This is a genomic window from Streptococcus sp. 4155 (assembly GCF_013276695.1).
Taxonomy (GTDB): Bacteria; Bacillota; Bacilli; order Lactobacillales; family Streptococcaceae; genus Streptococcus; species Streptococcus pseudopneumoniae.
The window spans coordinates 1-57,671 of record NZ_VMLM01000043.1 but is presented as its reverse complement, the minus strand read 5'-3'; the positions used below and the strand labels follow the sequence as shown (position 1 = coordinate 57,671).

Below are 57,671 nucleotides of genomic sequence, written 5' to 3'. Positions count from 1 at the left end.
AAGCCTTAAATGAACCTTTATCCATTAACTGAACAATACAGCTATTACACTATTACATATCTTAATAATTTTTAAATTTTTTGTTACCATAAGCTCGCTAACTACTTTAGAGATAGGGAACTAAGTGTATCGCGTAACGACCGTTAAACGATACACAAAAAATACCAGTCTAATACAGGTTAAAAACACTGTTAAACTCGTATTTTTTAAATATTCATATTGTTGTTTTGACTGTTTCATCAAACGGTCGTTAATCGAAACAAATTTACAGCTTCATTCTACCATTTTTCCCTATTTTTAGCAATGATTTTCCGTTTTTTTTGACGATTGTTCGCCACTTTATTGCGTTCTAACACTTTATATAGGGTTGATGTAGAAATTTGTTCAGCTTTTGCAATATTACGTATGCTTATATTTGAATGTAGATATTTGTTAAGTATCCGCTCCTCCTTTTCTTTTGAAATCCGTTTTGCTCCTAATCTAACACCATTTTCCTTAGCTTTTCGAAGTCCTTCTTTTGTGCGAAACCTCAGATTTTCCAGCTCATTTTCTGCCACAAAGCCTAAAATGACGCAAAGTAACCTGCCAATAAGAGAGTCTGTTTCTAGTTTTTCATGCAAACTGACTAGCTGAATATGATATTCATTAAATTGTTCAATAAGTTCTAGTAGCTTAAACATAGATCGAGTCAGTCTATCTAACTTATAGATAGTGAAAGTAACCTGCTTGCCATCTTTCGAAAAGTCAGAGGCCAGTTTTAAGGCTTTTGTAAGTTCAGGACGAGTGTTATTTGCACCAGATTCCTTTTCTATAAAAAGTTTATCGCAATGTTTGAGAGCTTCGATTTGCACTTTCAATCCTAGGTCTTGCTTATGAGTAGATACACGGGCGTAGCCTATGTTGATAGTCTTTTGAGACATAAAAATCCTCCTGTTATCTTGATACAGAGGGATATTTTACTATGAATTTTAAAATAAGAAAAGACTTCAATTTCATAATCCCTATGAACTACACCCCAAAAGCTAGATTATTCTATCTAACTTTTTAGGGTGTACATAGATAGGGAAGGTGTAATTATAGGAGTTTTACTTGTCTCTTTGTATTACCAAATAATCACGCGCTCTTCTGGTGAACGCCACATTCCGTCACCTTCTTTGACATCATAGGTTGTAAAGAAATCGTCGAAGTTTGGTACTTGCACATTGACACGGAGTTTGGCTGGTGCGTGCACATCGACGCTAGCCAAAAGTTTCATAAATTCTGGACGACCTTTCATGCGCCAGATGCGACCGAAGTTGTAGAAGAATTCTTCTGCTGAGAAGTCTGCTTCTCTCTTAGCTGCTTCAAGCGCTGCTGCGATTCCTCCCAAGTCAGCCACATTTTCTGACACAGTCAATTTACCGTTGATGGTTGCTCCATAAGAATCCTGTCCATCAAATTGGTCAATGACTTTTTGTGTTTTCTCTTTGAAGGCAGCATAGTCGCTCTCTGTCCACCAATCCTTGAGGCTACCATTTTCATCGAAGGAAGCTCCGTTGGTATCAAAGGCGTGAGAAATTTCATGGGCAATAACTGCACCAATCCCACCGTAATTAGCAGAAGATGACTGATGCAAGTCATAGAAAGGAGCCTGTAAAATAGCTGCTGGAAAGACAATTAGGTTCTTCTGTGGATTGTAGTAAGCATTGACCATATGAGCAGGCATGCCCCACTCCTTGTAGTCTACAGGCTGGTTCCACTTGCTCCAACTGTGTTTGATTTCCACACGCGCAAAGACTAGAGCATTGTCAAAAAGGCTAGCATTTTCATCCACTACCTTATCCTTGTAGCGTTCTGGCAATTCTTCTGGGTAACCGATATAAGGCTTGATAACATTGAGTTTGACGATGGCCTTGTCACGAGTTTCAGGAGTCAGCCAGTCATTTTTAGCCAAGCGTTCCTTATAGACATCAATCATAGTTGCCACTTTTTTCTCCACATCTGCCTTAGCTTCTGGAGAGAATTTTTCATGGGCATACCATAGGCCTAAAGCTTGTTTGAATGGACCTTGTGCTAGCTGGTAGGCTGCCTTGACCTTGTCTTTGGCTTCTGGAACTCCTGAAAGCGCACGGCTATAGGCACCTGACAAGACACGGATTTCTTCTGTTAAATAGCTGGTTGAAAGATTGACAACACTCAAAATCAAGGTTGCCTTGAGAAGAGGCCATGCCTCTTCACTATAGAATTGATCTGCTGCTTGCCAGAAACGTTCCTCGTCTACAATAACCTTGTCTGGTACTTGTCCAAGAACAGCTTGGAAGAAGTCATTCAAAGGTAGGGCAGGCGCGAATTTCTTGAAATCTTCGTAAGAATATGGATGGTAAAGCTTGGCATATTCTGAACTTTCTTCATTAGAGAGCACCACTGCCGCAACTCGACGGTCCAATTCAAGTCTTTTTTCTAGCAAGTCTTCAATTTCTTCATCAGAGAAATCATAAGCCTTGAGGAGATTTGCGCTGCTTTCTTTCCAAAGAGTCAAGAGCTCTTCGCGCTGAGGATGTTCTTCTGCATAGTAGGTCGTATCTGGCAAGATTGTGCTTGGAGCGCTAGCCCATAGAACATTGATTCTAGCATCCATAAAGTCTGGCGATACACCAAAAGGAAGGAAGTTTGGTTTTCCTGCAAGCTCAAACTCTGCTAGTTTAGCTGTAAAATCCGCAAAAGTCTCCAACTCTTGGAATTCTTTAAGGAGTGGTAAGACAGGTGTGATACCGTCAGCTTCTCTCTTGTCAAAATCACGAACTAGGCGGTGGTATTTGACAAAGTTTGCCAAGATAGCATCCTCAGGCACCTCTTCACCTGCTAACCACTTGTCTGTTGTCGCCAGCATCAAGTCTTCAATTTCCTGATCTAAATCAACAAAACCTCCTGTTTGAGACTTATCTGCTGGGATTTCAGCTGTCTGTTGCCATTCTCCATTGATAGCATCATAAAAATCATCTTGATAACGTGTCATCTTGTTCTCGCTTTCATTTGTATTTGTCTTTATCTTAACAAAAATCACTAGGGAATGCAATTAAAAATGAACTTTCCTTTTCTATCATTTTTCAGTTATTATTTCAAATTTTTTAAAAATTCACAAAAAAATTAATTGTCTGAAAAATGAATTGACAAAAAATATATAAAATGATAAAATTCTATCTATCTCATAGCTTTGCTACTTGAAATTTAAATATTAGGAGGTAGATTTTATGCTTAAGCAAAAACGTGTTCATTCTGTAAGTATTGCAGGAATCGCAGTGCAGTAAAGGCAGTGCAGTAAAGGATAGTAATACTTTCTTCACCGAGGCTGGTAACTAGACTTTCTCTAGTTACCTTTTCTTTTAATTGATATAAGGAGATATAATGGATCTACTAAAAGCTCGTCCAAAACTAAAAAAGGCTTACCCAGTAGTATATAAAGACGGATCGGTCTATATAGGTGGGTTTGGAGAAATTACAGAACATGAAGACCCTAGCGGAGCTATTGAATACATGCTCAAAAAAATGGATGGAATTAATACTGTCGAAAAAATCATAAGAGAAGTTTCAGAAACCTACAGTGAACTATCACCATCTGATGTAATGGAAGCTATTGATGAAATCAGTAAAGAACGATTTATCGAGGATTTAAATCTTACTGGTTCTAAAATATTATTCAAGTATGAATTAGAACGTTATCACAGAAACATCAACTTTTTTCATCTTACGCAACTTTAAGTGAAAATAAATATATTTCTCAAAAAAAATTAATTGATTCAAAAATTGGAATTATTGGATTAGGCGGATTAGGATCTCACATTATATATGACTTAGCTGGCTTAGGTATAGGAGAAATAAAAGCTGTTGAATTTGATGTCGTTGATATATCTAATTTAAATAGACAAATTTTATATAACTTTGATGATATAGGAAAGAGTAAAGCAAGTATAGCAAAACAACGCATCTATGAATTTAATCCTCAAATAAAATTTACTGTTGAGGAAAAGAAAATCAATTCATCTGAAGATGTTGTTGAATCATTCCGAGGATTCGACTGCTTAATACTAGTTGCGGATAGACCTAAAATCAAACTAGCAAGATGGGTAAATGAAGCTATAGTAAAGCTGAATATTCCTTTATTTTGTGCAGGTTTAGAAGCGCAACGAGCCCTGCAATATACTATTATCCCCAAAATATCTGGATGCATAGATTGTTGGAGAAATACTATCCAAAAAGAACACCCTATTTCTCACCTAATCCTTGAAGAAAGAACTCGTTTAAACTTAGTTGGTGACAATACTGCCATAGCTCCTCTAGTATCTGTAGCAACTGGTATCATTTGTTCAGAAGTTACAAAATATATCACTGGTATCGGTGAATTAACTACTGTAGGCCAATTAAAATCTATAGATATGAATACAATGACTACAAAAATAGCCGAGCATTGGCATATAGATCCCAATTGTATAACCTGTCGTGGAGGTAATATTATTGAATAGAAATTACAAAATATTGTGGCTAACATTTCTTGTATCCAACTTTGGTGATTGGCTAAGAAAATTAGCTCTACCTTTGCTAGTATTTGAGAAAACAGGATCTCCATTTCATATGGCTACTCTATACGGTATTTCATTTTTACCATGGATTTTATTTTCTCTAGTAGGAGGTATATTAGCAGATAAATTCAAAAAAGTATATATCATTTCAATATGTCATTTAATCTCATTAGTCATTCTAAGTTTGCTAATAATATCTTTTAAAAATGATAATATACTCTTACTCTTAATTTATATTTTAACCTTCCTGCTCTCCTCTACAGAGCCATTAGTCCACCCAGCATTTCAAAGCTTGTTACCACAGATTGTAACAGACAATCAGCTATCAAAAGCCAATTCAGGAATCCAACTTATTGACAATACATTAAATCTTATTGGTCCTATGATTAGTGGTTCTGTTCTATTACTTATTAATCCAGCTAAAGTTTTATGGGTCAATGCTCTTACCTTTTTAATTGCCAGCCTATTAATTCTCTGCATAAAAACTCCAGAAAATACACTAGTAAATATCTCTAAAAAAGAGAGTCTTTCTAAAACAATATCTATTGGTTTGCACTATGTAAAAAATGATAAAATCATCCTAAGTGGAGCTATTCTTTTTTTTGGAACAAACTTTGGTATTCATATATTTCAGGCCAACTTAGTTTACTATATTACAGATGTTCTAGGCTATACCTCCTTTCACTATGGATTAATACTCTCAATAGCTGGTGTAGGAGCTATATTAGGTGCTATTCTTGCCCCTGAATTAATTAAAAAGTTTAGATATGGAAAAATCCTCTCCATCAGTACAATGCTAGCTGGTCTATCTACTATGTTGCTATCAATTAACACAAACTATATATATGGGAGTATTTTTAGGTTTGAGTAATATGTTTGGCAATATCAATGCCATTACATATTTTACGTTACGACAAAAAGTTGTCAAAAAAGAAATGTTGGGACGTGTTGTTAGTATTACTAGAATGATCTCATTTGCTTCTATCCCCTTAGGAGCATACCTTGGAGGGATACTTGTTTCACATAACTTAACTATCATAAGTATTCTAATATTAGCAGGTACTATAAGATTTCTTGCAGGGGGATTTAGTTACTTTAGTCCATTAACCAAAAGTAAAAACTATTGATGTTTAAAGTGTGATATACTGATTCAAAATAATTCATCAAAGAATCGCTCATACTCAACAAAAATCAAAGGGTAAACTAAGGGGTTATCCATGGATAGATTAAAACACTTTTTGAAGTACAGATAGTAAATCTAATTAAAGAATCTTTAAAATCATAAAAACGCATAATATCAGGTGTATAAACCTTGAGATTATGCGTTTTATTAGACCTCCTACTAAATATATAGCAAAATAGAGTTAGTTGGAGCTGGAGTAGTACAATGCTGCTTCTAAGGCATTTTTATAATTTACTTTGAATTTCTAACAATGTTTTAAAAAACTCGGTGGACTATTCCAGATTCAATCCACTATATATTGATTCCCTTGTGTGATGTGTAAAGATTTTTTAATGACTTATTTTAATTTTTTCAAAAATTAACTTGACTTAATTTTTTTTTTAATGTATATTAAGAGACAGGAGGAATATAAGTTTATGATACGTATCGAAAATCTCAGTGTCTCCTACAAAGAAACGTTGGCACTTAAGGATATTTCACTAGTGCTCCATGGACCAACAATTACCGGCATCATTGGTCCAAACGGCGCTGGGAAATCAACACTATTAAAAGGTATGCTGGGAATTATCCCACATCAAGGTCAGGCATTTCTCGATGACAAGGAAGTTAAAAAATCCTTACACCGAATTGCCTATGTCGAACAAAAAATCAATATCGACTACAACTTTCCCATCAAGGTCAAGGAATGCGTCTCGTTAGGACTCTTTCCCTCTATCCCTCTCTTTCGAAGTTTAAAGGCTAAACATTGGAAGAAAGTGAAAGAAGCCCTTGAAATCGTCGGTCTAGCTGACTACGCTGAACGGCAAATCAGTCAACTGTCTGGAGGTCAATTCCAGCGGGTCTTGATTGCCAGATGTTTGGTGCAGGAAGCCGACTATATCCTCTTGGATGAACCCTTTGTTGGGATTGACTCTGTCAGTGAGGAAATCATCATGAATACGCTGAGAGATCTGAAAAAAGCTGGGAAGACGGTTCTCATCGTCCACCACGACCTCAGCAAGGTTCCCCACTACTTCGATCAAGTCTTGCTTGTCAATCGAGAAGTGATTGCCTTTGGTCCAACCAAAGAAACCTTTACCGAAACCAATCTCAAAGAAGCTTACGGTAATCGACTCTTTTTCAATGGAGGTGACCTATGATTGCAGAATTTATCGATGGATTGCAAAAATTCCATTTCCTACAAAATGCCTTGATAACAGCTATTGTCGTCGGGGTCGTAGCTGGAGCTGTGGGATGTTTCATCATTCTACGCGGGATGTCACTCATGGGAGATGCCATTTCACATGCTGTCTTACCAGGTGTAGCCCTCTCCTTCATCTTGGGCCTTGACTTCTTTATCGGAGCCATTGTCTTTGGATTGCTAGCTGCCATCATCATTACCTACATCAAGGGAAACTCGATTATCAAAAGCGATACCGCCATCGGCATTACCTTTTCTTCTTTCTTAGCCCTCGGTATCATCTTGATTAGTGTCGCTAAAAGTTCAACTGACCTTTTCCATATCCTTTTTGGTAATATCCTAGCCGTCCAAGATACGGATATGCTTATTACTATGGGTGTTGGTGCAGCCATTCTCTTGTTAATCTGGATTTTCTTCAAGCAACTCTTGATAACTTCCTTTGATGAACTCTTGGCTAAAGCCATGGGAATGCCTGTCAATTTCTATCACTACCTTCTCATGGTACTCTTGACTCTCGTGTCTGTGACAGCCATGCAAAGTGTCGGAACTATCCTGATTGTAGCCATGCTGATTACCCCAGCCGCGACTGCTTATCTCTATGCTAATAGCCTGAAAAGTATGATTTTCCTATCTTCAACCTTTGGAGCGACAGCTTCAGTTTTGGGGCTCTTTATCGGCTATAGCTTTAACGTTGCGGCAGGTTCTAGTATCGTGCTTACAGCCGCTAGTTTCTTTCTCATTAGCTTCTTTATCGCTCCAAAACAACGATATTTGAAACTAAAAAATAAACATTTGTTAAAATAAGGGGCAAAGCCCCAATAATAAATTGGAGGATCTAATGAAAAAATTAGGTACATTACTCGTTCTCTTTCTTTCCGTCATTGCTCTTGTAGCATGTGCTAGCGGAAAAAAAGATACAGCTTCTGGTCAAAAACTAAAAGTTGTTGCTACAAACTCAATCATTGCTGATATTACTAAAAATATTGCTGGTGACAAGATTGATCTTCACAGTATCGTTCCGATTGGGCAAGACCCACACGAATACGAACCACTTCCTGAAGACGTTAAGAAAACTTCTGAGGCTGATTTGATTTTCTATAACGGTATCAACCTTGAAACAGGTGGCAATGCTTGGTTTACAAAATTGGTAGAAAATGCCAAGAAAACTGAAAACAAAGACTACTTCGCAGTCAGCGACGGCGTTGATGTTATCTACCTTGAAGGTCAAAATGAAAAAGGAAAAGAAGACCCACACGCTTGGCTTAACCTTGAAAACGGTATTATTTTTGCTAAAAATATCGCCAAACAATTGAGCGCCAAAGACCCTAACAATAAAGAATTCTATGAAAAAAATCTCAAAGAATATACTGATAAGTTAGACAAACTTGATAAAGAAAGTAAGGATAAATTTAATAAGATCCCTGCTGAAAAGAAACTCATTGTAACCAGCGAAGGAGCATTCAAATACTTCTCTAAAGCCTATGGTGTCCCAAGTGCCTACATCTGGGAAATCAATACTGAAGAAGAAGGAACTCCTGAACAAATCAAGACCTTGGTTGAAAAACTTCGCCAAACAAAAGTTCCATCACTCTTTGTAGAATCAAGTGTGGATGACCGTCCAATGAAAACTGTTTCTCAAGACACAAACATCCCAATCTACGCACAAATCTTTACTGACTCTATCGCAGAAGAAGGTAAAGAAGGCGACAGCTACTACAACATGATGAAATACAACCTTGACAAGATTGCTGAAGGATTGGCAAAATAAGCCTCTGAAAAACGTCATTCTCATGTGAGCTGGCGTTTTTTCTATGCACACATTTCCGGTCAAATCATTGGAAAATTCTGACTGTTTTAGATACAATGGAAGAAAAAAGATTGGAGTATCCTATGGTAACTTTTCTCGGAAATCCTGTGAGCTTTACAGGTAAACAACTACAAGTCGGCGACAAGGCGCTTGATTTTTCTCTTACTACAACAGATCTTTCTAAAAAATCTCTGGCTGATTTTGATGGCAAGAAAAAAGTCTTGAGTGTCGTTCCTTCTATCGATACAGGTATCTGCTCAACTCAAACACGTCGTTTTAATGAAGAATTGGCTGGACTGGACAACACGGTCGTATTGACTGTTTCAATGGACCTACCTTTTGCTCAAAAACGTTGGTGCGGTGCTGAAGGCCTTGACAATGCCATTATGCTTTCAGACTACTTTGACCATTCTTTCGGGCGCGATTATGCCCTCTTGATCAACGAATGGCACCTATTAGCACGCGCAGTCTTTGTCCTCGATACTGACAATACGATTCGCTACGTTGAATACGTGGATAATATCAATTCTGAGCCAAACTTCGAAGCCGCAATTGCAGCTGCTAAAGCCCTATAGAAAAAATCCTCTGTCACAAAGAGCTCCCTGCTCTTTGTGACAGAGGATTTTTGAATATTAGTAAATAGAAGTTCAATCAGCTAAAAACAACCACCTTATACTCTTCGAAAATCTCTTCAAACCACGTCAGCTTTATCTGCAACCTCAAAGCGGTGCTTTGAGCAACCTACGACTAGCTTCCTAGTTTGCTCTTTGATTTTCATTGAGTATTACTCTACAGATTTCAAGGCTTCTAACATATCAACCTTTCTCAAATGATGATTAACAAAGAAACCAAGCAAGGTCAAAATGATACTTACTGCTGCCACTGAGATTACATAGACTTCCCAGCCTACCTGTGGATAAAAGAGAATAGTCGCTGGTGAAATCATTTGAATCAAAAATTGGTGTAAATAGAAACCAGATACCAGACCAAGGACGATTCCAACAAGGGACAGCACAATCGTCTCACGGTAAATGTAGAGAGTGACTTCATTATTATGAAAACCGAGAACCTTGATAGTGGAGAGTTCACGGATTCTTTCAGCTACGTTGATATTGGTCAAATTGTAGAGGATAACAATAGCCAACAGAACCGACACGATGACCAAGATGGTCATGGTCTGATTGAGTGAGCTAGCGACGGAGTCAAAGAGGCGAATGGCTGAAGCATTTTGGACAACACTGGACACCGCAGCTTGATTCATAAGTAAGCCTGCCTGTCTTTCGATACTAGTAGCACTGGTATCTCTTAACGAGACCAAATAAGTGTTGGCTTGGGGTAGCTGTCCGTAAATTTGCTCATAGCTAGCCTGACTCATATAAATAAAATGACCAACGTAGTTCTCAGCAATGGCAGCGACCTTTAGCTCCTTACCTTCAATTTCTAAAGTCTGCCCAACCTTGACACCTGCCAGCTGGGAGAGTTTATCCGTGATAACGACCCCAGTTTTTAATGTCAGCTCCTGCTGATGATTTTGCAGATAAATAAAGGGAGTCAAATCTTCCTTATCAGTCATCATAAGGGTAATTGTTTGAAGACCTGCCTTACCTTTGAAATCCTTGTCTAGCGTCTTAGAATAAATTTTCTGGTAGTCTTGAATATCCTGCCCTTTCAACACTTCTTCTAACTCTGCCTTGTCCTGATTGGTCGCACTAGGATTTTCAGAGACAATCATCTGATACTGTTGGATTTGTTGAAACTGTCTAGACGGAACTCCTGCTACAGAGGATTGGATTCCCAAACCTGCAAAGAGCAGAGCTACAGAACCTGCCACACCAAAGATTGTCATCAACATCCGTTGCTTATAACGAAAGATATTGCGAGCTGTTACCTTATGGGTAAAACTGAGACGACGCCAAATAAAACCGATGCGCTCCAGTAAGATTTTAGCTCCTTTGACAGGAGGTTTAGGCAGTAAAAGCTGGGCTGCTTCATCATGAAGTTCCCTACGAGCTACCAAGTAGGCTGGTAGAACACTAGCCAACCAGCTCAAGACAAGAGCCAGTAAGCTATAGGTCCAATAGAACTGAATCTGGGTTTCTCCCACCACCATTCCTTTTGTAATGACACTTGAAATCACACTGGCTAGTAAATAATGGCCAAGTATACTACCTAGAGCCGTTCCGACAGTCCCAGCTACTAGACCGTAGAGAAGAAACTTGGCGATAATATCCTTACTACGATAGCCCAAGGCCTTAAAAATCCCTGCATGAGTTCGCTCTTCATCCACAAAGCGAGTCATGGTCGTAAAGGTCACCATGGCTGCTACGGCATAAAGCACCACAGGAAAGATATTGCCCACTGCTCGAATACTGGATGAAGCATTGCTATACATGAGATAGCCCTGACCACCTGGCATGGTCTGACGATTATAGACCTGATACCTTGGCTCCACCAAATCATCCAAGACTTGCTGATGTTTTTCTAATTTTTCCTTTTCTTGGTCTAGATTTTGTTCAGCCTGCTTTAGCCTATCCTCTTCCTTGCTCAATTCCTGCTTGGCTTGGGTAAGTTGAGCACTGGCCTGCTCTCTCTGGGCTTGAGGAAGCAAGGCTAGTTGACTTTCTTGAGCCTGTATACGAGCTTGAGTAGCTGCTAAACGACGCTTGCCTTCCTGCAAATTAGTCTCAGCCTTGTCAAGGGTCTCTTGCCCCTTATCGAGAGACTCTTGCCCTTCTTTTTTCAACACTTGCAGACGTGCCTTGCCATTATCTGACAAAGCTTGTTCAAGCTCTTCCTGATGTTGCTTGGATTTCTCTTCATAAGCTGCTGAAAAAGCATTTAAACCTGCTAAATCTTGATATTTCAAACGAGCTATATTGTAGACTTTCTGATCAAACTGACTAGGTAAAATCACCCCATAGGCTGTCAGAGTCCCACTTCCACTTCCTGCGTAGCCCATATCTCGCTGGGAGAGGATTTCAGCTGAATCCACAAAACCAGTAATGGTATAAGTATGGTCTTTTAAAGAGGAATGACCCTCTTCTTTTTCTTTAAAACTAATCTCCTGGCCCACACTATATTGACTCTGCAGATGACTGGCCAAAGCGATTTCCTTGTCTGACTGAGGAAGTCGTCCTTCTCTTAGCTGAAAGGTTGAAATTCGCTCTGGTTTGGAATACAGCCGAATGGCATCCTGCCCATTATCCATAGCCACATCTGTCAAATAGCCAAACTCGACCTCTGCGCCCTCTATCTGTTCTAGTTCTTCTTGATCTGTTTGATCCAAACCATAATTAGACATAACTGCCAAATCCAAGGTTTGAGCAGTTGTTAAATAAGCATTAGCTGTCGCCTCCATGTTGGGGCTAGTCACTTTGAGGCCTACTAGGGCTAAAGAACCCAACATCATCAAGGTCAAGATGGATAAAAAACGTCCCTTGGAGCCTGTGAAGGACTGAATCAAGTCCTTCCAATAGGTTTTTCGCTTGATCATGCTAGTACTCCAAACTGTCGATATCCTGAGGATGCTGGTTGATCACCACATCCTTGACACTGGCATCGTGCATATGAATCACGCGATCAGCAATGGGCGCCAAAGCTCCATTGTGAGTCACGATAATCACCGTCGCCCCCTTTTGACGAGACATGTCTTGGAGAATCTTCAAGACTTGCTTGCCCGTCTGATAATCCAAGGCGCCTGTTGGTTCGTCACAAAGGAGAATTTTAGGATTTTTGGCTACCGCGCGTGCAATGGAGACTCGCTGTTGCTCCCCTCCAGACAGCTGAGCTGGGAAATTATTGAGACGATGAGCCAGACCTACATCTGTCAAGACCTGCTCAGGATCCAAAGCATCTGTCACGATTTCAGAAGCCAACTCCACATTTTCCTTAGCAGTCAAATTGGAAACTAGATTATAAAACTGAAAAACAAAACCAACATCATTTCTACGATAATTGGTCCTCTGGTGGGAACTATAGTCTGCAATATTAACACCATCTATCCAGATTTCCCCATCATCATTGGTATCCATTCCCCCAAGAAGGTTAAGAACCGTTGACTTGCCTGCACCAGATGCACCTAGAATAATAACCAATTCACCCTTTTCAATTTCAAAATTCACATCGCGATTGGCCACAATCTCCGTGTCCCCAACCTGATAACGCTTGTAACAGTGTTTCATCTCAATATAAGCCATCAGTGCCACCCTCTCTTAAACAAATTACTTCCTACTATCATTATATCGCTTTTTCAAGCCATTGGAAACTGGGAACAAAAACAAAAAGCCTAGAAATCAATTCTAGACTTACATTTTTTTATTTTCCAAGGTAGTATTCAGAAACTACGTTCAATTTTTCGTCGAATTCGAATACCAATGGTGGGAAGTTAGGGATTTCCACGTCCATGATCTCGTCATCTGACAAACCTTTGATGTGTTTTAAAAGGGCACGGATTGAGTTACCGTGAGCTCCTACGAATACGTTTTTACCATCTTTAAGAGCTGGAGCGATTTTATCTTCCCAGAATGGAAGGGCACGTTCCAAAGTCACTTTCAAGTTTTCAGCATCTGGAATAACTGAATCGTCAAGTGAAGCGTAACGACGATCAGTGTGAGCTGAATGCTCATCATCACGGTCCATGTTTGGAGGCAATACATCGTATGAACGACGCCAGATGTGAACTTGCTCATCACCAAATTGCTCAGCAGCTTCAGCTTTGTTTTTACCAGTCAAACCACCGTAGTGACGTTCGTTCAGGCGCCATGATTTTTCAACTGGAACCCACAATTGGTCAGAAGCTTCAAGAGCCAAGTTCGTTGTTTTGATAGCACGTTTCAATACTGAAGTGTAAGCTTGGTCAAATTCGATACCAGCTTCTTTGATCAATTTACCAGCGTCAATCGCTTGTTGTGTACCTTTTTCAGACAAATCAACATCAGCCCAACCAGTGAAAAGGTTAGCTTTGTTCCATTCAGACTCACCGTGGCGAGCAAAAACCAATTTTACCATTAGATGGATTCTCCTTCAAATTTTCCGAGGTTTCCCCTCGTTTATCTATTCTATTCTACACAATTTTTCACAAAAAAGCTAGTCAAAACCAAAAAGGAAAGGACTGTTTGGCAATCCTTTTCCTTCTTAGTATCAGACAACAACCTTACTTCTCTTCAAATCCTTCTGCGACTGCGTCCGCAAAGTTTTCTTCTACGATGCTTGCACAGTGGTCACAGATGACTGCCTGGTAGGTGCGTTCTGCTGTTGTTGGGTCGGTGCGACGGCAACGGTCACATACTTGGCCTGCAGCGCGTTCAACAGTGAAGGCGACATCTTCAAAGCTAAGGGCAGCTTCTGGAGCTGGTCCTTCTGCGATGGTCAACTCAGACACGATCAAAAGTTGTGCTACATTGCTGTTTACTGCTTCGAGTAGAGTTTTCACAACTTCATTTGGATAAACTGTCAAGTGTGCTTCAAGTGATTTACCGATAACTTTTGCATTACGAGCTTCTTCCAAGGCTTTTTGTGCTTGTCCACGAAAGTCCATGAAGGCTGCCCATGTATCCAAGATTTCTTCTTGGTTAGCAAATGTCTCTGCTTCTGGTAATTCTGACAATTGGACGAAGTCTTCGGCTTCAAACTCAAGGTATGACCAGATTTCTTCCGCAGTGTGAGGAAGGATTGGTGTCAAGAGTTTGGTGATTTTCACAAGAATGTCATAGAAGACAGTCTGCATTTGACGGCGTTCCAATGATTTGGCACCTTCGATGTAAACAACATCTTTAGCAAAATCAAGGTAGAAGGCTGATAAATCAACGTTGATAAAGTTCACCAAGGCCTTGTAGATTGTCAAGAATTCAAAGTTTGCATAAGCATCACGAATCGTTTTCACAAGCTGGTTAAAGCGAATCGTCATGTACTTATCAACTGAACGTAGTTCTTCATAAGCTACTGAATCTTGAATTGGGTTAAAGTCAGATGTATTGGCAATCAAGAAACGAAGGGTGTTACGAATCTTACGGTAAGTTTCAGAGACTTGGCTCAAGATATCCATAGAAATACGCACGTCATTGCTTGAGTCAACACTTGTTACCCAGAGACGCAAGATTTCAGCACCAAATTGTTTTTCAACATCGCTTGGAGCAATGGTATTTCCAAGAGATTTAGACATCTTCTCACCTTTACCATCAAGGGCAAAACCTTGTGACAAGATTTGTTTGTAAGGTGCTACGCCATGGTTGGCAACAGATGTGATGAGTGAAGAGTTGAACCAACCACGGTATTGGTCAGAACCTTCTAGGTAAAGGTCTGCTGGGTAAGTCAACTCAGGACGGTTTACAACCACTCCATTCCATGATGAACCTGAGTCAAACCAAACGTCCATGATGTCAGTTTCTTTTTTGAACTCTCCGTTTGGTGAACCTGGATGAGTAAATCCTTCTGGCAAGAGGTCTTTGGCATCACGTTCCCACCAAATGCTTGAACCGTGTACTTCAAAGAGTTGAGCTACATGCTCAATCGTTTCAGCAGTCATGATCGCTGTACCATCTTCAGCGTAGAAAATTGGAAGTGGAACACCCCAAGCACGTTGACGAGAGATAACCCAGTCGCCACGGTCACGAATCATATTGTAAAGACGGACTTTACCCCATTCTGAGTGGAATTTCACTTTTTCAATTTCGTCCAGGATTTCTTGGCGGAATTTAGAAACTGAGGCAAACCATTGTGGTACTGCACGCCAGATGATTGGTTTCTTAGTACGCCAGTCAAATGGGTATGAGTGAGAGATTTCTTCTTGGGCAAGAAGGAGGCTGCCGAGTTTTTCAATAACAGTTGGTACAACCTTGTCGTAGAACTGGCCTTCAAACTCAGGACCAGCATTCCCCATCATGATACCGCGTTCATCAACAGTCACTGCGACTTCAAGACCATTAGCAATACCAACATTGTAGTCGTCCTCACCAAAACCAGGGGCTGTATGGACAATACCAGTACCAGAGTCAGTGGTAACGTGGTCACCAAGAATAACCAATTCATCTACAGCTGTATCCCATGGGTGTTCTGTTACGATGTGGTTGAGTTCTTGACCACGGTAAGTTGCCAACACTTGAACATCAGCCCAACCAAATTTCTCAGACAAGCTATTCAATAATTCTGCAGCAACGACAAACTTACGAGTTTCACCAGCAGGTTGAACTAAAACGTAATCAATATCTGCTCCAACCGTCAAACCACGAGAAGCTGTGATGGTGAATGGAGTAGTTGTCCAAACAACGATGTAAGTATCTGTATCTAGAACACCTTTGCCATCTTTTACCTTATTGGCATAGTAAAGGGAAGTTGAAACCAAATCATGGTATTCAATTTCCGCTTCGGCAAGGGCTGACTCAGATGACCATGACCAGTAAACTGGTTTTGCACCACGGTAGATATAGCCTTTATTAGCCATCTCACCAAATACACGGATTTGAGCTGCTTCATAATCAGGAGTCAAAGTCACATATGGATTTTCCCAGTCACCAGAAACACCCAAACGTTTAAAGTCTTCACGTTGTTTATCTACTTGAGAAAGAGCGTATTCACGGCAAAGTTTCAAGTACTCAACCAAGTCCATTTCTTTACGTTTGACACCTTGTTTTGCCAAAACTTGCTCGATTGGCAGACCATGAGTATCCCAACCTGGGATAAATGGTGCGTAAAAACCTGACATAGATTTTGAGCGAACAATGATATCTTTTGAAATCTTGTTCATAGCGTGTCCAACGTGGATATTTCCGTTCGCGTATGGAGGGCCATCATGCAAGGTGAAATGAGGTTTTCCTTGGTTCAATTCTTGACGACGTTGGTAAAGTTTTGCATCTTCCCATTCCTTTTGCCAAACTGGCTCTTTGGTCGGAAGGCCTGCACGCATTGGGAAAGCTGTTTTCCCAAGGTTAAGGGTATCTTTGAGTTTCATGGTATCTCCTTTATAAATAATAACAAATTAAAAACCACGACTGCCAAAAAGGACGAAAATCGCGGTACCACCTTTATTCGGAAAAAGATCTAGTCTTTCTCCCTCTTATCCCGTAACGTGGGGAACGTCAAATCCTACTAACTTCAGACTTGAGTTTTTGAGAGGATAATCTTATCAATAGGGATTACAGGACTCACACCATCTCCTGCTCGCTGGAAATATAAGGATAAGATATTGTTCTCAGAATATTTCTTATAAAATTGTAACGGATTCTTGCGGTGCTTCAAATCCTGGTGCTGAATCAAATGTTTCTGTAGCTGGTGTTGGAGCCGAAGGATGTACTGGAGCTACTTCTGGCTCTTCATACATTGGACCAACTGGATGAGCAGGTTCTTCTTCCATTTGAGGACCCACTACAGGAGTTGGAGCTTCCACTTCCTGTTTAGTCTGAGCTTCAAATTCAGCCAATTCTTTATTGGCTGCTTCAATACGAGCCTGTAACTCTGCCATTTCTGCTTGAGAGAACTGACGTGTCATATCAATTGGTTCTTCCTCAATTGGAGCTGGAATCGGTTCTCCAAGTACCTCGCTAACCACTTCTTTAAAGGCTTCATCACTGGTTTGAAGATAAGTAGCTGTTGGGCGAAGAATATCTTCCCAGTCTGAAGATTCAACAATAGCCAACTGACTCTCAATTGTAGATTTGAGACGTTGGTGGAAGACACGGCTCTTGTTCTTCAACTCTTCGGTTTCAACAGCAACTTTCTTAGCATTGTCTGTTGCTTGACGAAGAATCTCGTTTGCCTTATATTTAGCTTCTTCCAACAAGCGTTGCGCATCCTGCTCTGCTTGATGAATGATATTGTTTGAACGTTCATGTGCTGCTTGTTTCACTCGCTCAGCTGTGTCTTGGGCAATCAATACAGACTGGCTCAATGAATCTTTCATTTCGTCAAAGTAAGACAAACGCTCTTCTAAACTCTTAATACGCAAATCTTTATCATGATTCGCACGAACAAGATCTTCGTAATCACGAACCACAATATCTAAAAATTCATCGACTTCTTCTGGATCAAAGCCTCTGAATCGAGTTCCAAAGGTCTTGTCCTTTATTTCTAATGATGTAATTGGCATTCTATTCCTCACTTACTTAATAATAACTGGACGGTTATTTTTTTCTTCTCTTTTTTCGTTTGTCCCTTATCTTGAAGTAATCTCAAGCGACCAAATTTTCTCACACTAATCAAATCTCCAACTTGAACAGTGTAATCTGATTTGTCTACCACATGATAATTTACTTGGACAAGTTTCTTTTCAATCAACTGGTTTGCTTGATTCCTAGATAGTTTCAAAACATTTGATAAAAGAACATCTAATCGAAAACTAGACACAGATAAATCCAGTTCTCGATACTGTTCTAGCTTATCTATTTTCTCGGCGAAAGGACGTTCCTCCAGCGAAACAGGTATACGGCCAATTTTCTTTAATCCATCTTTAAAGAGAAGAAGAAACTGCTGATTAATCATAATCTGCGCCCGTTCTTCATCTACTAGGATATCTCCAAAAAGTTTCCGTTCAATCCCTAATTGATTGATGACTGTCCCTAAAATCTTAGCATGCGTTAAATGTTCAAATTTATTGGAATACACAATTTCCTGAAGAGATATTTCAAAATCTGAAAACTCTGGTTGGAAATAATCTGGGTATAATAAAACTCGAACATACTCACTCGAGACAAATTCCCCACTACTGCTACAAGCAAGACCATAGGTTTTGGCCAAAATCTTTAATAGTTTCTCCTGATGAGGATTGATAAAAGGAGTTAAAAAAGGAGCATAGCTATCTTCTACCTTCTTTATCCATTCCATTCCCTTGTCAAGAAAGGGACGATCTTCTATGGAGAAATGCTGATAAATCCCTTTATTCATCCTATCATCGCCAGAAAACGGACTAGGTTTTCTCCTAAAAATCGAACCAAAACAATCGCAACCCAAACAGATAAATCAAGGCCCGCTATCTGTAAAGGCAGGCGTTGCAAGGGAGCAAGTACTGGTTTTACCAACGCTACAATCCAACGACCCAAACTGGATTCGTAGGCGCCTGGAAACCAAGACATGACAGCAAAGGCTACCAAAATCAGGGAGTAAATATCCACTGCATTATAAATCATACGAATTAAAAAAATCATTATCGTACTCTATTTCGTCTCATATCAAAATCAAACTCACCCTGTTGATCTTCATCTGGCAAACGAATATCTTCTACATTCACAATAACATTCACTGGTGTCAACAGATACATGGTAGAAGCTACTTTTTTCAGACTTCCAGCTAGAACATGGCAAGCCCCATCCAGGTAATCCAAACAACGACGAGCCTGCACTTCAGTCATATATTGAAAATCAATCAAGATACTTTCGTTTCCTGCCAATAAATCAACAATTTCTGTTGCGTCTTCATATTTTCTAGGATAACGAACATCTATAATGACCTTATCAGTTGCACGCTGACTCTGATTTGCCAATTCCTGTTGTCTTGCATGAAGTCTGGTGATATTGTTCTCCTTTGTTCCAGCTGATTGTGGAGTTTGAGTGATTGGGAGAGCCGGTTCCTGTGAAGAATTTACTGGAGTAAACACAGGCTCATCTCTTTTTTCATAAGGGAGACTTGAATCCTCATCCTCCGTAAAATAATCTATAAATCTATCGAATCTATCTTTTAAAGACATGGTTCTCTCCTACTTAAAAAATGCTGTACCTATACGAACAAAGGTGGAACCGAATTGAATCGCTTCTTTATAATCACGACTCATTCCCATACTTAACTCGGTCATAGGCATATTTGGAATTTGTTTTTCTTGGATTTCTCTTTGTAAATCTTGGGTCGCCTTGAAAATTTCTTTCAACTGCTCACTTCTAGCCTCAAAAGGTGCCATCGTCATTAAACCAACATATTCAATCTTATCTAGTCTGGCTAACTCTGGCAAGATATCCAGCAGTTCCTCTCTCGAAAAACCGTGCTTGCTTTCTTCTTTAGAAATATTTACTTGAAGGAAACACTTGATGACTCGGTCACTTCTTTTTTGAATTTCCCCTGCTAGCTTTACTGAATCCAAGGCATGGAAATAATCAACGTATTGAATGACATCTTTCACCTTACGTCTTTGCAAGGTACCAATCAAATGCCAAGTCACATCTCGATCTTTTAGAGCTTCATATTTTTCCAGAAACTTATCGACACGATTTTCACCGATATGATGAACACCTAGCGGAAGCAAGGCTTCCGCTGTCGGTACATCTACATACTTGGTAACTGCAATGACAGAGACTGAACCACTCTCTCGATGAGCACTCAGACTAGCCTCTGCGACTTCTCGAAAAACAAGTTCTGTATTTTCTTTTACATTCATTTACTTAACGATTTTTGAAAAATGGAGGTGTATCCAATTCATCTTCATCTTGTGATGTTGGGGCTTCAAAGCGTTCAACTGGAGAAACGACTGAATCTGTTGTACGAACAATCGATTCACGGCGAAGATCCCAATCACCAAAAGCAGATGCCTGAGTTGGTTCCAAACGACGTGGATTTTGTTTTGGCAATTCAGCTGTTTCTGCCATATCAAAATGACGATCAAAGCCATGTGAATGAGCTGGTTTCACTGTCTCACGGTAGTTAGTAGTCGGTCTAGCTTGTGGAGCAACAGCCTTCTCTACGCGGTCTTGACGAACACCCGTTGCGACAACTGTTACACGAATTTCATCACGCATACTTTCATCAATTGAAGTACCGAGCCAGATGTTCACTCCTTGACCTGCTGCCTGGTTCACAATTTGTGAAGCCTCCTCAGCTTCAATCAAGGTTAAATCGAGACCACCAGTTACGTTGACAATCACATCTTCTGCTCCATCAATTGTTGTTTCAAGAAGTGGAGAGTAAATTGCCTTACGCGCCGCTTCTACCACACGTTCTTCTCCACTACCGATACCAATACCCATGAGAGCATTCCCTTTATTTGCCATAACTGTTTTCACATCGGCAAAGTCAAGGTTAATCAATCCTGGATTGGTAATCAAATCGGTAATCCCTTGAACACCTTGACGAAGAACGTTATCCGCTTCGCTAAGAGCCTCCAAGAGCGGTGTTTTCTTATCAACAATTTCAAGCAAGTTGTTGTTTGAAATAATCAATAGAGTATCTACATGCTCACGAAGTTGGTTGATTCCTTCAACGGCAAATTGTCCACGTTTGCTTCCTTCAAAACCAAAGGGACGTGTCACAACACCAACTGTAAGAGAACCTAAATCTTTGGCGATACGAGCAATAACAGGAGCAGCTCCAGTTCCAGAGCCTCCTCCCATACCAGCAGTGATGAAGACCATATCTGCGCCACTGATAGCTTCCGTCAGTGTTTCTTCGCTTTCTTCAGCAGCTTTACGACCAACCTCAGGTTGACCTCCTGCACCCAAACCACGAGTCAATTTAGGTCCCAACTGAATAACAGTCTCAGCTTTTGTACTACTCAATGCTTGTACATCTGTGTTTGCTGCGATAAATTCTACGCCTGTAACACCTTCGTCGACCATACGGTTGATGGCATTGCCACCACCTCCACCGACACCAATTACTTTAATCACTGCACCTTGAGCAGCAGCTGTATCAAATGAAAATGTCATAATTTATTTTTCCTCTTTATTCGTCAAACATGCTTCCGATCAAGCCACGGAAACGATCTGCTAATTTCGGTTTATTTTGTGAAGCTTGTTGGAAATCCGCCATTGGTTCTGTAGGCGCCACCGGCTCTACTTCTGGAGCAGGAGCTGGTTGAACAGGCGTTGATTGTACAAACTGAGCTGTCTTTTGCAGCATCCCACCAAAACTAATTGGCTGATGACTTAAGTCATTCTCACCTTTTATCGCTCTCTGAGCCAAAAGATTCACTTCTGTTAATTGACCCGCAAATTCTGATAAACTAATCACATGCGCAAAGGCTGGATTACGGATACCAACTTGATTTGGAACATAAAGCTTGACACGGACGCCAAAGACTTCCTGAGCAAGTTCAACCATACCTGGTAAAATGGCATTCCCACCGATTAAGACAATACCACCAGGGAGCTCCAATAGACGTCTTCTATCTAATTCTTGCTTGATTTGCTCAAGGATGTGCTTAATTCGTGCAGAAATAATTTCTGACAAGTAGGCTTCCGTCACTTCAACTGCTTCTACTTCTCCAATAACTTCTACTTGGAAGGTTTCTTTGCTTGCAAGAGGCGGATAGGCTTCCCCGTAATTCAGTTTCAAGCCTTCCGCTAATTTGCGAGAGGTTTTCAAAACCTTGGAGATATCTTTAGTTACATAATCTCCACCTTCTTGGAGAATATGTGTGAACTGAAGTTCTTGGTTACGGATTGTAGCGACAGTCGTTTGACCTGCTCCCATATCAATCACTGTAGCACCAAATTCACGTTCACCTTCGTTCAAAACTGATTGAACCATTGCTAGTGGTGAAATAATAACATTTTCAACCTGTAGTCCGACACGTTCTACTGTCTTACGTAGGTTATGTAAAATAGTGCGAGGACCTGTATAAAGCAAACCACGCATTTCAAGACGAACCCCCATCATGCCACGTGGGTCACGAATCCCTTGGAAACCATCCACAATAAATTCTTCAGGAATAAAGGTAATGACTTCACGGTCAGGTGTCATACTCTTTGTCAAAGCTGATTTGACAACATTTTCAACATCTTGATCCGTAATTTCCTTGGTATCAGATGTTACTGGAATCATCCCTTGAGTTGGTTCTACCTGCAAAAGATTACCAGGCAAGCCGACATTCACTGATTTAATCGAAATGCCTGACTTTTCTTCTGCTTGGGAAATGGCTGACTTGATAGCAGTTGCTGCTGCATCAATATCAACAATAATTCCATCCTTTACACCTTTACTTTTGGCATTACTCACGCCAATTACATTTAATTCACCATTTCTCTGCTCGGCTACAAGCACCTTGACAGAGCTTGTTCCAATATCTAGACCTGTAAAAAAGCCTTCTCTAGCCATTACATCGCATCCTCTCTATCTTCCAAGTTTCGCACTTCGTATTATTCCATAGCTAAACTTAGGCATAGCTATTCACAGAATATTATAACACAAAAAATTTAATCATGCTTGCTTTTTTCCTAAATTTCCCAGCCAATTTTTGAGTTTCTATGTTCAGAAATTCTTATTTTATAAGCTGCTTGTAAAAACTCTCTAAGACAAAAAAAGAAAGCTCTGTGTTAAGCTTTCTTTGCAATCATTTTTTCTGCTTCTTGAGCTAAAAAGAATTCTAAGATTTTCTTAGTCAAACTGATAGTAGCTACCAGCACAATTGAAACAAGTAAATAATTAGCTACTAGACCATGATCCCCAACCAATGGCGGTTTTGTCAAGAATCCGTAATCCCCACCTGTTACCAAATTGACCACAAAAATCAAGGCATTTAGGGCAAAGGTCATGAGAAAAATTCCCTTCACATCCAGCAATTTCGCACTATACTGTCTCAATAGATAAACTAGAGAGTTCCCCAAGAGTGCTAAATGACCAAAGATAAAGGATAAAATGGTGATATGTGGAAAAGGGTAAGCATCTGGCACTGGATAAACAAAGGCTGCTAATGTCCCAAATGTTCCCAATAATGCAAAGTATTGTTTATATTTGGACTGACCAGGAAGCAAGAGTACCACAAACATAGCCATACGGCAATGGTAAAAGGGTAGGCTTTCTGACAATGGCATATGATTGACCCAGTACCAACCATAAAGAAGGATCAACTGAACGGCCTGTAAAATCTGGAAAAATCGTTGGTAAACCTTCTTTTCACGATAGCGATAGGCTGTATAAAAGGTCAAGGCTAAGAGCGTAAATAGGCTAACATACCAAAAAAGGTCAAATTTAGGTGGTTCTGTTGGCTGAGTTGTAAAAAAAATATCCCATAAATTCATCTAGTCTTCCTCATAATTCAAAATTTTCCTGCATATTATTATACCATGCTATTTGTCAAAAATGGATTTAGAAATACGATAATCATCTTCTTAGTCAAGATATTGCTCCCTCTGACCTTGATAAACCTGCCAAAGAATCTCGATTTGCTCCTTGGTAATGCGTTTTTCAGATAAATTCGGCAGTTGGTCAATTGCAAAAAATTGAAGGTCAGCGATTTCTTGATTTTCTTGGAATTGTCCATCGAGAAGCTTACATTCAAAAACAAACTTTGCATATTGTTTGCTCTGTAGTTGGAAACGATTGGTATCAAAAACAGCTAGCAGTCTTTCAACTTTGGCTTTAAAACCGGTTTCTTCTTCAATTTCCTTGAGAATATTTTCAGTTGGAGAATAGCCGACTTCACCAAAGCCACCTGGCAAAGCCCAACTATCCTCTCCTTGTCCCCTAACCAGACAAATCTTCTCATCCTCAACAATCCAAGCACGGACGTCCATTAAGGGAGTCGCATAAGCGGAGGTCGGTTTCAAGAGTTCTGCCACTTCGTCTGCATCAAGGTCTGATACCTGATTCAACATTTCAGATAACAGACTTCGCAAGTCTTCGTAGCGCTCACAGTCAAAAGGATCTTTTGTAAAGGTTAAGCCAGTATCTGTAAGGGCAATCATTCTTTGCAGATACTTAACAAAATCACTTGGTTTCATTTTCTAAACTTTCTACCAACATGGCTATGTTCATAGAGTTAGAGCCCTTGAGCAAGATTTGATCATTGGCACTGAGGCTTTCCTTGACCTGCTTGACTAGGTCTTCAAATTGGTCTTGGTCTTCTGTTTTCTTGAAATAGTAAACGTGGCCAATTGGGAACATTTGACTGGCAAGTTGGGCCAATTCAGCAATGTCTTCTCCGTAGAAAATCACGGTATCCAGCACATCTGGAGAAAGGCTCAAAATCATCTGATTATGGAGTTGAACTGACTGGTTACCCAGTTCCTTCATGTCCGCTAAAACCGCAATTTTCTTGCCCCCTTCATTGGCTGGAATGGCAGAGAAGGTCTCTAAAATCAGCTTCATAGCAGTTGGATTGGCATTGTAAACATCTGACAAGATGTCTGCTCCATTGGCTGCTTTCTTCCACTCGGTACGGTTACGCGTCAATTCAAGATTTTGGAAGGCCTGACAAATTTGTTCTTCTGAAACTCCTTCTTGTAGGGCCACATAAGCAGCAATCATAGCATTAGTGGCATTGTACTTACCAGTCACTGGCAAATCAAGGGCTTGTTCCAAGAAATTAGCTTTAAAGGTCAGACTGTCCTTACGCTCAACCAAGTCTGTGATTTCCAACTCTGCTCCTTGCCCAAAACGAACCACCTTTTTATCAGTTGGCAAGTAGGCCTCTACAATGGAGTCGGCTGGGGCCAAAAGCAAGGAATTCGAAGCCATGCCATCTGCAATTTGCATTTTTCCTTGGGCAATCTCCGAACGGTCTTTGAAAAAGGCCAAATGGGCTTCTCCAACCAAGGTCACGATGGCTATCTTTGGATGAGCCAATTCAGACAAGAGATGAATATCTCCCAAGTGATCCTGTCCCATCTCCAAAACCAACTTTTCTGTTCCTTCAGGCATATGGAGAACTGTGTAAGGAAGACCAATCTCGTTATTGTAGTTTCCTTGAGTTTTGTAGGTTTTGTAGATTGTTGACAGCAAATGTGCCAACATATCCTTGGTCGTTGTCTTACCATTTGAACCCGTAATAGCAAAGACATCAACAGTCGTTTTTTCAAGATAGTAGGCAGCTAGTTTTTGAAATGCAGTCAACACGTCGTCTACTAGAATGTAGGGATGATTTGCGATTTCTTTCTCAGACAGGGTTGCTACCGCACCATTTTCAAAGGCTGTTTCGATAAAGTCATGACCATCACGCGCACCTTTGAGTGGCACAAATAAATCTCCAGTCCCAATCAATCGACTGTCAAACTCAGCCTTTTCTAACTGGGCGTTCGCAAAAAGACTAACATCATTTTTAGCTCCAACAGCTTGGGCAACTTCATGGATTGTTAATTTCATTTCTACTCCTTTAAAAAGGGTCGAAGCCCGAGAACTCTAGTCACCTGGCAGTGATGGTTCTGGCTTCTACCCTCTCTTTCATTTTATAGCAAATGCGCTTCGCGCTTGTTAAAGCTTTCCTTGGCAAGGTCAACCAAACGCTCGATTAGTTCTGCGTAGCTGATTCCCATATTGTCCCAAAGTAGTGGATACATTGACCACTGGGTGAAACCTGGCATGGTATTGAGCTCGTTTAGGAAAATCTCTCCCTTATCTGTATAGAAGAAATCGCAACGAGAGAGACCGAGGCCTCCAATGGCACGGAAGGCCGTCTCTGCATTTTGACGCATGACAGCTACCACATCATCACTGATTTTGGCTGGGATGTCCATGGTAATCTTGTTATCAATATACTTGGCATCGTAGTCATAAAAGGCAACATCCTTGACTACTTCTCCTGGTAGCGTGCTTTTGACATCGTAGTTTCCCAAGAGACCAACCTCGATTTCACGGGCATTGACCCCTTGCTCTACCAAGACACGGCTGTCATATTGAAAGGCAAGTTCCAAAGCTTGACGAAGTTCTTCTTGATTTTCAGACTTAGAAATACCGACACTAGAACCCATGTTTGACGGCTTAGTGAAGACTGGATAAGTCAATTTTTCTTCCACTTCAGCGATTTTAGCAGTCACATCATCCCCTTCAACGATAGCCACATAGGGAACTTGTGCAATGCCAGCAGATTCTAACACACGCTTAGTCGTGATTTTATCCATGGCAAGACTGGATGACAAGATATTGCAACCGACATAAGGCAATTTCAAAACTTCAAGGAATCCTTGAACAGAGCCATCTTCTCCCATCGGACCATGAAGAACTGGAAAGACCACTGCCCCTTCTTCATAGATAGCACTTGGTGCAACTTTCTTATCCCAATCAATGGTTTCATTGGTCATGAGACGGTCCTCTTGACCTGGAGTCTGACTAAATTCCTGCGTTTTGATAAAGTCACCTGACTGACTGATAAAGAAAGTCTTGACTGTGAAACGGTCGTAGTTAACCGCACGCATGATACTCTCAGCTGAAAGGACAGAGACTTCACGTTCCGCACTCCTTCCACCATATAAAAGAATAATCGTTTGTTTCATATTATTTGTCCTAATTCTACTAGAATACTCGCTCTTTAGTATATCATATTTGCTTGGTTTTTTAAAACTTGAACCTGATCCTACTCATCACACTATACAAAAAGAGGCCGATAGGAACGATTTTCAGCCTCCTTGATTTTTTATAAATGAATGGAGTTCGTAAATTTGTCTACACTTACAACTCTGTTCGATTTTCAATAGCCCGTAAGAGTGTGACTTCGTCCGCATACTCGATATCTGCTCCCACAGCGAGACCTCGTGCTAGACGCGTAACCTTGATACCAGCTGGCTTGAGTAAGCGGGAAAGATACATGGAAGTTGCTTCCCCATCTGCTGTGGCATTGGTTGCTACGATTACTTCTGAAACCTCACTATCCATCAGACGAGTCATGAGCCCCTTGAGATTGATATCATCTGGACTGATACCATTCATAGGGGAAATGAGGCCATGCAAGACATGATAGAGCCCGTGGTATTCTTGGATATTTTCCATAGCTGCCACATCACGACTATCCTCTAGCACCAAAATCGTTGTCTGGTCACGAGTCGGATCGGTACAGATAGAGCAAGGGTCGTCGTCTGTCAAACGTCCACAAACGGAACAGTAGGTCAATTCTCTCTTAGCAGAAAGGAGATTTTTTGCAAATTCATTGACATCGTCATCAGACATCCCAATCGTATAAAAGGCCAAACGCGTAGCCGTCTTAATCCCGATACCTGGTAACTTAGAATAGCTGTCAATCAGCTTGGCAATGGGTGTTGGATAAAGCATAATTTCCTTTCTAGTTCATTGGATGGTATTTTTGATACAAATTGATAATATCACGCGCAATGGAAGGTCCTACACCATTTGTTAAATTGGTATTATGAGGAAAGACCACTGCAACAGCGATTTGGGGATTATCAGACGGGGCATAGGCCACCGCATTAGTATTGGTTGCTTGCTGACCATCTGCCACATAGCTTTCGGCTGTACCCGTTTTTCCGCTAATGGATACCAAGGCACCGTTTGAAAAGGCACGTCCAGTTGTCAATCCACTAGTCCCATGAGCAACCTGATAAAAACCTTGGTGCAAGATACTCATATCGGAGTCGGATATATTGACCTTATTCATCTCTGTCGGTTGCAGTTGCTGAATCAAGTCGCCTAAGCCTCCCTTATCATTATTACCATAAATGCCTTCAACAATACGAGGAGCCACACGAACACCATCATTTGCAATAGTTGCTACATACTGAGCCAACTGCATGGGCGTATAGTTATCAAACTGCCCAAAGGCATTAGTAATGTAATTAGCAAAGCTATACTCTTTGGGAACAAATCCAGTAGATTCATCTGGTAGGTCAATCCCAGTCGCAGAGCCCAAGCCATATTCACCAAAGGTTGAACGCAATTTCCCCATAGCTGACTCTAGCTTGCTGGTGCCGACAAACATATTGGGTTGGTAGGTTTGCCCCATAAGACCTAAGGCTGTTTGGACCATATAAGTATTGGATGAATACTCCAGAGCTTGGACTGCTGTGATAGGGAATGAACCGTAAGCCTGAGTATACCAAGAATTGATGGGAGCTGAACCTTGGAAGACAATGGACTGGTCTGTCAAGGTCTGGTTTCCTGACAAGACTCCATTTTCCCAGCCAGAGCTGATGGTCGCAGCCTTGACAACCGAACCTGGGACAAAGACATTGGTTACCGTTCCCAAGGAATCAGGCGTCAACTCTCCCGTTTTCAGGTCATGTTTGAGTCCTGACATAGACAAAACAGCACCTGTTTTGGGGTTAAGGGCGACTGCATAGACACCTTCAGAATACTTGGCTCCTCCATTTCCTAGCTCGGAATTGAAATAACTTTTCAGCAGAGCATCCACGCTATCTTGGAAGGCCAAATCAATGGTCAGCTTGATATTGTTTCCCTTACTACCTTCCTCAATTGTATCCACGCTTTCCATATTACCATATTTATCCAGATGGATTTCTTTTACCGAGCGTTTTCCTTGCAAGGTCTCTTCATATTGCTTTTCCAAATAGGAGGTTCCTACACGATCATTTAGAGAATAGCCTTTTTTAAGATAGGCTTCTGCTTCTTCCGCTGGGAGACCAGCTTTTTCACTGGATACACTCCCTACTATAGAAGAAAGAGAAGTTTCCAAAACCTTTCGATCCCAAGAAGTAGAAATACTAATGCCAGGCATCTCCTTTGAAATAGAGGCAATAACAGCCACCTGAGAATCATTTAAAGGATCTGTCGCAATGGTACCTGTCGAAAAGTTTCCAACAGCATTTAACTGACTAAAAAGATAGATTTCTTTCTTTTCATCCTCTGTATAGTTTAGTTGACTCGTTTGGACACTATCGACCGCATTGTTATACAGTTCTGATTCGGATAGGCGATTGCCATCTGAATCCAAGCGTTTCTCGCTTGGGAGAGCCTCCACTGTCTGTTTATAGATTTCAGGATCAGCCAAATAGTAATCCGCCAGCTGGCGTTCTGTCAAATTTAGAGAGCTGATGCTCACATAAGTCAGTAACTTTTTAGCTGTTTCTTTTAAGTCTGTAGCCGTCATTTTATTGCTACGCGTAAAGGAAACAACCTTCTTTAGCGTATTTTCTACCAAAGGTTTCCCACTAGCATCATAAATTTCCCCACGGGCAGAACTGCTTGTGACCTTGGTCTGACTAGCTGATGCTAGCTTTTTTTCGTAAAAATCCTTGTTTAAAACCTGCATATACAACAAACGACCAATAATGGTCATAAAGAGTAAAATGATGATTGAAAACAATAAATTAAGCCGAATCGGAATCGAATGGCTGTTAAATTTTCTCATACAAATCAGTCTCATTTCTAATACTCAATGAAAATCAAAGAGCAAACTAGGAAGCTAGCTGCAGGCTGTACTTGAGTACGGCAAGGCAACGATGACGTAGTTTGAAGAGATTTTCGAAGAGTATAATTAAAATCTTACTCTTAATTGTACCACAATTTGAGTAGAAAATTATGGAAAAGTAAGAAGCTTTTTCGACTTTTTCGTTTTTAAAACAGAGATGCGTTTTTATTTATCTATCCTTATATTATGTGTTATAATGAAGTGTGACTATTCCCTGATCTAGTCTTCCAGTATGACTCATGTAAAGGAGCTTTCCCTATGGACAAACCAGATATCGCAACTATCATTGATTCACATTTTGAAGAAATGACAGACCTAGAGCAAGAAATCGCTCGCTATTTTTTGCAAGCTGAAACGATTACAGATGATTTATCTTCTCAACAAGTCACCCAAAAATTACATATTTCTCAAGCTGCTTTGACCCGCTTTGCTAAAAAGTGTGGCTTTACTGGCTACCGAGAATTTATTTTCCAATACCAACATCAGGCAGAAAATCAAGCCAACCAAGTCTCCAAGCACAGTCCACTGACCAAACGAGTCCTCAGAAGTTATAGCAATATGAGGGAACAAACACAAGACTTGATTGACGAAATCCAACTAGAACGAATTGCCCAGCTAATCGAAGATGCTGAGCGTGTCTACTTCTTCGGAACAGGGAGTTCTGGCCTCGTCGCCCGTGAAATGAAATTGCGGTTCATGCGTCTGGGTGTGGTCTGCGAAGCCTTGACCGATCAAGATGGCTTTGCATGGACAACCAGCATTATGGAGGAAAATTGTCTCGTACTGGGCTTCTCACTTTCTGGTACAACACCTTCTATTTTAGATAGTCTATTAGATGCCAAGGAGATGGGGGCAAAGACTGTACTCTTTTCAAGTGTTCCCAATAAAGATAGCCAGGCCTACACAGAGACTGTTCTTGTAGCCACCCACAGCCAGCCTTCCTATATCCAACGAATATCCGCTCAACTTCCTATGCTCTTCTTTATCGATTTGATTTATGCCTACTTTTTGGAAATCAATCGCGAAAGCAAGGAAAAAATCTTTAATAGCTACTGGGAAAATAAGAAACTCAACGGCTATCGTAGACAAAAACGTGTCAGAAAATCCTAGTTTGGCTAAGCCAAACTAGGATTTTTATTCATCACCAAACATACCTCTTCAAGATTATGAATTAGTCATATCTTGACTTAGTCTTGAATAATTTCATGTAATCACTTTTTGAAGGGAGTAAATAAGCAAGTCTGACGGTATCCTCAACAATTGTATACAATACAATGTAATCCTTACTCAAGGTCCATCCTCGCGTTTGGTAGCGAGGGTCTAATTTCTTACCAAATTTTTCATCAGCATCAAATCCAGCTTGGGGGAAAATTTCTAGCCGATTAATATCTTTTCTAATATTGGCTACTTTTCGTCTCGCAGCCTCTACAGAACCGATTTCCTCCGCTATATACTGATATATTTTATCCAGACTATCAATCACTCTAGGAGAATACAAAATCCTATATCTTTTATAATCCATAGCGTGTCACGACATCCTCATCTGTCAAGTAATTTCCAGACTCAATCTTGGCATAACTTTCTTGAACTTCTGCTTGTAATTGTCTAAACAAATACTCCTTCTCTAATTCCTCTTCACTCAGTAAATCTACTTCATTTGTTACGGCAACATTCTTTAAAAATAATCTGAGTGCTGATGAAAGAGAGAGATTTTTTTCTTTTAACACTTCCATGGCATCATTTACTAATTCTCTATTAGCTTGGAAGGTCACAATCTTACTTGAATTCGCTATAGTCATTTTATATAATTCCTTTATATATTTTATTTATTATCTCACAATTATAAAGAAAGTCAAGGGAATTTGATTAGAAAATCCTAGTTTGGCTGAGCCAAACTAGGATTGTTTTGTCTTAAAATGATAATATGCACCAAGCATACCTGCTGTATTCTGGTGATGGGCAAATTCTAATCGTGTTTTTTCTGCTAAACTTGGTACCAAAGCCTCTTTCAAGGCTGTGCGAATCTTAGGTTTGAGGATAGCCTCTTGCCCCATGATACCACCACCAAGAATAACCACTTCTGGATTGGCAACGTAGCAAATATTTGCCAGACCTTTTCCTAGATAGTCTACCATGCGGTCAATACCTTCCATGCAGAGTTTATTGCCTTCAGTGGCTTCCTTGAAAATGCGTCGGCCATTCCACTGATCAACATCTTCTCCATGAGATGTTGCTACATACTCCACCAAGGCTGTGGTAGAAGCGAGATCCTGAAAAGCTCCATCTTGCATATGCATATACCCGACTTCACAGGCCGAATTGCTAAAACCATGGAAGACTTTCCCATCCATAATCAAGCAACCACCGATACCTGTTCCAATGGTCAAGCAAAGGGTGACACTTGCTCCCTTACCTGAACCAGATACTGCCTCAGCCAGACCTGCACAGTTGACATCATTTTCAATCTCACAAGGAATAGCAAAGCTTTCTTCGATTTCCTTCTTGAACTGGGTTCCTGCATAATTTGGAATCTGAGGTCCAGTGTAGAAAATTTCCCCCTTATCAGGATCCACCATTCCTGCAGAAGAAATGGCAACACCTGCTACTGGGCCTTTTTCTAAATAGCTGGCTACAATATCTTTGGTTTTTTGTAAGATATGAGATCCACCCTTATACGCTTCAGTTGGCATTTCATGCGATTCAAGAAGTTGCCCCTCTTGATCAACCAAACCATACTTGATGTTGGTTCCACCTATATCAATTGCAACGTAGTGTGTCATAAATACCTCCTTATGGATTAGAGGAAGCGCTCCTTGGTTTCACGAATCAAGGCTGCAGCTGCTTCTACAACTGGACGATCTTCTTCCGTTACTGGCGTCAATGGTGAACGAACAGAACCAATATTCAATCCTTCATTGATCTTCAAGACTTCTTTAATGACACCGTACATATTTCCATGTGCAGCAGTCAATTTACCAATGATAGCGTTGATAGCATACTGTAACTCACGCGCTGTTTCTAAATCTTTATCCGCAATCAATTGGTTGAGTTTCAAGAAGAGTTCTGGCATAGCACCATAAGTACCACCGATACCAGCTTTGGCACCCATGAGGCGACCACCTAGGAACTGTTCATCTGGACCGTTAAAGACGATATGGTCTTCCCCACCAAGGCTGACAAAGGTTTGGATATCTTGAACTGGCATAGAAGAGTTCTTCACACCGATAACACGAGGATTCTTCAACATTTCGGTATAAAGACTTGGAGTCAAAGCAACCCCTGCCAATTGAGGAATGTTGTAGATCACGTAGTCTGTGTTTGGAGCTGCAGAACTGATATCGTTCCAATATTTAGCAACTGAGTATTCTGGCAAGCGGAAGTAAATTGGTGGAATTGTTGCAATGGCATCTACTCCCAAGCTTTCAGCGTGGCGAGCCAGTTCCATACTATCTTTGGTATTGTTGCAAGCAACATGGGCAATAATAGTTAATTTACCTTTAGCAACTGCCATGACTTCTTCCAAAATCAACTTGCGGTCTTCTACACTTTGGTAGATACATTCACCAGAAGAACCATTGACATAAAGACCTTGAACACCTTTATCAATGAAGTATTGAACCAAGGCACGTGTACGCTCTGGACTTACTTCTCCTTGATCATCATAACATGCGTAGAAGGCTGGAATGACACCTTCGTATTTTTTCAAATCTGACATAGATTTTCTCCTATTATTTTTATTTTCTGCTAAAGCAGATTCTTTCTTTACTTCTTTAGTATACACTTTACCGAAAAGGCTTTCAATATCTTATAGACACTTAGATTTTAGTTTCTAGCTTATAGAATAGCGTTTGAAGCCTTTGAAAGTAGTTTCAGAAATAAGACTCCTATTGATATTTTGCGAAAATTTTCCCCATCAATCCAGTCTGGATAAAGACCAATAGTCCAAACCCAAAAAGTAGGAAGACTGAGCCACCTAAGAGTAGACTGAAGGCGGACAGATAAAGAACCATCACAATGAGGACAAGAATGGCTAACATGAGGAAGAACCAAGGAAAGTTAAAACTAGCCAACATCAATCCTTTTTGAAGAATTTCTTTCCAAGATAGGTCATAACGTGCCGCGATAGGGTAACTAGCAAGCATCACGATAGTAAGAAACATCAGAATACCTAAACAAATGGCTTTCAGCAATTGGAAGGGCAGAGCTGTTTGACTCCAGAAAAGATAGAGATCTGAAAGGGTAAGAAACACAATTCCTAACTCCATTAAACCCAGCTGAAGACCTAGTTTCAGATTTTGCTTGAAAGATCTTAGATAGATTTTAAAAACAGGCACCCGTCTGCTCTTCTTAATCTCAAACATGGTCTCGTAGAGGCTGATTTTAGCCACTCCAATCGTCACGATGGGCAAACAAGAGACGACAAAAAGAAGATTGGCTGTCACGATGTCCAAGACTTTCTCACTGAAACGCATGAGAAAGTTGTCTGTATCAAATGCTGCCTTGATAAGGCTTACTCCTTTTTGTGCCATGTTTGCTCCTCCATCATTTTTCTTTGTAAACTGTTTTCTTTTTTGTCAGTAAAGCTTTCATAAGTCCCTACCATGAACAAATCTATTTTTTCTTTTTTCTTTTGGACTTTTTTCTACTTTTATCTATGGACATATAATCTATATATATCCCGGACAGCGAAGCAATTAAAATAGTACTCCAAGTATGCTCATTAAATCCATCTAGCCCTCCACGGATTATCATTGCAAGCACTGTCCAAGCTAACATATTCAATAAAAAAATACAAAGTGCTTTCATTCTCTCGTTTTAAAAGTTTATACAACCATATACATCAACTAGATTCACAGCTATTTGTAAAATCCTTCCATAAATCTTGAGCAGTGATCCTACTCTTGCTCCCGCAGCCATAAAGACTTTGCTGAACTTCAATCCTGCCATACCAATAGCATTTCTGAATAAAGATACTGACAATAAGAGCTCATTTCTCTACCTCACAAAGATCAATTTCATGGTAGAACCTAATCAAAGATTTACAAAAAGACAATTCATCCTATTTTCAATCAATCAAAATTTTAAAGAGATATTTTCGAACCTTTTCTTCCATGCCTGCATAGCCAGTTGGCTGATGTGGCTCACCTGGGAAGAAAATCGCAAAATTGTGATAACCCAACAAGAGTGGGTAGTGTTCATGACAATGGACAAAACCAATATCACTTGTTTCGTCAAATGCTACTGCTTCATCTTTGATACGTGAACCGTAGCTCGAATATTCATGCCCTTCTACCAACAAATGCAAGTCTGCATAGTTCTTATGGTGTTCAAATTGATCATTTTCAGCTTGATTGAGGACATTTTCTTGAACAACTAGAAAGACTTTATCTCCGTCAATCTCATACTTACCTAGTTCGAAAGAATCCTTACGATGTTGGTAGAGATAGTCGATAGCCTTGTCTAAATTGGGATGAATCCCTTTGTAAAAGGTGATGTTTTTCAAATCGTCAAAAATCATACTCTTTCCTTCGTTTCTGATAGTTAACTAAAACCATTCTTAAGTTGATAAGTGTCTGACAAAATCTCTAAGGTAAGCAAATACCCAACATTTTGTAGACACTTATAACCTCTATATTCTCTTATACTCAATGAAAATTGAAGAACAAACTAGGAAGCTAACCGCAGGCAATACTTAAGTATGGCAAGGTGACGCTGACCTAGTTTGCATTCGATTTTCGCAGAGTATTATCCTTTGACCGCTCCCATAGTAATCCCTTGTGTGAAGGATTTCTGGAAGACTAGGAAGACTGTTACAATTGGCACGGCAGCAAGGGCAGCTCCTGCCATAATCAAACCATAGTTGGTTGCCATTTCAGCCTGCATGGTCGCAACCCCAAGTGAGATGGTCAAATTGTTACGTGAAGTCAACATTACCAACTGCATGAAGTAGTCATTCCAAGTATTGATGAAGGTAAAGATTGCAAGGGCTGCAAACCCTGGTTTCACAATCGGGAAGGCTACGCTCCAGAAGGTACGAATCTCACCACAGCCATCAATCTTAGCTGATTCGAGCAATTCTGTAGGGATATTTTCACTGAATTGTTTCATGAGGAAGACCCCAAATGGCCATCCAATCAAAGGCAAAATAACTGCCCAAAGAGTGTCATGAATTCCCATGAAGTTGACGATACGTACCAATGGTACAAGGACAACTTGTTTTGGAAGCGCCATAGCAGCTATAAAGATAGCAAATAGAATGCGTTGACCATAGAAACGTTTTTTAGCCAATACATAACCTGCTAGAGATGAGGTTGCACAGACTAAGAACATGGTTACCAATGAGATAAATACTGAGTTCCACATCCATTGCAAGGCAGGGTTCTGCACCATAAGTTGTTGGAAGTTTTCCATGGTTGGCATTTTAGGGAACCATTGTGGCGGAATCATAATGGTATCAGGCTGTGACTTGAATGCCCCTGTCAAAATCCAGTAGAATGGAAAGATGAACAGCACAGTCAACAAGAGCAAAATGATTGTTGAAATAACAGTAAAGGCTGTTAATGGTTTTTTTTCTGTAGATTGCATAACTGTCTCCTTTCTTTAGTATTCTACGTCGTTTCCAAGTACTTTAAATTGAACAAAGCTTACGATAGCAATCATGACTGCCAAGAAGACACCAATGGTGTTGGCATAGCCGTATTCTGTCAATTGGAAGGCTTTTTCGTACAGGTAGTACATCAAGGTACTTGTTGAGTAGTTTGGACCACCAGATGTCAAAAGCTGAATCAAGGCGAAACACTGGAAGGAGTTAATTGTTGTGATGATTGCAATATAAAGAGTTGTTGGAAGAAGGCTTGGCCATTTAATCTTCCAGAAAACTTGAAACTCAGTTGCACCATCAACACGCGCCGCTTCAACCAGTGAATTGTCAATATTCCCCATAGCAGCGATATAAAGGATGATGGGCTGACCAACTGAAGTGGTCAAGAGAATAATCATAATCGCCATCAATGCCCAGTGCTTATCACCAAGCCATGAAATGTTTTGAGTAATGATATGACTTGATTTAAGCACAAAGTTCAAGATACCTGATAATGGATCATAGATCCATTTCCATACAACCGTTACGGCAACACTACCTGTTACAACAGGAAGGAAGAAGACAAAACGGTAGAAGGATCTGGCAATAGCATTTTGGTGATAGGTTTGCGATGCTACAAAGAGTGAGAATAGAACAACAACTGGCACAGATCCAATAACCAAAATAACTGTGTTAATCAGAGATTTTGCAAAGACAGGATCTTTAAACATACGGACATAGTTATCTAAGCCCACAAATTGGAAACTAGTCATAGAATAGTTAAAGAAACTTGTGATGAAGCCCATAATCATTGGTGCTAAAACAAAGATAATAAAGAAGAACAACACTGGTGCTAGGAAAGCATAGGAAATCACTGTTTCCCGCATACGAATTTTATTGACTTTCACAGTCGGCACCTCTCTTTCAAATAGAATAATTTTTTGACTTTCTTGAACTGTTTTAAAATCAAAATGAAATTTTTTATGATTCGCTTATGTAAGAACTTCATTTTAATTTCGTGACAGTTTCTTACATTTTAAACAAAAGCCCCCTTTTCTTACACTATCTGTGTAGAGGGAAAAGGGGGTATACACTCTTAGCTTCTTTAAAAAACTACTTTTTATAGAATAACTAAGGACTATTGTTTCATAGCTTTTTTGATTGTTTCGTTCGCTTTTTCAGTGAAGGCTTTCAAAGCGTCCGCTGGTTTTTCGTCACCATTTGATACAGATTGCAACATTGGGAACCAAAGTGTTCTCATTTCAGCAAATCCATCAATAGTGTTGTAGTATGGTGAGTAGTATTGAGTCCAGCCGCTGATTGTTTCCATGCGTTTGTCTTCATAAAGTTTTCCAAATGAAGTACGGACTGGGAAAGCACCTGTACGAACTACGTCTTTAGGTCCCCACTCTTTGTCATCTGCGATAAACTGGATGAATTTCTTAGATGCAGCGACTTTCTTGTCGTCTTTATTGTTGAATACTGCAAATCCGTTTACAAGGTATTCAAGAGCTGGTTTACCTTCGTCTGATGGGAATGGTACTTCTACTACTTCTACCTTACTTGCTTCTAACAGTTTAGCTTGGATACCATTTTGAGCTGGTGCCCAAAGGGTTGTGTAAGATGTTTGACCGTTGGCAAAGTTTTGGATATCTGCCCCACCGTCAAATTGTGAACCATTATTGAGCAAATTGTCTTTAATCCAGCCAGTTGCTTTTTCAAGACCTTTGACGAATTTAGGATCATCAGTTGTATATTTGCTAACTTTTTCATCTGTTACAGAACCGCTATAAAGGTTAGAGATAAAGGCACGTGTTCCTTGGTCTCCCCCTTGACCAGAACTGAACAATGAACCTGGTGTGTAGCCCTTGTCTTTGAGTGCTTTCAATACTTTTTCAAAATCATCAGTTGTCCAACCTTCTTTTACAAGGTTTGCCACTCCAGCATCTTCTAGCATTTTCTTGTTCATTGCCATGTAGAATGGGGCAGAACTAATTGGATACATGTAAGCCTTGTCTCCAGCTTTACTTGCTTGTATGATGTTTTCGTTATTGACATCTTTAACAAATTCATCTGTGAAAAGGTCGTTCAACTCAGCCAATTTACCATTTTTACCGTATTGGATGATACGTCCTGGTGCGTCAAAGAGTACGTCCGGAGCTGTTCCTGCTTCGATGGCTGTTGTGATTTTTTCAGGGCCTGACTTGAAGTCGATGGTTTCCAATTTCACTTTTACATCTGGATTTGCTTTTTCAAACGCTTCGATGATTGATTTTTCATAAGTTCCAACACCGTCACCAGCTTTTTCTTGGGTAAATACTGGGAATGCCCACCAAGTGATTTCTGTTTTGGCACCGTCACCACCTGATTTACCAGCATCTTTACTTCCGCCAGAATTGCCACAAGCAGCAAGACCAAGAACCGCAGCACCCGCAAGTACTGTACAAGCTAATTTTCTAAATTTCATTTGTATTCTCCTATTTTATAAGCGTATCCAACTTGGATAATGAGTTCTTTGCATTTATATACGTTTTCATTTTTTCCTACTCATCAATCACTCTCCTCTATTTTTTATTAAGTCAGTAAGTACTTAATCATCTACACCTAAAATTTCATTAATACTATTTTTATATAAGATTGCTTTTGCTCCATAGATTGCTTGAATGCCACCCTTCACTTCTAAGACATCAACTGCACCAATTTGTTTTAAAAGTGCTTTATCAACTTGATTAACTTCTTTTACAGCTACACGTAAACGTGTCACACAAGCATCTACATCTTCTATATTATTTGATCCACCCAAGGCTCTGATAATTTGTAGGCTATCCTGTTTTAAATGATCCGCAGTATTTGAAGTTGAATCTGCGGATTCAGAAATTTCTTTAGAATCTACTTCTTCTCCTCTTCCTGGCGTTAGAACGTTGAATTGAGTAATGAACCATCTAAAAATAATATAATACAAAACACTCCAAATAAGTCCAAATGGAATCTGAAGAACCCAATTCGTCTTAGCGTTCCCCTGCAAAATTCCAAATAAAGTGAAATCGATTACACCTCCTGAAAATGTGTTTCCTATTGAAATATTTAAGATGTCTGCAATAAAGAAGCTGACACCATCAAGGAATGCGTGAACAACATATAGAACCGGACTGACGAATAGAAACATAAATTCAATTGGTTCTGTAATACCGGTAATAAAAGATGTTAAAGCAACTCCAAAAAACAAACCCGCGTATTTTTTACGACGATTCTTAGGAACACTATGGTACATCGCTAAACAGGCAGCCGGTAAACCGAACATCATTGTTGAGAAACGACCTGCAAAAAACCTTGTTCCTTCTGTAAATAATCCAGAATGAGCCGGATCGGCTAATTGAGCAAAAAATATTTTTTGAGCCCCAACCACTGTTTGTCCTGCAACAGTTTCAACACCACCAAGTTCAGTATACCAAAACATAGGATAAATCATATGATGTAAGCCTACTGCTCCAGAAAGTCTCATTAAAAATCCATATAGAAAAGTTCCAATTGGACCTGCCTGAGAAATATATCCACCTGTAGAAACAAGAAGTTGTTGGAAAGGTGGCCAAATAACAAAGAAGACAAAGCCAATTAAGATAGAAGAGAACGATGTAACAATAGGAACGAAGCGTGAACCTCCAAAGAATCCTAAAGCGGAAGGTAATTGAATATTGCTATATCGGTTGTGCAAATATACGGCAACTATTCCGACAACTAATGCTCCAATAACTCCAGTATCAATTGCAGATCCTTCTGCCATAAAAAGTTTTACCAGAGCTTTGATCGTTGCAGTCATAACTAAGTAACCAGTTACTCCTGCTAACGCAGCGGTTCCTTTATCTCGTTTCGCTAAGCCAATACATAATCCCACACAGAGAAGTAGTGACAAGTTACTGAATACAACCTCTCCTGCAGAGCTCATTACTTGGAATATCGATTGAAAAATACTATTGTCTAGTATTGGATAAGTTGCTATCGTGGTTGGGTTTGAAAGTGCACCACCAATCCCCAAAAGTAGACCTGCTGCAGGAAGTATAGCTATAGGTAACATAAAAGCTTTTCCAACTTTTTGTAAAACTTTAAATATAAAACTCCCCCCTCACATCTTATTTAAGACCAGCAACGAAGCGTTCTGTAATCTCTTTTGGTCTAGTAATAGCGCCACCAACAACGATGCCTCGCACTCCGTATTCAAGGATTTGTTTGGCTTGTTCTGGTGTATGAATTTTTCCTTCTGCAATGACATCTACACCGGCATCACAGAGTTTTTTGATGAGTTCAAAATCTGGACCATCCACTTTTGGACTGTAGGATGTGTAGCCTGATAAGGTTGTTCCGACAAAGTCAATTCCTGCTTCGACCGCTGCCAATCCTTCTTCAAAAGTACTGGTGTCCGCCATCAAGAGCTGGTTAGGATATTTCTCCTTGACCTGACGAATGAACTCTTGAATTTCCAAACCATCGTAGCGTTCACGCTTGGTACAATCCAGAGCAATCACCTCGATGTCCAGTTCTGCCAATTCATCAACTTCTTTCATAGTAGCCGTGATGAAGGGTTCTTGTGGCGGATAATCTCGTTTGATTATCCCAATAATCGGAAGTTTGGTGACTTCCTTAATTTCCTTGATATCGCGAACACTATTGGCTCGGATACCGACTGCTCCACCTTGCTCAGCCGCTTTGACCAGCAAGGGAATCACCCCTCCCGCTTCTGTATAAAGCGGTTCATGAGGAAGAGCCTGACAAGAAACGATGATTCCATCTTTGATTTGTTCAATCAAGGCTTCTTTACTAATCTGTGGCATCCTCTTTCCTCCCTTTCTTTTTTCTTTATTTCTATGAGATTATTATACCTTAAAATTAAAACGCTTTCAATAGTTTGTAGTATAATAGATTTCAGTTTCAAAAACTAGCCAAGTCAAACAGCTCCTCTGAAAGTACTTTCAGAGGAGTAAGTCGACCTATAATAGGAGAATACCAAAATTTAGTTTACAATTTCTGACAATTTTACTTTGCGATCTTCAAACATAGACTGGGTACAAGCATCTGCAGTAGCAATTGCTTCTAGAGCAGCTTCACCTGTCAATAGTTTTGCAAATTCTTCTGATACTGGAACTCCTTGCATAATCTCATGCAGATAGCGCATTTCTTTATCAATGACAGATGATAGCCATAATGGAGTACGTTTACCTGGTTTACCATAAGCAATTGCTCCATCCATCTCTGTACTATGATAGATACGAGTCCGATCATCATCTTCTTCTTGCGATTCGTGAATCAAGAAATAACTTTCTTGTCCATCTAGCTTAAGAGTTCCTTTACAGTTGAATAAGTCTAAGCGAATGGCACCTTTGGTTCCTTGGATTAAGACATAATGTTCACCCCAACGATAAGCTGAACCCCATTCTAACAAGGCAAAACGCTTACTAGAAAATTCCATATTGACAAAAATCATATCATCTTCATCACCGAAATGTTCACCTTCATGGGCCACATTTCCACCTGTCATGGTTACAGTTTCAGGCATGCCCCCCATAAGGAATTGAACACAATCCAACTCATGGATGTGGTGATACAAGTGACCACCTGATTTTTCACGAATTTTTTTCCATGATACGGACGGTTGTTGTTCTTCCCAACCATTACGAGCTGTATGACAATATAGAACGTCTCCGATAACTCCTTGATTAATGAGTTCTTTTGCATGATGAACACCATTAAAGAAATTCATAATATGTCCTGCCATAAAGGTTACATTGTTTTCTTTACACGCATCTACCATCTCGCGACAATCTTGATAAGAAAGCGCAATTGGTTTTTCACAGAAAACATTTTTACCATGCTGTGCAGCCTTAATAACCGGTTCCTTATGAAGATTATTTGGAGTTGCGACGATAACACAATCTACTTCATCGCTAGAAACCAACTCATCTAAGGAACTTGCTACTTTTGCTCCCAATTCTTCTGCAATCGCCTCTGCATTATCTGAATCATAGAGAAGAGTAATCTCTGCTCCATCATTCTTTTGCATGTAGCGAGCCAATTCAGCTCCAAAATACCCTGCTCCAACAACACCGTATTTAACCATGTTTTTTCTCCTTTATTATTGAATAAACTTTCTAATTTTAACTTATACTCTTCAAAAATCTCTTCAAACCGAGTCAACGTCGCCTTACTGTGCGTATGGTTACTGACTTCGTCAGCTTCATCTACAACCTCAAAAACGTGTTCTGAGCTGACTTCGTCAGTTTTATTTGCAACCTCAAAGCTGTACTTTGAGCAGCCTGCGGCTAGTTTGCTCTTTGATTTTCATTGAGTATTACTTCACAGATCCTTCTGACAATCCACTTGCAATCTTATTTTGGATGACAGAGAAGAAAATGATTGATGGAAGAACTACAATAACAGACGCTGCCATCATATCTCACCAGTCTAGTATTTCTGAACCATTAAGTGAACGAAGGGCTACTGCTACTGTCATCTTTCCTGTATTGTTAATCAAAATCAAGGCATACAGGAATTCATTCCAAGCATTGATAAATGTATAAATAGCTGTTGCTACAATACCTGGTGCTACAATCGGTAGCACAACTTTATAAAACGTTACAAATTTATTTGCACCATCAATTCGAGCTGCTTCTTCAATTCCAATTGGAACTGTTTGGAAAAATCCAACTAAGAGCCAAACTGCATATGGAACACTAAAAGATAGATAAACCATCATCAAGCCAAATAAACTATTTGTTAACCCAACTTTAGCAATGGCAATTGAATAGGGAATTGCTAACAAAATTGGTGGGAAAATATAGGTAATGACGAGTAGTCTCGACATGATTGCTCCCAATTTAGGGAAGAATCGAACAATACCGTAGGCTGCCATAGCAGAAATAATAATCGCAATAAGGGTTGTAGCTAAGGCAATGATTAAACTATTTCGAATGTTATCAATAAAGTGCAAATCGTTGATAACATGTATAAAATAATCTAATGTAAACTGTTCAGGCCAAAATCGTGTTGGATACTGAGTCAATTCCCCTTTCCCCTTGACAGACGATATGATAATCCATACCAATGGGAAAATTGCAACAATAGTCGCACCAATCAAGAGTGCATGTGAGAGAATATCTAAATAAATACTGGATTTCTTCTTCATTATTTTCTACCCTCCTTTTCCCACTTACTGATGATAGCAAAGTAGATAAAGCAAATCGCCATCAAGAAGATAAAGAGCAACACTGTAACTGCTGAAGCACGACCCAACAATTTAGTGCCCCAACCCAGGTTGTAAGCAAAAATTGGAAGCGTCGTTGTAGCATTAGCCGGTCCACCACCCGTAATAAGGTAGATAATGTCAAAGTTATTAAAGATCCATACAGTTCTCAAAACAACTAGAAGCCCTACAACTACTTTAATATGTGGAAAGACGATAAACTTGAACACCTGCCAACTTGAAGCACCATCTATCTTAGCAGCCTCAAATTGTTCTTCTGGTACTGTTTGCAAAGCTGAAAGCACATTAACCATAATCATTGGTGCTCCAAACCAAATGTTGATAAACACCAAACATAGGAATGCCCATGTACTATCTGTCAAAAATGCAGGTGTATGTTCCATTAAACCTAATTTTACGATTAGATTAGGTAAGTAGCCATAAACCCCGTTTAGAATCCACTGCCAAGAGAAGGCAATAACGATGGTAGGAAATGCCCAAGGAACAATCAATAAGGTCCTATATAATTTCTTGAAGTGGCGTACTCTGTGAAGAGCTAAAGCCAATACAAACCCTACTAAAACTTGACCAACTAATGAGAAAATGGTCCACTTAATTGAATTAAAGAACGCATTAAAGAAGTTGGGATCTGATAGCACAGCTTTATAGTTAGCTAAACCAACAAATTTATAATTGGGCATAATCAAATGCTTATTGGTAAAGCTATAAAAAATACTCGAGAAAAACGGATAAACAAAGAGTAATCCTACGATAATCATAGCTGGCAAAACAAATATCCAGCGAGTTAAATTACGTTCTTTAACCATTCTCCTTCTCCCTTCTTTTACAAGATTGGGCTAGGGCTTTTCAGCTCACTAGCCCACCTATTTTCTAGTCTTTTACATCTACTGAACAGCCTCAAATAAATCGTTTAATTGTTTTTCTGCTTCTTTTGCAGCTTTCATAGGATCTGTTCCATTTGTAATGATATCTTGGAACATTTGTTCAATAATGTGTTGGTTAGTCAACATACCAGCTTGTACACTTGGTCCATTTTCATAACCAATAGCAGTACCTTTTTTAACAGCTTCAGTAATCACTTCTTCAGCATGTTTAAATTTCTTACGAGTTTCATTTTCTTTATAGGCTGCAGAATCGCTAATCCCCTTAATAGTTGGCAACATACCTACCGGAGTTGAATCAAGGAATTTAACGTAGTCTTCTTCATTATAAAGTGATTCTAAGAATGCTTTAGCAACTTCTGGGTGTTTTGAATTTTTCCAAACAACCATTGGAATGTTTGAAGTTTCAATTCCTTGGTCCTTATCAGATTCTTTGATTTTTGGAATAGGATAAGCATCAATCGAATCAATCAATTGAGGACTGTTGGCATTGATTCCTCCAATATGGAAGCCAGAGTTAAAGTCAAATGCTGTTTTTCCTTGATAGAACAAGGTAGCTTGTTGAAGGACATTAAAGTTCAAAGAATCTTGAGGTGAAATTTCTTTATACATTTTAACCCAGTATTTAATACCATCTTGAGCAAGTTGACTTGTCAAATCCGCTTTAAGATCTTTTGTTAAGAGGCTTCCTCCACCACTACGTACGTAGAAGTTCAAGAAACGTGTTGCCATTAAGTCATTTGTTCCGAACGGAACAGACAAGCCATAAACTCCAGCTTCTTTCAATTTTTTAGAAGCTTCATAGAGTTGATCCCAAGTTTTAGGAACCTCAATATTATGTTCTTTTAACAAATCTGTTCTAACCCACATGACTTGTGCATGTGAATAAAGAGGAACAGAGTAGTAATCATCTCCGATTTTTGCTTCATTTAAGGCAGTTTCGTTAAATTTATCCTGTCCAATACGCTTGATAGAATCATTTAGCGGAACCAAAGCATCTGAGTTGACCATTTCCATTACTTGGTTAGGAAGAGCTGTACTGATATCTGGCACATTTCCATTTGCTAAACCTGTAGTCCATTTAGTATAGAAGTCATTCCAAGAAAATGTTTCAATCTTGATTTTCGTTTTTGGATGCTTTTGCATGAAAGCATCTGCTGATTTTTGAATACTTTCTAAACAGGGTCCTTGAGTAAAGGAGTGCCACATTGTAATCTCACCAGATAATTCTGTCGGTGGTTCAGTACTAGTTGTAGCTTCTTTTTTTCCTGAACAAGCTACCAAGGCAACGGCTGCTAGCGCAACTCCAGCTAGACATAAAAACTTTCTCATTTTTTTCATCGTTCTTCTCTTTCTACATTAAGAAATCGCAACTTTAAAGACAATTTTTTTCACAGGTTCATCATTTATACGAACCTTGGGTTGATGTAAATCTTCTGGAAAAGTGATGAGGCATTCGCCAGCTCTCAAATGAACCAACTGTTCCACTTTCCCTGTGTATAATTCAATATCCTTCTCTTCATCATACTCTTGGGTAACGCTTACATTTTCTGGCGACGTAACAGCCATGGCTTCTTCGTTTTCCAAAACTAAATGAATATCCAAATATTTTTGGTGAGTTTCAAAGAAGGCTCCTGCTTGACCGTCTGCTAGATAAGTAAAGCAATTCCCAAACAATCGATCACCATCGATAGCAATCGAACCTTCTGTTAAATTTTCTAGTCCTGTTTTTTCTAGAAAATCTATCAATGTTGCAAAATGTGGATTTACTCCCACATAAGTTTCTAAACGGCTAATTTTTGTAATAATCATCTCTTCTAACCTCCTTTCTCAATCTATTTTTCCTATCCAAGTTCCCCATTCTTCTGTCTAGCATTTTCTACTAGAAGGACATAAAAACACTACACTCTCTAACCTATACTCTTTGAAAATCTCTTCAAACCACAGTCGCTTCACCTTGGATTATATAGGTCAGTCTTATCTACAACCTCAAAGCGGTGTTTTGGGCAATCTACTGCTAGCTTGCTAGTTTCTTCTTTGATTTTCATTCAGTATCTCCTCAATCTTCACAAGGAGGTCTGATTTTTCTAGCGACAAACAGAATAAATAAGTTAGTTCAATGAGCTACCTTCCTTATAGATGAAATTGATATTCATGAAGGAAGTCCGCCCTTTATTTTTTGCAAAAGATACTAGTATGAATCTATTTGGGAAATTGAATTTATAAGCTGCTCACTTATACTCTTCGAAAATCAAATTCAAACTGCGTCAACGTCGCCTTGTCGTACTCAAGTACAGCCTGCGGCTAGTTTCCTAGTTTGCTCTTTGATTTTCATTGAGTATTAGTTTTTCTAAAATAATTCTAATCTATTATTCTAGCACTAGTAGACTCTTTGGCTAAATCTCCTTTCTACATCTCGTTTCACCAAAAACTTTTAAGAGAGAAATACTCTATATTTCATTCTCTAAATTAGTTTTGTTACCGTTTCCAATTAGAGTATACTTTTTTTTTTTAGTATTTCAAGTCTTTTTCTAATTTGGAATTTAGTTTCAAATCTTTTTTAACTATATCAAATATATTAAAAGTACTTTCAAAAATAATCAAATTCTTACAATACTTGTTTCGAGTGGACAAGATAAGAAAACAAGAAAGTCAATTTTAGGAGAAGACAAGGTTAATAGTCGCATGATATAATGCAATGATGTAAAAATCGAACAAATTGATTGGAAAATTCAAACCAATTTCTAACAATGATTTAAGAATTGTTGTGTCCTAATATAGATTCAATGCACTATAAAACGCATAATATCAAGTTTTTTTAATTACCTGATACTATGCGTGTTTGTGATTTTTAAGATTTTATGCCTAGAGTCTCTATATGAGGACTTAAAAAAACTGACTCGTAGATGATTTCCTAAAGTCAATCCTCTTACCTAAAAAAACGACTTCTAAAAAAGTTGCCTTCATCGAGAGGTGAAGCAATGATTGTCCTAAAAAATAGTTGGATCGCAAATCTCTCTGAAAATTTCTTCTCTCTGCCTAACTTGAATTTGAGATTCAACATTCTTATTTATGATGGTCTTTCAATAATACTTCAAACTCAGCAACAGTCATGCCCAATTGCTGACTGGCAACCTCGGAAGTCAGAAGTCCTTGGTGGACTAGATTTAGTAGCATAGACAAACTTCCTTCAACTTTCCCACGTTCAAGTCCTTGTTCTAAACCTTTTTCGATGCCTTGTTCAATCCCCTCTGCGCGACCACGTTCAAGACCTCTCTCTAAACCTTTTTCCTCAGCTTGCTCCAAAGCATAGTCCTGTGCTAACATGGCTTGTTCTTCTCGCCTGCGTTGTTCACTAAACATTTTCCTATCCTCCTCGGACCAGCTCTTGTAGTCCAGCAGTTGATCTGCTTGGCTGATGGCTCGCTCGGGCTGCTGGGTAAAGGGTTTATTCCCGAAAAACTCTAACCATGGTTTACGAACCTTGTCTTTGCTGGTTTCTCTGTATTTTCTTAATTCCAAGAACGCCATCTTGACTAGATGGTTTTCCTGTCCATTGTTTGTAATTGTTAAAACCTCACCTGTCGAATCCTCTCGCATGCTAAAACTATGAAAAGCCAAGTCATCTGAGAACTAGTTACTATCCACAATTGCGATAGCGTATACTGGTGAGATGTGTTTATAACTCTGATGAGTATCACCTTCTCGTTGACGAATTTTTTCAAGATTTTGATTGACCTGACTGCACAAGTAAGCCCATAAACGATTGATGAAAAAATTCTGATGATGAACCTGAATTTCGATGATAACTTGCGTACCATTATCCAACTCCGCCAAAACATCTATACTGGTATAGAAATCTTGCGCCGAATAGGGCATGGAAGTCAAGACATGAATATTGCTTCCCTCCAAAATGGTCACATTTTTTGCTGGTAAATCCAGCATATCGCGGATAAATTGACAAGTGATTTCTGGGTTGCTAAAGATTTTCTTAGCAACCAAATCATTGGTCGGGCTAATGCCCGGATGTCTTAGAATCATATTTCCTCTCCTTTCATTATAGCACATTTTTAAATCTAGGTTTACTAGATTTACTGCTACTATCTATTTATTCGGAAAAGAAAGACAAAAGGAGCGAGAAAGTTAAAAATTATTAATCCTAATCACTTGTAAAGAGATAAATCTTGCTCATATTATTTATTAAAGACTCTATTTTACAAAAAAGATTACAAAATCAGCCGTTTTAGAGAACTCTTACCACTTCCTAGACTATTAATTCTAATGTTTTTTATACTACTCGCTTGCTCATCAATAGGTCATAAAGCAAAATCAGTTGATCCATTCCCCGTACTCGTTCACTCTATAGCCGTCTGGTGTTAGCGAATTGAAAAGTAGTTTCCCAAAAGCATCGATATAGTACCACTTTCCTTTATAATAAATCCATGTATTGGATTCCATGGAACCAGATGATCCTAAGTAGTACCACGCGCCACTTGAATCTTGGAACCAGCCTACCTCCATCATGCCATTATCCTTGAGATAATACCAATTACCGTCTGTATCCTGTATCCAACCGGTTTGCATGATTCCATTCGCATCAAAATAATACCATGCATCATTTTCTTTCATCCAGCCTGTCCGTTCTTTCCCATCGGAATTTCTAAAATACCACTGATTATTTATCTTATGCCATCCTCTTTGTTGATTATATGTAATAACAGAATGTTCAACAGTAGAAAGTGACATGTTATCCGCTTCAACGCCAAAAACAGCTGTTAACGATGACGAACCTGTCCCGTTCGTTGTGAATTGAGCAGTGGTTTCTGGGCTAGATAATCTTTCCTGTTTTGATGGAGTCTTTATTTTTCTCTCATCTCGGTGCCCTTCTACTGTCAATTTTTCTCCACCTGTAACTTTAGCCACAAAGTCTGGAACTTCCACTCTTTCAGGGACTAGTTCTTTTGAAGATACTATAGACTTCCCAAGGTCGCCTGGTATTTTTTCTCCCGATACTAAAACCTCTGATTCTGAAAATTCCTCACTAGACGCAGGCAGTTCTTCTCTGATTGGCGCATCTTTTGGAACTAGAAACTCTACTTTATCTGGAGATACCACTTCCTCTTTGAGATTACTTGAGTTTTCTTCCGTCGATGACACCACTTCCTTCACACCCTTAAGAACCACACGTTCTTTCATAGGTGTAACCTCGACTGTACGAGAATTTTCAACAATCTTTCCATCAGCTAAGACCTTATAAGTCACCTTAGTAACTTCTTTACCTACATACCCCTCCGAAACAACCTCCGTTTTCCCTTTCTCTAACTCTTCGGAGTCCTCAAAACGCTCTGTAATCGGAAGTTCTTTTATGACACTGTTGGGTTTAATACCTAAAGTAATCACCTTGGATTGAGGAGCTATTTTCTTCTCAGAAACTTGAGAAGATACCGCTCCTGTATACTTATCTACTTGATAAGTAGTAGTTCGAGTAACCACCCCTCCTTTACCCTCTACAACTGAACGGAAACCAAGCTCTTTTGTTTCATCTCCTTGGTAAAGAGTATCAAAAGCAATCGATTCTTTTTCTACTTTCGGCTTAGTACCTTTATACACTACTCGGTAAATAAGTGGAACACCTTTTTTTTCACCCTTAGTATCCTCTGTACGCTCTTTTCCAACCTCAAGGGTACTATCACCTTCGTAAGTGGTAATAACCTCTGTTTTCGGCTCCTTTTGCGGTTTGAGAGGAGGTTCTACTTTATCTTTATCAGACTCTATTTTAGGTGTACTTGGTTTTTCGTCTTTTGGAGTTGAAGGAAGTTTATCCTTATCCTTCTCATCCACCAAAACTTCATCTTTTACATAGACAGGCTCTTTTGGTTTACCTTCAATATAAGAACGAACCCAATCCAGTTGCTCTTTTGATAAAACCAAACCACCACTGCGGCTTCCTACAACACCATTTTGGTGAACTCCAATTAAAGTACCTTTGTCATTATAAAGACCACCGCCAGACGCTCCGGGTTTTGTGCCTTCATAGCTGATACCCTCAATACCTGAACCGAAATCAGTAGTATCTACAACTTCACTATCCAAGACTGGAGATAAACGACCGTCCGGGAAACCATAAACCGAAACTTTTTCACCCTTAGCGATAGAAGTTGACTCAGAAACCATCTCTACAGGAGATACCGCTTTGAAATCTTCTTTTAGTCGAACCAAGGCTAAGTCATTTTTAAATCCAAATACGGAATCTTTTTTATTCCAATAAACAATATCATCATCTGAAAAATGCACAGACAACCCATTCGGTAAGGTTGCTTTATACACTGTATTGGTGCGACCAGATTTCGTAACGACCTCAGAACCTTTAACTGTTAAAAAATTATGAGCGACTGTTAACACCAAATTGGGTGCAATTAAAGTACCTGACCCCGACCCATCTGGCGTTTGAATGTGCGTTGTAGCATAGAAATTTTCTGAGCCATTCGGAGCTTGTAACACCTCTTTACTAGGCATAGGTAAGTTGGATTTGCCACTCAAGTCAACCTTACCAACCTCCGTTCTTGCGAAATCAGAAGACGAAGTAGATGAAGGATTTACTGAGTCAACAACAGCTTTTATAATGGTATTACCTAAAGCTAACTTACTGACATACTCATCAGACCAACTAGTATCACTTACTAGTTTGTTGACAGAAACTCCATTGTAAGATACCACTTTAGCTGTTGGGGAAGTTGCTATTAACTGTTTGAAGTCTGGATTTTGTCTTAAATGAAAATTCAAACCACTTCCAACAGGACCTTCCTGAACAACCTTATCTGAAATCAAAGGAGTTCCTTTAGTATCTTCCACTCGAAGTAGAACGCGGCCTTTTTCTTCACCTTTTACTAAAGTCGCTCGACCTTTTTCATCAAAACGATACAAAGCACCGTCAATCTCATACTCTACGTCTTTTAAGGCTCTGTGATTTTCATCATAATAGTAACGGTTTGCACCATCTATATACCAACCCTTTATACCATATTTATCAATCATAGAACGAATCCAAGTTCTGTGCTTTTCCGTAAAGATAGTACCACCGCCAATACGCTCACTCTCAGGAGCGTTTGAAGTATTTGTTCCGTGCTGGTGGATACCGACTACCTCTCCCTTATCATTAAACAAAGGAGCACCTGAAAAACCTCCCAAAGCTGAGGAATGATAAGTGACTGCACCGCTCTCTTTATTGATACTGCTCACAGTTGTTGAGACTGAATAAGCCTTACCGTCTTTCAAGCGAGCTTTATTTTCTTTACTTAAATTTGGAGTAGAAAAATCATTGGGATATCCGACCATAGTGATTTTATCACCAGTAGAAACCTCTTTATGGCTCAACTCTCTTGGAGAGTCCTCACCACCCGTCATAGCTTCTACAGGCTTTTTAGTTACCACTACTGCTAAGTCGTTGCTATAGTCTTTACCAAAGTCTTTGCCGTTATATAAGTGAATAGAGTCTTTTTCAAGAGCTTCTGATACTCCTGATGTCGGTACTTTGTTACTTTTCTCTGTGTCTGAGTTCATCACAACATAACTACGAGCAGACGCCCCACCACGCAAGACCGCAGACTTATCATCTTGGTTTTTATCATAGTAGTTATGAGCTACTGTTACCATGACATTCGGCGCTACAAAGACACCGCTACCTGATGCGGTTTGTTTCCCACTCGTACCACTATCATAAGTGGTATAAGTCATAGCAACACCCTCAGCGGACTTCTCATGAACGCTCACATCTTTTATATCATCGCCACCTTGAATAACGTCAGCATAAACGACCCCACCACCAATAACTGGTAAATCAGGAACCGATAATCCAATCATACTCACTAATGCCAGACATCCCACCAATCCATAAGCTTTTGACTTACGAAATTTTCCTAAACCTTTTAAATATAAAAACATCTTTTTCCTCACTTTAGTTTCTAATACTTATTTATCCAGATATAATAGCTTACAATCTTTTAAAATCTTCAAATAAGTTATGATTGTTCCATACTCTTCAAACCATGTCAGCCTTGTCGTGCCGTATGTATATGTTACTGACTTCGTCAGTTCTATCTGCAACCTCAAAACGGTGTTTTGAGCTGACTTCGTCAGTTTCATCTACAACCTCAAAACGGTGTTTTGAGCTGACTTCGTCAGTTCTATCTGCAACCTCAAAACGGTGTTTTGAGCAGGCTACGGCTAGCTTCCTAATTTGCTCTTTGATTTTTTGAGTATAAGGACATGTTGGATTCTATGTGCTGTATTGTCAACAATACACTCTTCTTCCTGTATATCTACCAACATGATTTACAGAATTTTATTTTACTATAATTTTACCTATATTCCAAGACAGAAATAAAATAATCAAGAACAAAAACGCATATAACCAATAACTAGCTATATGCATTTTAACACTTAAAGCGAACTGTTAAGTTGCGACTAGTGGTATCCAGTCCTAAGTAAGTCGGAAATATACAGTTTATTTACGACTAGCAAGGCATTTACCCGGCAATAAGAGCTCATCTAAATTGACTTTTTCTTAAAGTAGAAATTTCTACGAAAACTATCTAAATAAACTTTTTATCTCTATGACGGACAAAACATGTCTCAGTTATTCATCAACATCCAAGGTTCTAGTAGTTGACCCACTCCCCATTGGAGTTAACTTTATAACCATCTACTATAGTATTAACCGCTAATCTTCCGCTTTCATTGACATAGTACCATTTGTCTCCAACTTGGAACCATTGATTTACCTTCATTGCACCAGATGATTCCTGATAGTACCAATGGTCTCCATCTTTTATCCAACCAGTTGCCATTGAACCGTTAGCATTGAGATAGTACCACACACCACTGGATTCAACCCAGCCAGTAGACATTGCTCCGCTCTCACTCAAATAATACCATTGGTTACCATCTCTGACCCAACCAGTTGCCATTGAGCCGTTAGCATTGAGATAGTACCACACACCACTGGATTCAACCCAGCCAGTAGACATTGCTCCACTCTCACTCAAATAATACCATTGATTACCATCTCTGACCCAACCAGTTGCCATCGCACCAGTAGAACTCAAGTAGTACCATTTATCCGCTTCCTGATGCCAGCCTTTCACCACTTCACCAGCAGATGTATAAAAATACCACGTACCATTTTCTTGCTTCCAACCAGTCGTTATTGGAACTTTAGTCTCAGTTTTAATAACATCTCCTACATAAGATTGGAGGTAACGAGGAGCAAAAGAAGTAAGAGGAGAGTTTGCTACCATTCTATCTGAAGACCCCAAAGATAATTTATCCTTCTCTGACTTCCTTTCTGTCATCTCCTCAGATACATTTTCTCTTACTGTATTCATGGTCTCGACAGGATTTTCTTTCGCATCTTCAGGAATTCTACTGCCAGCTAGTGTAACTGGTAAATCATGCATACTGTCAATTCTACCGGCCAGTAGACCTGTAATTTCTTGACCTGCATCTTCTTTATTAAAGGTGAAAAGTAGAGTTTTTTGATCTGCTTGGGTCAAGAAGGTAGCTTTGTGTCCATTCGCTAAAGTCAAAGTCGGAATAGAATTCACTAGTACCTCAGAATCAAATTGCATAGCTAAGATACCTTGTTCTGCATCCTCTTCTTCTGTTTCCAATTTACGAACGTCCCTGATAGTTACACTCGTTGGATATACCGGATCTTTTGTTAAAAAGTCCCAATTAAATTTTCTAAATGATAGGGTATAGTCATTTTGTCCTTTTTCAGTGTGTTCATACAAGATACCATACTCCCCATTTCCTAATTCTTGGAGCGAATTATAGGCAAACTCTCCTTTTTGAATTGGTCTATGATGTAACCAAGTCAAGTCTCCGTTGTCCTCTACACGAGCCAAATGAGCCATTCCATTCGTCCGTTTAGGTCCTCCTGAATTGGTTAAAATGATGTATTCTTTTCCTTCGTGCATGGTGTGAATAGCAGCCATTTGGACATAAACATCTTTAACCTGATTATATCTCTTGATTTCCTTGTCCCAAGTTTGCCCACCATCTTTACTTGTGGCAACCTGTAAATCACCCGTTAATCCTCTCATAAAGAGTTTCACATCACCATTATTTAACTGTACAGCAACTGACTCTGTATTTTGGGCAGGACTATTATTCATAGTTGAGGAATGAATTTTCCTTCTACCTACCGTCCTATCATCATTGACAGCCGCTCCAGCCTGCCATGTTTCTCCATGGTCATCTGAATAAATCAAACGAGAAGACTGGGATCCGCTTAGATGGGAGATAGCATTGGTGGTATAAGTAGGAACTAAGATACGACCCTTGTGCTCTCCTGTTCTAAGCACAATTCCTGTACCTGGACCTGTTCCTAAAAATTTCATCCAATCTTGGCGAATTGATGGTGTAATATCTCTTGGTTGCGACCAAGTTTTCCCATCATCATCACTATAGGAAAGCCACAAATAGCTCGTATAGGCTACACGAAATGGATTTTTAGCAGATGGAGCAAAGTAGATATTCCCAAGAAGCTCTTCTCCTTTATAGAGGTCACCCTTATCTCTGTAGGCTTCTTCTTTTGGATCCACTACAACGCGATAATCTGTTTTTTGATTATTTGCATCATATACTTCTCCGTTTTCTCGGACAGTATATGCTTGATTTTCCCCTTGTTTATATAGTAATTGATAGTGCTTATCTCCAACTTGTTGATAAGCTTTTTGAGGTTTGTTTGGCATTCCAAAGACAGCTCGACCTTCTGGAAACATATCGTAGATTGAAAAAATTCTCTTTGTGGTAGGATCTTGAACCAAGACCATATCGATATTAAGTGGAGATGGTGCCTGCGGATCTTTTGCTTCTGGATTGTCTCGCAAGTTGGTCAAGGTTAAGGTTGGCTGCCAAGTAGTTCCCCCATCCTCACTTCTCCTAACGACCATAGCAATATCTCCCCAATCAGAATGGTGGAGACGACGCTGATCTGCCCCTGCCAGTAATGTTCCTTTATCCGTACGTAGCAAAGCTGGAATCCGATAACTCTTAATTCCTTCACTATTTGGCTTACCATTGACACCGCTCATAAACAACTCTTGCTTCTCTGTCAAGACTGCCCCTTCAGGAAGTGACGGCTCAATATCTGTCACATCAAATAACTGGCTACGTTTTTTGACTTCCTCTGGAGTTAGAGCACGATTGTATACAGTCAGATTACGAATAGAGAGATTTGAGCCCCACTTCAGTTCTCCTGCTCTATTAGTTGCACCTAACTGAAGTTTATCCACATCTGGCATGTCTGCCAGGAATTTCCCTGACTTTTTATTCGTACGAGATAATACACCATTCACATAAAGACGAACCTGACCATTTGGACTATCCTTTTTTGGTCTTTCAACAGTAAAAGTAACCGAATTATACTTGCCTGGTCTAATCTTCAAAGGCGCATCTGTATAACTTCCATAAAATTGACTACCATCAGCTCCACGTCCCTCTATCAAAGCTGTCCCATTATTGATTGCCATTGTAAAGTACTCATTTACTTTAGTTGTACTGGAAGCAGAAAAGAGATTGTAAAAACTAGGACCATCAGCAGCCGGTTTGAACTCCACATGAACAGTTGCATTTTGGAGTCCCTTTACTTTCTCTAATTCATCAGACAAGTCTACTCTTTTTCCATTTGAATCATTCGTCTCTAAGTCATCTTTTTCTATCACTGTTTCGACATTTTCCAAATCTCGTGCATAGTAATCTCTTGGAATTTTTTCTTCTTGCTTATCTTCCCTTTCTTGTTCTTGATCATTGCCAGAAAGTTCAGTCTCTGAAACAGACTCTACATGCTCTGCAGGAAGAGTTATATTTTCTCCTTCCTCAGAAGGCTGTCTCTTTTCTGTATCAGTTAGGGTTGAGCTCCCCCCCCCGAAAGTTGAGTTTCATTTGCCAGAGGTTGCTCACTCGCCCCTTCTTGAGCTAAAACAGGAGACGTTCCAAACACCACTGCTCCCACAATCATAGAAACCGCTCCTACCGATAGTTTCCTAATACTATAACGACACTTACGTTCTTGAACATTCCGATTCATACTGTTCCTCTCTATATCTATATCCCGATTTCTGAAATAAGACATTTACTCCAGAAAATGCACTTAGTTTGTCTTTTCTTAACTTTCTTTTACTACAGTTCATTTAAATGACAAAAATGAACTAAACAAACTATCTCAAATTGGTGCCAAATTTCCCCTCTCCTTTCTCCAATCAGACTCCTGCCAATCTAGTTTATCTACCAGGACACCGCTGCAATTAAACTAAAATATCTCTTTATAAGCAAATGATGGACATCAGCTTATGCTATTTACACCATACTTCCTGCTCAATCCTTATCGAACACTTTTTCAAATAGCTTTTCATAAGCATAAATACTTGTAGAAATAATGGGAAATATAATCAAGCTCACAATCAGAATCTTATCCAGCTTAAAGGGGACAATCCCAAATAAGTGAAGAAATAAATCAATCAGAAAACTGTCGAAAAAAACTGTCAAAAGTAGTTCAATTTGTCTTTTTCTCTGCTTTTTTGTCTTGAATGCCTTAAATATCATATTATTCCCCTTTTCTAAGCTTCAATCCCTTCTCTCTATCTGTCATTTCGCATAGCTGCTACTATTTTTACAGCAATCTATCTTTAAATATACATAAAGATAAGATTCTATCACTTTTTATAAGTGTTAGCAAATTTATTATACCTCATTTCTAAAACGCTTTCAATACAGTGTAGTATAATAGATTTTAGTTTCAAGAAACTCTTTTGTATAATAATATCCTTGAAAGTAGTTTCAGATGAACATTTATAGTCCATAAAAAGAAAACAGAGACTCATCTGTTTTTTACACTCAATGAAAATCAAAGAGCAAACTAAGAAGCTAGCCGCATGATGCTCAAAACACTGTTTTGAGGTTGTAGATGAAACTGACGAAGTCAGCTCAAAACACCGCTTTGAGGTTGCAGATAGAACTGACGAAGTCAGATCAAAACACCGTTTTGAGGTTGCAGATAGAACTGACGAAGTCAGCTCAAAACACCGTTTTGAGGTTGCCGGATAAGGCTGACGAAGTCAGCTCAAAGCACTGCTTTGAGGTTGCCGGATAAGACTGACGAAGTCAGTAACATATACCTACGGCAAGGCGACGTTGACGTAGTTTGAAGAGATTTTCGAAGAGTATT

The 57,671-nt window shown here is 39.5% G+C and carries 46 protein-coding genes and 4 pseudogenes; 9 read left to right on the top strand and 41 right to left on the bottom strand.

Annotated elements, in window-relative coordinates:
* Positions 1–278 precede the first annotated feature (278 nt).
* Together HT715_RS05875 and pepO are read right to left on the bottom strand one after the other, a co-directional pair.
* Positions 279–920 (bottom strand): recombinase family protein, encoded by a 642-nt coding sequence (locus HT715_RS05875; protein WP_023933213.1) that lies wholly within the window; start codon positions 918–920, stop codon positions 279–281.
* A gap of 182 nt (positions 921–1,102) precedes the next feature.
* Entirely contained in the window at positions 1,103–2,995 is a 1,893-nt protein-coding gene (gene pepO, locus HT715_RS05870; RefSeq protein WP_054388039.1) for an endopeptidase PepO, read from the bottom strand.
* A 389-nt stretch (positions 2,996–3,384) separates the two neighbouring features.
* Between pepO and HT715_RS11900 the strand changes: the two genes are divergently transcribed.
* The 7 genes from HT715_RS11900 (at position 3,385) to tpx (ending at position 9,301) form a co-directional block, all read left to right on the top strand.
* Entirely contained in the window at positions 3,385–3,738 is a 354-nt protein-coding gene (locus HT715_RS11900) for a hypothetical protein (RefSeq protein WP_023936003.1), read from the top strand.
* On the top strand, positions 3,687–4,499 hold the full coding sequence (locus tag HT715_RS11895) for a ThiF family adenylyltransferase (RefSeq protein ID WP_338151876.1): 813 nt from the start codon (positions 3,687–3,689) through the stop codon (positions 4,497–4,499). The genes HT715_RS11900 and HT715_RS11895 overlap by 52 nt, the downstream gene beginning before the upstream one ends.
* Complete coding sequence (locus tag HT715_RS05860; RefSeq protein WP_226372852.1) at positions 4,492–5,427, top strand: MFS transporter; 936 nt, start codon at positions 4,492–4,494, stop codon at positions 5,425–5,427. The genes HT715_RS11895 and HT715_RS05860 overlap by 8 nt, the downstream gene beginning before the upstream one ends.
* A gap of 728 nt (positions 5,428–6,155) precedes the next feature.
* On the top strand, positions 6,156–6,878 hold the full coding sequence (locus HT715_RS05855) for a metal ABC transporter ATP-binding protein (protein WP_000619142.1): 723 nt from the start codon (positions 6,156–6,158) through the stop codon (positions 6,876–6,878).
* Positions 6,875–7,723: a metal ABC transporter permease gene (locus tag HT715_RS05850; protein WP_000559788.1), complete on the top strand. Its 849-nt coding sequence runs from the start codon at positions 6,875–6,877 to the stop codon at positions 7,721–7,723. The genes HT715_RS05855 and HT715_RS05850 overlap by 4 nt, the downstream gene beginning before the upstream one ends.
* A 34-nt stretch (positions 7,724–7,757) precedes the next feature.
* Positions 7,758–8,687: a metal ABC transporter substrate-binding lipoprotein/adhesin PsaA gene (psaA, locus tag HT715_RS05845; protein ID WP_054388028.1), complete on the top strand. Its 930-nt coding sequence runs from the start codon at positions 7,758–7,760 to the stop codon at positions 8,685–8,687.
* A 122-nt stretch (positions 8,688–8,809) separates the two neighbouring features.
* Positions 8,810–9,301 (top strand): thiol peroxidase, encoded by a 492-nt coding sequence (tpx, locus tag HT715_RS05840; RefSeq protein ID WP_000256028.1) that lies wholly within the window; start codon positions 8,810–8,812, stop codon positions 9,299–9,301.
* Between the two features lie 209 nt (positions 9,302–9,510).
* Here the strand turns inward: tpx and HT715_RS05835 are convergent, their stop codons facing one another.
* The 17 genes from HT715_RS05835 to pbp2b all read right to left on the bottom strand — a co-directional run bounded on the left by HT715_RS05835 (position 9,511) and on the right by pbp2b (position 29,685).
* The gene (locus tag HT715_RS05835) at positions 9,511–12,219 is read right to left on the bottom strand and encodes an ABC transporter permease (RefSeq protein WP_054388027.1); all 2,709 of its coding nucleotides are present in this window, start codon (positions 12,217–12,219) and stop codon (positions 9,511–9,513) included.
* A 1-nt stretch (position 12,220) separates the two neighbouring features.
* Positions 12,221–12,922 carry an ABC transporter ATP-binding protein gene (locus HT715_RS05830; RefSeq protein WP_054388026.1) on the bottom strand — a complete coding sequence of 234 codons (702 nt, stop codon included), beginning with the start codon at positions 12,920–12,922 and terminating at the stop codon, positions 12,221–12,223.
* 118 nt (positions 12,923–13,040) lie between these two features.
* Complete coding sequence (locus HT715_RS05825; RefSeq protein ID WP_054388025.1) at positions 13,041–13,733, bottom strand: phosphoglycerate mutase; 693 nt, start codon at positions 13,731–13,733, stop codon at positions 13,041–13,043.
* 145 nt (positions 13,734–13,878) lie between these two features.
* Positions 13,879–16,671 (bottom strand): isoleucine--tRNA ligase, encoded by a 2,793-nt coding sequence (ileS, locus tag HT715_RS05820; protein ID WP_172922859.1) that lies wholly within the window; start codon positions 16,669–16,671, stop codon positions 13,879–13,881.
* A gap of 252 nt (positions 16,672–16,923) precedes the next feature.
* Entirely contained in the window at positions 16,924–17,805 is an 882-nt protein-coding gene (locus HT715_RS05815; RefSeq protein ID WP_001123177.1) for a DivIVA domain-containing protein, read from the bottom strand.
* Positions 17,806–17,813: 8 nt separating this feature from the next.
* Positions 17,814–18,599 (bottom strand): RNA-binding protein, encoded by a 786-nt coding sequence (locus HT715_RS05810; protein ID WP_138707165.1) that lies wholly within the window; start codon positions 18,597–18,599, stop codon positions 17,814–17,816.
* Entirely contained in the window at positions 18,596–18,859 is a 264-nt protein-coding gene (locus HT715_RS05805) for a YggT family protein (protein WP_000576513.1), read from the bottom strand. The genes HT715_RS05810 and HT715_RS05805 overlap by 4 nt, the downstream gene beginning before the upstream one ends.
* Positions 18,859–19,398: a cell division protein SepF gene (locus HT715_RS05800; protein ID WP_000053381.1), complete on the bottom strand. Its 540-nt coding sequence runs from the start codon at positions 19,396–19,398 to the stop codon at positions 18,859–18,861. The genes HT715_RS05805 and HT715_RS05800 overlap by 1 nt, the downstream gene beginning before the upstream one ends.
* Before the next feature lie 9 nt (positions 19,399–19,407).
* Positions 19,408–20,079 (bottom strand): YggS family pyridoxal phosphate-dependent enzyme, encoded by a 672-nt coding sequence (locus HT715_RS05795; protein ID WP_138706431.1) that lies wholly within the window; start codon positions 20,077–20,079, stop codon positions 19,408–19,410.
* Positions 20,080–20,083: 4 nt separating this feature from the next.
* Positions 20,084–21,343: a cell division protein FtsZ gene (ftsZ, locus tag HT715_RS05790; RefSeq protein ID WP_138706430.1), complete on the bottom strand. Its 1,260-nt coding sequence runs from the start codon at positions 21,341–21,343 to the stop codon at positions 20,084–20,086.
* A gap of 16 nt (positions 21,344–21,359) precedes the next feature.
* Complete coding sequence (gene ftsA, locus HT715_RS05785) at positions 21,360–22,733, bottom strand: cell division protein FtsA (RefSeq protein WP_000090408.1); 1,374 nt, start codon at positions 22,731–22,733, stop codon at positions 21,360–21,362.
* A gap of 218 nt (positions 22,734–22,951) precedes the next feature.
* Complete coding sequence (locus HT715_RS05780) at positions 22,952–23,656, bottom strand: TIGR02206 family membrane protein (protein ID WP_001055261.1); 705 nt, start codon at positions 23,654–23,656, stop codon at positions 22,952–22,954.
* Between the two features lie 90 nt (positions 23,657–23,746).
* Positions 23,747–24,358 carry an NUDIX hydrolase gene (locus HT715_RS05775; RefSeq protein ID WP_000804584.1) on the bottom strand — a complete coding sequence of 204 codons (612 nt, stop codon included), beginning with the start codon at positions 24,356–24,358 and terminating at the stop codon, positions 23,747–23,749.
* Complete coding sequence (gene murF / locus HT715_RS05770; RefSeq protein WP_172922858.1) at positions 24,345–25,718, bottom strand: UDP-N-acetylmuramoyl-tripeptide--D-alanyl-D-alanine ligase; 1,374 nt, start codon at positions 25,716–25,718, stop codon at positions 24,345–24,347. Before murF ends, HT715_RS05775 begins: the two co-directional genes overlap by 14 nt.
* 83 nt (positions 25,719–25,801) lie before the next feature.
* Positions 25,802–26,845 carry a D-alanine--D-alanine ligase gene (locus tag HT715_RS05765; RefSeq protein WP_000814626.1) on the bottom strand — a complete coding sequence of 348 codons (1,044 nt, stop codon included), beginning with the start codon at positions 26,843–26,845 and terminating at the stop codon, positions 25,802–25,804.
* A gap of 175 nt (positions 26,846–27,020) precedes the next feature.
* A complete protein-coding gene (gene recR / locus HT715_RS05760) occupies positions 27,021–27,617 on the bottom strand; it encodes a recombination mediator RecR (RefSeq protein WP_000966761.1) in 597 nt (198 codons plus the stop codon).
* A gap of 10 nt (positions 27,618–27,627) precedes the next feature.
* Complete coding sequence (gene pbp2b, locus HT715_RS05755; RefSeq protein WP_079251558.1) at positions 27,628–29,685, bottom strand: penicillin-binding protein 2B; 2,058 nt, start codon at positions 29,683–29,685, stop codon at positions 27,628–27,630.
* Positions 29,686–29,988: 303 nt separating this feature from the next.
* On the opposite strand from pbp2b, the gene HT715_RS05750 reads away from it, so the two are divergent.
* The gene (locus HT715_RS05750; RefSeq protein ID WP_000360337.1) at positions 29,989–30,840 is read left to right on the top strand and encodes a MurR/RpiR family transcriptional regulator; all 852 of its coding nucleotides are present in this window, start codon (positions 29,989–29,991) and stop codon (positions 30,838–30,840) included.
* A 61-nt stretch (positions 30,841–30,901) separates the two neighbouring features.
* On the opposite strand, the gene HT715_RS05745 is transcribed toward HT715_RS05750, so the two are convergent.
* The 22 genes and pseudogenes from HT715_RS05745 to HT715_RS05645 all read right to left on the bottom strand — a co-directional run bounded on the left by HT715_RS05745 (position 30,902) and on the right by HT715_RS05645 (position 57,049).
* A complete protein-coding gene (locus HT715_RS05745) occupies positions 30,902–31,252 on the bottom strand; it encodes a type II toxin-antitoxin system RelE/ParE family toxin (RefSeq protein WP_000384969.1) in 351 nt (116 codons plus the stop codon).
* A complete protein-coding gene (locus tag HT715_RS05740) occupies positions 31,242–31,529 on the bottom strand; it encodes a hypothetical protein (protein WP_000150674.1) in 288 nt (95 codons plus the stop codon). Before HT715_RS05740 ends, HT715_RS05745 begins: the two co-directional genes overlap by 11 nt.
* Before the next feature lie 96 nt (positions 31,530–31,625).
* Positions 31,626–32,510, bottom strand: coding sequence for an ROK family protein (locus tag HT715_RS05735; RefSeq protein WP_138707167.1), 885 nt, complete (start codon positions 32,508–32,510; stop codon positions 31,626–31,628).
* Between the two features lie 17 nt (positions 32,511–32,527).
* On the bottom strand, positions 32,528–33,445 hold the full coding sequence (locus HT715_RS05730) for a dihydrodipicolinate synthase family protein (RefSeq protein WP_001281495.1): 918 nt from the start codon (positions 33,443–33,445) through the stop codon (positions 32,528–32,530).
* A 169-nt stretch (positions 33,446–33,614) separates the two neighbouring features.
* Entirely contained in the window at positions 33,615–34,259 is a 645-nt protein-coding gene (locus tag HT715_RS05725; RefSeq protein WP_138707168.1) for a YesL family protein, read from the bottom strand.
* Between the two features lie 82 nt (positions 34,260–34,341).
* Positions 34,342–34,536 (bottom strand): hypothetical protein, encoded by a 195-nt coding sequence (locus HT715_RS11890; RefSeq protein WP_001810112.1) that lies wholly within the window; start codon positions 34,534–34,536, stop codon positions 34,342–34,344.
* Positions 34,537–34,795: 259 nt separating this feature from the next.
* A complete protein-coding gene (locus tag HT715_RS05720) occupies positions 34,796–35,248 on the bottom strand; it encodes a YhcH/YjgK/YiaL family protein (protein WP_054388020.1) in 453 nt (150 codons plus the stop codon).
* Positions 35,249–35,475: 227 nt separating this feature from the next.
* Positions 35,476–36,315 carry a carbohydrate ABC transporter permease gene (locus tag HT715_RS05715; protein WP_001192006.1) on the bottom strand — a complete coding sequence of 280 codons (840 nt, stop codon included), beginning with the start codon at positions 36,313–36,315 and terminating at the stop codon, positions 35,476–35,478.
* A 15-nt stretch (positions 36,316–36,330) separates the two neighbouring features.
* Complete coding sequence (locus tag HT715_RS05710) at positions 36,331–37,197, bottom strand: sugar ABC transporter permease (protein WP_161802645.1); 867 nt, start codon at positions 37,195–37,197, stop codon at positions 36,331–36,333.
* 251 nt (positions 37,198–37,448) lie between these two features.
* A complete protein-coding gene (locus tag HT715_RS05705) occupies positions 37,449–38,777 on the bottom strand; it encodes an ABC transporter substrate-binding protein (protein WP_000672129.1) in 1,329 nt (442 codons plus the stop codon).
* 123 nt (positions 38,778–38,900) lie between these two features.
* Positions 38,901–40,418, bottom strand: a complete 1,518-nt coding sequence (locus HT715_RS05700) for a PTS transporter subunit EIIC (protein ID WP_044012217.1) — start codon at positions 40,416–40,418, stop codon at positions 38,901–38,903.
* A 19-nt stretch (positions 40,419–40,437) separates the two neighbouring features.
* Positions 40,438–41,136: an N-acetylmannosamine-6-phosphate 2-epimerase gene (locus tag HT715_RS05695; RefSeq protein ID WP_001135655.1), complete on the bottom strand. Its 699-nt coding sequence runs from the start codon at positions 41,134–41,136 to the stop codon at positions 40,438–40,440.
* 179 nt (positions 41,137–41,315) lie between these two features.
* Positions 41,316–42,419 carry a Gfo/Idh/MocA family oxidoreductase gene (locus HT715_RS05690; protein ID WP_138707169.1) on the bottom strand — a complete coding sequence of 368 codons (1,104 nt, stop codon included), beginning with the start codon at positions 42,417–42,419 and terminating at the stop codon, positions 41,316–41,318.
* A 231-nt stretch (positions 42,420–42,650) separates the two neighbouring features.
* Positions 42,651–43,484: pseudogene (locus HT715_RS05685) on the bottom strand (carbohydrate ABC transporter permease).
* A complete protein-coding gene (locus HT715_RS05680) occupies positions 43,484–44,368 on the bottom strand; it encodes a sugar ABC transporter permease (protein ID WP_000237984.1) in 885 nt (294 codons plus the stop codon). The pseudogene HT715_RS05685 and the gene HT715_RS05680 overlap by 1 nt, the downstream one beginning before the upstream one ends.
* 78 nt (positions 44,369–44,446) lie before the next feature.
* Complete coding sequence (locus HT715_RS05675; RefSeq protein ID WP_138707170.1) at positions 44,447–45,784, bottom strand: sugar ABC transporter substrate-binding protein; 1,338 nt, start codon at positions 45,782–45,784, stop codon at positions 44,447–44,449.
* Between the two features lie 18 nt (positions 45,785–45,802).
* Positions 45,803–46,255 carry a YhcH/YjgK/YiaL family protein gene (locus HT715_RS05670; protein ID WP_138707171.1) on the bottom strand — a complete coding sequence of 151 codons (453 nt, stop codon included), beginning with the start codon at positions 46,253–46,255 and terminating at the stop codon, positions 45,803–45,805.
* Positions 46,256–47,509: 1,254 nt separating this feature from the next.
* Positions 47,510–48,484: pseudogene (locus HT715_RS05665) on the bottom strand (Rpn family recombination-promoting nuclease/putative transposase).
* A gap of 288 nt (positions 48,485–48,772) precedes the next feature.
* Positions 48,773–52,384 (bottom strand): trypsin-like peptidase domain-containing protein, encoded by a 3,612-nt coding sequence (locus tag HT715_RS05660; RefSeq protein WP_172922857.1) that lies wholly within the window; start codon positions 52,382–52,384, stop codon positions 48,773–48,775.
* A 716-nt stretch (positions 52,385–53,100) separates the two neighbouring features.
* Positions 53,101–53,643, bottom strand: a pseudogene (locus HT715_RS12420) (sialidase); the annotation flags it as partial.
* A 213-nt stretch (positions 53,644–53,856) separates the two neighbouring features.
* A pseudogene (locus HT715_RS05655) lies at positions 53,857–56,534 on the bottom strand (sialidase domain-containing protein); the annotation flags it as partial.
* Between the two features lie 287 nt (positions 56,535–56,821).
* Positions 56,822–57,049: a hypothetical protein gene (locus HT715_RS05645; protein ID WP_000576348.1), complete on the bottom strand. Its 228-nt coding sequence runs from the start codon at positions 57,047–57,049 to the stop codon at positions 56,822–56,824.
* A gap of 361 nt (positions 57,050–57,410) precedes the next feature.
* On the opposite strand from HT715_RS05645, the gene HT715_RS05640 reads away from it, so the two are divergent.
* Complete coding sequence (locus tag HT715_RS05640; RefSeq protein ID WP_172922856.1) at positions 57,411–57,596, top strand: hypothetical protein; 186 nt, start codon at positions 57,411–57,413, stop codon at positions 57,594–57,596.
* The last annotated feature ends 75 nt before the right edge of the window (positions 57,597–57,671 follow it).

Coding starts and splice junctions, on each gene's coding strand:
- HT715_RS05725 (WP_138707168.1), bottom strand. CDS start 34,259: ATGGCACAAAAAGGAGTAAGCCTTATCAAGGCAGCATTTGATACAGAC.
- murF (WP_172922858.1), bottom strand. CDS start 25,718: ATGAAATTAACAATCCATGAAGTTGCCCAAGCTGTTGGAGCTAAAAAT.
- tpx (WP_000256028.1), top strand. CDS start 8,810: ATGGTAACTTTTCTCGGAAATCCTGTGAGCTTTACAGGTAAACAACTA.
- HT715_RS05640 (WP_172922856.1), top strand. CDS start 57,411: ATGAAACTGACGAAGTCAGCTCAAAACACCGCTTTGAGGTTGCAGATA.
- ftsZ (WP_138706430.1), bottom strand. CDS start 21,343: ATGACATTTTCATTTGATACAGCTGCTGCTCAAGGTGCAGTGATTAAA.
- HT715_RS05745 (WP_000384969.1), bottom strand. CDS start 31,252: ATGGATTATAAAAGATATAGGATTTTGTATTCTCCTAGAGTGATTGAT.
- HT715_RS05680 (WP_000237984.1), bottom strand. CDS start 44,368: ATGGTTAAAGAACGTAATTTAACTCGCTGGATATTTGTTTTGCCAGCT.
- HT715_RS05730 (WP_001281495.1), bottom strand. CDS start 33,445: ATGTCAGATTTGAAAAAATACGAAGGTGTCATTCCAGCCTTCTACGCA.
- HT715_RS11890 (WP_001810112.1), bottom strand. CDS start 34,536: ATGAAAGCACTTTGTATTTTTTTATTGAATATGTTAGCTTGGACAGTG.
- HT715_RS05795 (WP_138706431.1), bottom strand. CDS start 20,079: ATGAATGTAAAAGAAAATACAGAACTTGTTTTTCGAGAAGTCGCAGAG.
- HT715_RS05710 (WP_161802645.1), bottom strand. CDS start 37,197: ATGCGGGAAACAGTGATTTCCTATGCTTTCCTAGCACCAGTGTTGTTC.
- HT715_RS05670 (WP_138707171.1), bottom strand. CDS start 46,255: ATGATTATTACAAAAATTAGCCGTTTAGAAACTTATGTGGGAGTAAAT.
- HT715_RS05705 (WP_000672129.1), bottom strand. CDS start 38,777: ATGAAATTTAGAAAATTAGCTTGTACAGTACTTGCGGGTGCTGCGGTT.
- HT715_RS05750 (WP_000360337.1), top strand. CDS start 29,989: ATGGACAAACCAGATATCGCAACTATCATTGATTCACATTTTGAAGAA.
- HT715_RS05775 (WP_000804584.1), bottom strand. CDS start 24,358: ATGAAACCAAGTGATTTTGTTAAGTATCTGCAAAGAATGATTGCCCTT.
- HT715_RS05675 (WP_138707170.1), bottom strand. CDS start 45,784: ATGAAAAAAATGAGAAAGTTTTTATGTCTAGCTGGAGTTGCGCTAGCA.
- HT715_RS11900 (WP_023936003.1), top strand. CDS start 3,385: ATGGATCTACTAAAAGCTCGTCCAAAACTAAAAAAGGCTTACCCAGTA.
- HT715_RS05740 (WP_000150674.1), bottom strand. CDS start 31,529: ATGACTATAGCGAATTCAAGTAAGATTGTGACCTTCCAAGCTAATAGA.
- HT715_RS05715 (WP_001192006.1), bottom strand. CDS start 36,315: ATGCAATCTACAGAAAAAAAACCATTAACAGCCTTTACTGTTATTTCA.
- HT715_RS05780 (WP_001055261.1), bottom strand. CDS start 23,656: ATGAATTTATGGGATATTTTTTTTACAACTCAGCCAACAGAACCACCT.
- HT715_RS05735 (WP_138707167.1), bottom strand. CDS start 32,510: ATGACACACTACGTTGCAATTGATATAGGTGGAACCAACATCAAGTAT.
- HT715_RS05800 (WP_000053381.1), bottom strand. CDS start 19,398: ATGTCTTTAAAAGATAGATTCGATAGATTTATAGATTATTTTACGGAG.
- HT715_RS05690 (WP_138707169.1), bottom strand. CDS start 42,419: ATGGTTAAATACGGTGTTGTTGGAGCAGGGTATTTTGGAGCTGAATTG.
- HT715_RS05815 (WP_001123177.1), bottom strand. CDS start 17,805: ATGCCAATTACATCATTAGAAATAAAGGACAAGACCTTTGGAACTCGA.
- HT715_RS05805 (WP_000576513.1), bottom strand. CDS start 18,859: ATGATTTTTTTAATTCGTATGATTTATAATGCAGTGGATATTTACTCC.
- HT715_RS05695 (WP_001135655.1), bottom strand. CDS start 41,136: ATGCCACAGATTAGTAAAGAAGCCTTGATTGAACAAATCAAAGATGGA.
- HT715_RS05765 (WP_000814626.1), bottom strand. CDS start 26,845: ATGAAACAAACGATTATTCTTTTATATGGTGGAAGGAGTGCGGAACGT.
- HT715_RS05660 (WP_172922857.1), bottom strand. CDS start 52,384: ATGTTTTTATATTTAAAAGGTTTAGGAAAATTTCGTAAGTCAAAAGCT.
- HT715_RS05720 (WP_054388020.1), bottom strand. CDS start 35,248: ATGATTTTTGACGATTTGAAAAACATCACCTTTTACAAAGGGATTCAT.
- HT715_RS05825 (WP_054388025.1), bottom strand. CDS start 13,733: ATGGTAAAATTGGTTTTTGCTCGCCACGGTGAGTCTGAATGGAACAAA.
- pepO (WP_054388039.1), bottom strand. CDS start 2,995: ATGACACGTTATCAAGATGATTTTTATGATGCTATCAATGGAGAATGG.
- HT715_RS05855 (WP_000619142.1), top strand. CDS start 6,156: ATGATACGTATCGAAAATCTCAGTGTCTCCTACAAAGAAACGTTGGCA.
- psaA (WP_054388028.1), top strand. CDS start 7,758: ATGAAAAAATTAGGTACATTACTCGTTCTCTTTCTTTCCGTCATTGCT.
- HT715_RS05645 (WP_000576348.1), bottom strand. CDS start 57,049: ATGATATTTAAGGCATTCAAGACAAAAAAGCAGAGAAAAAGACAAATT.
- ileS (WP_172922859.1), bottom strand. CDS start 16,671: ATGAAACTCAAAGATACCCTTAACCTTGGGAAAACAGCTTTCCCAATG.
- pbp2b (WP_079251558.1), bottom strand. CDS start 29,685: ATGAGACTGATTTGTATGAGAAAATTTAACAGCCATTCGATTCCGATT.
- HT715_RS05810 (WP_138707165.1), bottom strand. CDS start 18,599: ATGAATAAAGGGATTTATCAGCATTTCTCCATAGAAGATCGTCCCTTT.
- recR (WP_000966761.1), bottom strand. CDS start 27,617: ATGCTTTATCCAACACCCATTGCCAAGCTGATTGACAGCTATTCTAAG.
- HT715_RS05850 (WP_000559788.1), top strand. CDS start 6,875: ATGATTGCAGAATTTATCGATGGATTGCAAAAATTCCATTTCCTACAA.
- ftsA (WP_000090408.1), bottom strand. CDS start 22,733: ATGGCTAGAGAAGGCTTTTTTACAGGTCTAGATATTGGAACAAGCTCT.
- HT715_RS05830 (WP_054388026.1), bottom strand. CDS start 12,922: ATGGCTTATATTGAGATGAAACACTGTTACAAGCGTTATCAGGTTGGG.
- HT715_RS05875 (WP_023933213.1), bottom strand. CDS start 920: ATGTCTCAAAAGACTATCAACATAGGCTACGCCCGTGTATCTACTCAT.
- HT715_RS05835 (WP_054388027.1), bottom strand. CDS start 12,219: ATGATCAAGCGAAAAACCTATTGGAAGGACTTGATTCAGTCCTTCACA.